This is a genomic window from Microbacterium kyungheense (assembly GCF_006783905.1).
GTDB classification, from domain to species: domain Bacteria; phylum Actinomycetota; class Actinomycetes; order Actinomycetales; family Microbacteriaceae; genus Microbacterium; species Microbacterium kyungheense.
In genome coordinates this window covers 173,015-229,813 of record NZ_VFPE01000006.1, presented here as the reverse complement: position 1 = coordinate 229,813, position 56,799 = coordinate 173,015, and the positions used below count along the sequence as shown (strand labels likewise).

Here is a 56,799-nt window from a genome sequence, read left to right as displayed (position 1 = left end):
CAGGCTGACGTACCCGTCCCCCAGCGAGGCCGCGTCGTCGCGGTCGCGTCCGGAGTCGGTGATCGAGTCGCCGGCGAAGACGAGAGTGGTCGTGCGAGGCATCCGTTCGGTCCCATCGTCAGGTCGTGTTCCGTCAGCATAATCGATAATCGCTTGCGCGGCCCCCGGAGACCCCGCAGCACTGCGGCTGCCGCGAACATATCGTCTTGCGCGGGTCCGATGCGACATTCGGCCGACGCCGGGCGGCGGACGGCCGGCTACGCGCCGATGATGCGGCGCATGACCTCGAGCGTGATCTCTTCCCGCTCGCCATCGGCCCGCTCGTGGACGACGAACGGGACGCCGAGGGTCTCGAGGTACGTGACGGTCTTCTCCAGACGGGGAACGACGTTGATGTGTTCGTTGTCGAACAGCTCGGCCGTGTAGATCGGCTCGCCGGCCAGGATCGCCTTGCGCAGCTCGACGGTCGAGCGCCCGGTGATGCGGTACAGCGCCTTCAGCACCTCACTGCCGAAGTCGGGAGTCCCGACGAGTGTGAGCGAGAGGGCGTTCTCGGCGGTCGGGTGCGGCATCCGTGGGTCCCCTCGTCAGAGCGTGCGCGCTCCACACTAATCGCGGGCCTGCCGGAGGGGCAGAATCAGAGCCATGACCGATGGCGCCCATGACCCCGACGATCTCGCCGCACTGCGTGAGGCATCCGACGTCCTCGGCATCGACGGGCTGCTGAGCGCGGGCGAACGCGACACCCGCGACCGGGTGCGGGCGTTCGTCGACGCCGAGATCCGCCCGCACGTCGCGGAGTGGTTCGACCGCGGCGTCTTCCCCGCCGAGCTCGCCCCCGCTCTGGGCCGTCTGGGCGTGCTCGGCATGACCCTGGACGGATATGGATGCCGTCACGCCAGTGCCGTCCAGTACGGCCTGGCCGCGCTGGAGCTCGAAGCCGGCGACTCGGGCATCCGCACCTTCGTGTCGGTGCAGGGGTCGCTCGCGATGGGCTCGATCCACCGCTGGGGGTCGGACGCGCAGAAAGAGGAGTGGCTGCCGCGCATGGCCGCCGGCGAGGTCATCGGCAGCTTCGCGCTCACCGAGCCGGGCGCGGGCTCCGACCCCGGGAGCATGACGACCTACGCACGGCGCGACGGATCGGACTGGATCATCGAGGGCGCCAAGCGCTGGATCGGCCTCGCGTCGATCGCGCAGGTGGCGGTGGTGTGGGCGCAGACCGACGAGGGCGTGCGCGGCTTCCTCGTGCCGACCGACGCTCCCGGCCTCGACATCGCGGTGCTGGAGCCGAAGGGCTCGATGCGGGCGTCGGTGCAGACGCAGCTGACGTTCGATCGGGTGCGGGTGCCGGCATCCACTCTTCTTCCGGGCGCGCGAGGACTGCGAGGGCCGTTCTCGGCCCTGAACGAGGCGCGCTACGGCATCGTGTGGGGTGCGCTCGGTGCGGCGCGCGACAGCTACGAGGCCGCCCTGCGCCACGCGCTGAGGCGCGAGCAGTTCGGGCGGAAGATCGCCGGGTTCCAGCTGACGCAGCGCAAGCTCGTCGACATGGTCGTCGAGCTGCAGAAGAGCGGGCTGCTCGCGCTGCAGATCGGGCGCGCGAAGGATGCCGGCACCCTGACTCCGGCGATGGTCTCGCTCGGCAAGCTGAACAACGTGCGCGAGGCCATCGCGATCGCACGTGAGGCCCGCACGATCCTCGGCGGCGAGGGCGTGCTGCTGGAGAACCCTCCCATCCGTCACGCGGCGAATCTGGAGTCCGTGCGCACCTACGAGGGCACGGACGAGGTGCACACCCTGATCCTCGGCCAGCACCTGACCGGTCTGAGCGCCTTCCGCTGACCGCTCTGGTCAGTGCGTCAGCTCGGCGAGGACGGCTTCGCGCGTCCAGGCCGTGTATCGCTCGGGTGTCCACCCCGACTGGGCCACCAGCTGCTGATACCCCTCCGGTGAGAGCAGGAACGACAGGGCCGCGGCCGTCACGTGCGGGTCGGTGATGTCGGCGGCGCGACCGCGGCGGATGAGCTCGTCCACGAGTCGTCGGTAGTCGGCGGCGCGCCTGGCGAGGATCTGCTGCAGCGCGTCGTCCACGATGGGATCGGATGCGGCCGCCCCGAGCACGACCGTCCACAGGGCGTACCCGCGGGCGTTGGCGATCGCGATCTGGCCGATGACGGCGTCCAGGAACGCATCGTCGGGGAGAGCCATCACGCCCTCGCCGACCTCGGTCTCGGTGAGCGAATCGGCCGCCTCGGTGCCGGAGAAGACGACTTCGAACGCCGCGAGCAGCAGCTCGGCTTTGGACCCGGCGGCCTTCACCGTCTCGGTCGACACTCCGGCCTCGCGCGCGATCGCAGCGAGCGTCGTCGCCTGGTAGCCGGCGGTCGCGAACAGGCGAGCGGATGCCTCCACGATGCGTCGTCGGGTCTGCTTGGCCTGCTGCGCGCGCAATTCAGAGCGGTAGGTCCGCGTGCTGTCCGCAGAGGTCTCGGCGTTCGATGTATCAGCAGCCATTGACTTACCTCTCAGGGTGATGAATACTCCCACAGTACATCCGATCCGAAGGAAGTCCCTCCATGTCCAGCTACCTCATCACGTGCACGCCGGCGCACGGCCACGTCATGCCTCTGCTGCAGATCGCCCGTCACCTCGTCGCCGGCGGGGACGACGTGCGCTTCCTGACCGGTGCGCGCTATGCCGACCGTGTGCGTGCGGCCGGCGCCGAGTTCCTGCCGCTGCCCGCGGAGGCCGACATCGATCTCGATGATGCGGACGCGGCCTTCCCCGAGCGCCGCGGCCTGACCGGCCCGGCCGCGATCCGATTCGACATCACGAACCTGTTCGTCCGACCGGGGGCGGCGCAGCTCGCCGCCGTCCGGCGAGAGCTCGCCGCACGTCACGTCGACGCGGTGCTCACCGAGCCGCTCTTCATCGGCGCCGCGCTGCTGTCGCGCCTGCCGCGGGAAGAGCGCCCGCCGGTCGTCGCGCTCGGGATCTTTCCGCTGGGCGCCAAGAGCCGTGACACCGCCCCGTTCGGTCTGGGGGTGACGCCCGCTCCGGGATTCTTCGGCCGCGTGCGCAACGCCGTGCTGACCGCGGTCGCCGAGCGCGGCATCTTCGCGCCGGTGCAGCGGGAAGCCGACGACCTGTGCCGACGCGCCCTCGGCATGCCGCTCGGCCGGTTCGTCCTGGACTGGACCACCGGCGCCGACGCGGTGGTGCAGTTCACCGTGCCGGGGTTCGAGTACCCGCGATCGGATCTGCCGGCGAACGTGCACTTCGCCGGGCCTCTTCCGTCGCCCGCCGCGGACGTCGTTCTGCCGGACTGGTGGGCGGACCTCGACGGGTCGAGAGTCGTCGTCCATGTGACGCAGGGCACGATCGCCAACACCGATCTCGGGCAGCTCGTGCTGCCGACGATCGCGGGGCTTGCGGCATCCGATGCCCTCGTCGTCGTCTCGACGGGCGGCCGTCCTCGCAGCGCACTGCCCGCGGACCTGCCGGCGAACGTGCGGGTCGGCGAGTACCTGCCATACGACGAGCTGCTGCCGCTCGTGGACATCATGGTGACCAACGGCGGTTACGGCGGAGTGCAGCAGGCGCTCGGTCATGGCGTCCCGCTGGTGGTCGCCGGGCAGACCGAAGACAAGGTCGAGGTCTGCGCCCGCGTCGGGTGGTCACGAGCCGGGGTCAATCTGAAGACCAACCGGCCGACGCCCGCGATCGTCGCGCGTGCCGTCGAACGCGTCCGGACGGAGCCGGCGTTCCGGGCGCGGGCCCGCGAGCTTGCGGTCGAGTTCGCTGCGTTCTCGGCCCTCGACGGGCTCGACGGCGTGCTGCGATCCGTCGTGGGCGAGGGTCTCGACGCGTCGCGGTGACGGGCGTCCGTCCACGATTCGGCGGCTGCGGCGGCATCCGGTACCATAGGAGGGTTGTCCGTGTGAGCGCGCGCCTGCGCGCCGTCCGGATGACGTGCTACACACCCTCCTGCTGCCGGGAAGTGCCCGACAGCCGTTCTAGTCCGAAGGAGGTGGGTTAGTGACGCACCAGTACGAACTCATGGTCATCCTGAACCCTGAGATCGACGAGCGCCAGGTCGGCGCCAACCTCGACAAGTTCCTGAAGGTCATCACGACCGACGGCGGCACCATCGAGAACATCGACATCTGGGGCAAGCGCCGTCTTGCATACGAGATCCAGAAGAAGACCGAGGGCATCTACGCCGTCGTCAACTTCACGGCCACCGCTGCGACCACGCAGGAGCTGGACCGTCAGCTGAACCTCGACGAGCGCATCATGCGCACCAAGGTGCTCCGCGCCGAAGAGGCGATCGCGATGATCGCCTCCGAGAAGCAGCGTGCCGACGAGCGTGCCGCTCGCAAGACCGCCAAGGCTGCGAAGGCGTAAGGCAGATGGCCGGCGAGACGATCATCACCGTCGTGGGAAACCTCACGGCTGATCCCGAGCTGCGGTACACGCAGAACGGCCTCCCCGTCGCGAACTTCACGATCGCGTCGACGCCCCGCAACTTCGACCGTCAGAGCAACGAGTGGAAGGACGGCGAAGCGCTGTTCCTCCGCGCGAGCGTGTGGCGCGAGTTCGCCGAGCACGTGGCCGGCTCGCTGACCAAGGGCATGCGGGTCATCGCGACCGGGCGCCTCAAGCAGCGCAGCTACCAGGACCGCGAAGGCAACAACCGCACCGCCATCGAGCTCGAGGTCGACGAGATCGGCCCGTCGCTGCGCTACGCGACCGCTTCGGTCACCCGCGCCGCGGGCGGCTCCGGCGGTGGCGGCGGCAACTTCGGCGGTGGCGGCGGACAGTCGCGTCCGGCACAGGTCGCCGACGAGCCGTGGTCGACGCCCGGCTCCTCGAACGGCGGCGGCGGTGGCGACGCGTGGGCTGCTCCTGGCGCCTACGGCGACGACACCCCGTTCTGATCTCAGATACAGATTCCGGGTGCCCCGTGACGAGGCATCCGATCGAAGAAACTAAGGAAACACCATGGCTGGAAAGGCAACCGGCGACCGTCGGAAGCCGCGGAAGGGCGCGAAGAACGCGGCCCCCGCGAAGGCGATCCGTGTCGGCGTCATCGACTACAAGGACGTCGCCACCCTTCGCAAGTTCATCTCGGAGCGCGGCAAGATCCGTGCCCGTCGTATCACCGGTGTCTCGGTGCAGGAGCAGCGTCTGATCGCCAAGGCGATCAAGAACGCGCGCGAAATGGCGCTCCTGCCTTACGCCGGCGCTGGCCGCTAAGGAGTACCCACATGGCAAAGCTCATTCTCACGAACGAGGTCGCCGGGCTCGGTAGCGCCGGTGACGTGGTCGAGGTCAAGAACGGGTACGCCCGCAACTACCTCATCCCCCAGGGCTTCGCGGTCGCGTGGACCCGCGGTGGCGAGAAGCAGGTGGCGTCCATCCGCGCCGCCCGCGACGCGCGCGCGATCCACGACCACGAAGAGGCTGTGGCGCTGAAGAACAACCTCGAGACCAACAAGGTCCGCCTGGCCGTCAAGGCCGGCGCCGAGGGTCGCCTGTTCGGTGCGGTCAAGACCGTCGACGTGGCCGACGCCGTCAAGGCCGCCGGTCTCGGCGAGCTCGACAAGCGCAAGATCCACATCACCTCCCCGATCAAGTCGGTGGGCGAGCACGAGGCGACCGTTCGCCTCCGCGACGACCTCACCGCCGTGATTACGCTGCAGGTGGTCGCCGCCAAGTGATTCCGACTCTCACCGGCTGGTGAGCCTGTCGAACGACCGATGCCGCAGACCTTCGGGTCTGCGGCATCCGTCGTCTCCGCCCAGGGCCGGCCGGTCAGAAGATCCAGTTGGCGCCGGCGGCCACCGGCCAGGACCAGGCGGCCGACGCCGACCGCAGCGCCTCGGGCGAGCGGACCTCGATCTGCCCCGCCTGCGCGAGCGAGGCCAGTGACACCGAGCCGAGATGCGCGGCGCCGAGTTCGCGGATGTCGAGCACGAGGTCGGGCTCCGAGTCGGATGCCGACACCTCCGCATGGCCCCATGCCTCGGCGCGGACCCGCCAGCGTCCCGCGTTGGCGGGCAGCATCGCATCCGTCACCTCGAGCACGACGTCGACGTCGCCCGCGTACGCGCGCTGCGCCAGTGCCGCGGGCAGATCGACGATGCGGATCCAGCTGTTGTCCTGGTAGTCGGGCACCGCGGGGCGGATGTCGACGAGCAGCGACACGATCGGGTCGTCGACCGGCAGGGTGCCGATCTGCACCTGCGTGGTGAGGTCGAGATCCAGCAGCACCGACCACATCCGGTGCGCGGCCGCAGCCGTGAGCGCGACCGCTTCGCGCACGTGCACGGTGCCCTCGGCGCCGGCGCGCGCCCACGAGCTGGATCGGCGGAACGTGGCGTACGCCACCGGCGTGCCGTCGCCGTCGCGCACCAGCAGCACGCGCAGCGCTTCCTTGCCGCCGCGGTGCATCGGGGCGTCGGTCTCGCGCGACGTGCGCTGCGCGGGAGTCTCGCGGGTCGCCCAGCCCGGGCGGCCGAGGCCTGCGGGCAGGCGCGCGTAGTCGCGATGGATGCCGGCCACGATCGCGCCGTGGGCCGCGGCATCCCACTCATCCAGCGTCACGTCGAGCTCCGCCGCACCCGCCACGGGACGCAGGGCCGCGCCGCGCGGGATCATGAGGCTCACCTGCGTCGAGGCCATGCCGTAGCCGAAGCGGCCGTAGATCGGGGTCTCTGCGGCCATGAGGCCCGAGATCGCCTCGCCATGGGCGAGGCAGTCGGCGAAGTGGTGCTCGATCATGCCGCGGAGGATGCCGCGCCGCCGGTGCGCCGGATGCACGCCGACCCAGGTCAGCCACCCGCACGCCACCTCGGCTCCGGGAACGGGATAGGCGCGCAGCGGGTACGCGCCGTGGAAGCCGGCGAGCAGGCTGTCTGCTTCGGTCCGGACGACCCCGTACGTGCGGTCCCAGCTGAGGGGGCTCGGCAGATCGCGCAGCGCCTCGACGGTGTCGCTCGTCGGGAACGCCCACACGTCGAGCTGCAGGACGTCGTCCAGGCGTTCGGCGGGGACCGGGATCAGGTGGTAGGGCTCGGGGAAGGGCATCACCCCACTCTGGCGAGGGTGCGCCCGTCGTGCAACGCGAGGGCGATGCCTGCTGCGCGCAGAGAGAAGTGGATGCCGCGAGCCCCCCGGGTCGCGGCATCCACTTGTTCATCTCGGATCGTGGCATCCGGTCCAGGCAGTGACGGGCACCGCGGCCGAGATGAGTCCGGAGCCCTCGACCCCGCCGGTCCAGGCAAGAACGTCGGCGGGATCGAGAGCCGTTCGGGGGCGGGAGGACCGGTGGGGGCGGTCCTCCCGCCTGCTCACGCGGAGTCGGGGCGAGGGCGTCTGGGGAACGTCGACTTGCCCCGTCGACTCACGCGGAGCGGCGCCGCGACGCGCGCGCGAACGCGCCCGCCACCAGGAGCATCAGCCCCAGCAGCAGGAACGGGAATGCGCCCGCCCCTCCTGTCGCAGCGAGCGTGGAGGCGCTGCCGGCATCCGCCACCGCGCCGGTCATGCCGATGCCGCCGTTCGAGCCGTCGTTCGAGCCGCCGTCACTGGGGTCGGTCGGGTCCGTGGGATCCGTCGGGTCGGTCGGGTCGGTCGGGTCGGTCGGGTCCGTGGGATCGGTCGGGTCCGTCGGGCCGGCCGCGTCCGTGTCGCCGAGCAGGTCGGTGAGCAGGTCATCGACGAGACCGGTGTTGTCCACGGCGTCGGTCAGGTTGTCGCCCGCGTTCTGGACGGTGTCCGAGACAGCGCCGAGGATGTCTCCGCCGCCGAGCAGCTCGTCGACGATGTTGCCGGCGTCACCGACCGCGTCGTTGACGAGGCCGTCGAGGACCTGGTCGGCGGTGTTGTCCGTGGCGTTGGTCACCGTGGTGCCGAGGTCCGAACCGAGGTCGGAGACCGTCGTTCCGAGGTCCTCGACGACACCGTCGACATCGCCGTCCAGCAGGTCGCCGACGGTGTTGTCGAGGTTGTCGACCGCGTTGCCGACGAGGCCGCCCTCGACCAGGATGCCGTCGCCGACCACGTCGTTCAGACCGGAGTCCTCACCGAGCAGGCCGTCGAGCAGGTCGCTGCCCGCTGTCGTGTCGGTGATCCCGTCGAGCAGATCGCCCACCGCATCGGTGACGGGCTCGAGTGCGCCGTCCTCGCCCAGGATCGGGTCGAGGATGCTGTCGCCGACGAGGCCGTCGACCAGTCCGTCGTCCTCGGTCAGGCCCGTGAGCAGGCCGTCCGCGTCGTCCGCCGGGGTGTTCGGCGTGGCCGTCGGACCGCCCTCCAGCGTCTGCTGCAGCGCGTCCTGCGCGAGGCCGGACGTGTCGGTGGCGTCAGCGGTGTTGTCGCCGAGGTCCTGCACCAGGTTCTGCAGGCCCGCGGCCGGGTCGTCGCCGTTCAGGATGCCGCCCACATCGGTGAGCGCATCCGCCACGATCCCGTCGATCACCTGGTCGTCGGTGTTCTGCGCGGCGGCGGTCACGGTCTGCCCGACGTCGGAGCCGAGGTCTTCGACCGTCGTGCCGAGGTTCGTGACCGCGCCCTGCAGGTCGCCTGCGGCGACGTCGTCGAGCACCGCGTCGCCGTTCTCGGCGAGGTTGCCGACGGTGCCGCCTTCGACGAGCGCGCCGTCGCCGACGACGTCGTCGAGCGCGCTGTCGTCGCCCGTCAGCGCTTCGGAGACGACGGTGCCGGCCGTGGTGCCCGTCACGCCGTCGACCACTGCGGCCACGGCGTCGGTGACCGGCGCGACGGCGCCGTCGTCGCCCAGCAGCGGGTCGACGATTCCGTCGCCCACGAGAGCGTCGACCGGACCGTTGTCGGCGACGATCGAGGTCAGCAGGTTCGGATCGGAGGGCGTCTCGGCCGCATTGGCGACCGTGGCGCCGAGCAGCGTGATGCCGCCCGCGATGAGCGTGCCCAAGAGGGCGCGCTTGTAGAAAGTACGCATGGTGTTCCCCTTTGTGTGTTGATCGGTTCGCAGCGCGCGCGAGGAGGCGTCAGCGCTGCATGGCGCGTGAGGGCGCGCCGAAGCTCTGCCGTCATGGCCGGCTCAGGTGAGCACAGGCGACGGCCGCGAGCCGATCAGTCGGGGGAGACGTCGGTGGAAGCGAGGGGCGCCGGCGGCGCGAGTTCGTCCTCGGGCCCTGCTCGACGCACCCAGGCACGGTCTGCATCGAGGGGATCGAGGGCGACGAACGCCCAGGCGCCGGGACCCGCACCGCCGGATCCCGCAGAAGAAGAGGCCGGGAGGCAGAGTCCGCTCCCGCTGCTCGTGGCTCCGCCTGCGCCGGGCGCAGCGTGGGAGGAAGAACCGATGGTCGCGGTGGCACCGGCGCCTGCCGGAGCGGCTGCGTCCCAGGTGCCACGGGCGACCGCCGCCGACGAGGACGTCGAGCCGGCGGCATCCGTCAGTCCGGCGACCGCGGTGCCGACGACAGCGGCATCCGTGGCGGGCTGATCGGAGGAGTCGGAGGAGCCGGGAAGACCGGGGAGCCCGGGAAGCGCCGGAAGGCCGATGCCGGCCGAGGGCTGGCCGATCGTCGTGCCGGTCTCGTCGACCGCGTCGACCACACCGCCCACGACGCCGCCGAGCGTGTCGTCGAGCGTCCCGCCGAGATCCGTCACGGCATCGTCGAGGCCGATCCCCGACACGATGCCGCCGACGACCGGAACCTGCGTCACGGCGTCCACGACGGGCTGCGTGATCCCGCTGACGACGCCGCCCGACACCACCTGGGTGACGGGGGCGGTGACGGCCGTGACGGTGTTCGTGACGACGGAGCCGACCGACTGCACCACCTGGCTCACCGGCTGCTGCACCGGCGCCGGAGCGACCGCGACCACCGAGTTCACGACGCCGGTGACGGCGGTGGTGGTGGTCGAGACCGTGCCGGTGACGGTGCTCGTGAGCGTCGACGCGGTCGAGTCGACTGCGGAGGTCACGGCGCCGAGGACACCCCCGAGCAGTCCGTCGTGATCACCGTCGTCTGCGTGCGCGTTGCCGAGCCCGAGGCCCAGGACGAGCGAGACGACGATCCAGGCGAACGCGGCGCCGGTCCCGATGAGGGCCACTCGCACGATCCTCGGCAGCTGCCGGATTGTGTTCTCCACGTTCACCTCCCACGACGAATATGCCGCACTTCCGGATTCGGATCGTGGAACGGCCGAACGGATCGTGCGTGAGGGTGCCTGGACCTCCGAGGGTAGCGCGTGGTCCGACGCGATGTCCAGAGGTTCTTCGTGCGCCGGCCGAGGTTCCTTATCGCGCGCGGGGAGGAACCTGCGCGCCCCGGAATTGTGCACAGCCCACAGCGACGCAGCAAACCTTCAACCTCTGCTTCAACCACGAATCCCTCCACAGGGTGTGGATTCGTGGATGCCTGATCAGAGGCCATTTCGGCAATATATCCCCCAGATACCCCGGTAGTTCTCCACAGAGGTTCTTCACAGGTGTGTCGGCGTTTCTCTCAGGCTTTCCACACAGTTATCCACAGGCCGTGTTGCGAGTGTCGGAGGCCGTCCATAGCGTGGTCAACGGCCAGCCGGGGCGCGAGATTTCGCGTGCGATCGGACGATGCAGCGAGCGAGAAGGGGACGCGCAGCCTATGTCGATCGCCGACATCTCCGAAGAGCGCATGGGAGGCCCTCGCGAAGGCGGCCGCAGAGAGTATGAGCGCACTCCCCCGCACGACCTCCTCGCCGAGCAGAGCGCACTCGGCGGCATGCTGCTCTCGAAGGATGCCGTCGCCGACGTCATCGAGACGCTCCGGGGCACGGACTTCTACATCCCGAAGCACGAGCTGATCTTCGAGGCGATCCTCACCCTCTACTCGCACGGCGAGCCCACCGACGTCGTCGCGGTCACCGACGAGCTCATCAAGACCGGCGACCTGCAGCGGGCGGGCGGCGCGGACTATCTGCATACGCTGACCTCGATCGTCCCGACCGCCGCCAACGCCGGCTACTACGCGTCGATCGTCTCGGAGCGCGCGCTGCTGCGCCGGCTCGTCGAGGCCGGCACCCGCATCGTGCAGATGGGCTACTCGGGTCAGGGCGAGGCGCTCGACCTCGTCAACAACGCCCAGGCCGAGATCTACTCCGTCACCGGCGCGGAGCAGGCCGAGGACTATGTGCCGCTGACGATCGCGGTGGACGCCGCCGTCGAAGAGATCGAGGCCGCTCGCGGCCGCGACGGCCAGATGACCGGCATCCCGACCGGCTTCTCGGGTCTCGACCAGCTCACCAACGGTCTGCACCCGGGCCAGATGATCATCATCGCGGCGCGACCGGCCATGGGTAAGGCGCTCGCGCTCGATACCCCGTTGGCGACCCCGTCAGGGTGGACGACGATGGGTGCCGTGAAGGTGGGCGATGAGCTGTACGACGCTCACGGCCGCCCGACACGGGTCGTTGCCGCGACCGAGGTCATGACCGGCAGGCCCTGCTATGAGGTCGAGTTCTCGGACGGCTCGAAGATCATCGCCGATGCTGAGCACCAGTGGCTGACTGAGACGCGCGCGGCCAGACGGAGGCGGCGCATCGAGCCGGCTGTCGTCACGACCGAACAGATGCGGACGACGCTCACCGTCGCGGCCGACGAGCGGGCCAACCACTCGGTGCGCAACGCGCGGGCGCTGCAGGCGCCGGAAGCCGATCTGCCCGTCGCGCCCTACGCCCTCGGCGCCTGGCTCGGCGACGGACACAGCGACGGCGCCCGGATGACCAGTGAGACCGACGAGATCCCGGCGCTCGTCGCGCGCAGCAGTGGCCTGCGGGTCGAGTCACGCGGCGGCATGCTGTACTCGCTCCAGCTCCTCGAGCGCGAAGATCTTGTCCGCCCCTGTGAGGTGTGCGGGGTCGACTTCGTCGCACGCCACCCGCACGTCCGGACCTGCGGCCGCACCTGCGGACCTAAGAACAAGGGCGCGCACCCCGAGAGGCTGTCGTGCCCGGACTGCGGCCGGCCGTTCTCGGGCGAGGCTCAGCGGTGCGCGGCCTGCTATCGCGATCACGGCTCGTTCACGGCGCTGCTGCGAAAGGCCGGTGTGCTCGGTGACAAGCACGTGCCTGCTGCCTACCTGCGGGCATCCGAGGCGCAACGGCGTGAGCTGCTCGCCGGGCTGCTCGACACCGACGGCACGGTCGTCAGGGGCGTCGGGTCCTGCCAGTTTGCGGTGACGAACAAGAAGCTCGCCGACTCGGTGTACGAGCTCATCGTCAGTCTCGGCTATCGATGCGGGCGCACGACCAAGCGCGTGAACGGTCGCACCGAGGCGTCTTCGACCGCCTACATCCTCAACTTCTCGACCACAGACGACGTGTTCTGGCTGGAGCGCAAGCGCGCTCTTCACGAGCAGGAGCGAGCGGCGAATGCGCTGCGCACAGGCATCCGCTACGTGAAGTCGATCCGCCCGATCGAGAGCGTGCCCGTCCGTTGTGTGCAGGTCGACAACGACGATCATCTGTACCTCGCGGGGGAATCGATGATCCCGACCCACAACTCGACGCTCGCGCTGGACTTCGCACGCTCTGCCGCGGTGAAGCACGACATGCCCACGATCTTCTTCTCGCTCGAGATGGGCCGCAGCGAGATCGCGATGCGCCTGCTGAGCGCCGAGGGCGCGATCCCGCTGCAGTCGATGCGCAAGGGCACGCTCGACTCGCGCGACTGGACGACGGTCGCCGCCACCCGCGGGCGCATCAACGACGCGCCGCTGTACATCGACGACAGCCCCAACATGACGCTCGTCGAGATCCGCGCCAAGTGCCGTCGCCTGAAGCAGCGCGCCGGTCTCAAGCTCGTCGTGATCGACTACCTGCAGCTGATGACCTCGGGCAAGCGCGTCGAGTCACGTCAGCAGGAGGTCTCGGAGTTCTCGCGTGCGCTCAAGCTGCTCGCGAAGGAGCTGCAGGTACCGGTCATCGCGCTGTCGCAGCTGAACCGTGGTGCTGAGCAGCGCGCCGACAAGAAGCCGGCACTGTCGGACCTGCGTGAGTCGGGCTCGATCGAGCAGGACGCCGACATGGTGGTGCTGCTGCACCGCGAGGCCGCCTACGAGAAGGACTCCCCGCGCGCCGGCGAGGCGGACCTCATCGTCGCCAAGCACCGCAACGGCCCCACCGACACGATCACGGTCGCCTTCCAGGGTCACTTCTCGCGCTTCACCGACATGGCGCCCGGCGACTTCGGGTGAGTTGTAGTTTTTTTGAAGTTGTCCATTTCGCAGATGAAATGTCCACGGTGTGTCCATATGGACATTTCGGGCATCGAATTCCTGCGGGGACACCGTCTCCGAGTCAGTTGTCATCTGCCACTGCTGGTAGCAGCGCCGCGAGTTCTGGTGTCCCGTACGTCAGGATGAATAGGCCCGACTTTCGTTCCGTTCTTCAAGCAAGAACTGCGTGTCCCGACCCGCCCCTACGCTGTAGTCGAAATGGATCTCGACGAAATTGACCGGCTGTGGGAGCGGCATCCGGCCTGGCGGCTCCTGCGCGCGCGCAACGCGCCCCTCATCCTGGCCTTCCTCGGCGGGGTGTTCGTCGACGAGAACCGCGGCGCGGTGTCCGCCGGCGAGCTCGTCTCATCGCTCGACGACTTCCTCTACGCGGTGCACCGCATCGACCCCGAGCGCTACCTCGCCGACCCCGCCGTATACCTCGATGATTGGGCGGCTTCGGACGCGGGTTGGCTGAGAAGGTTCTACCCTGCGGCGTCCGATGAGGTGCACTACGAGGCCACACCCGCGCTGGAACGTGCCTACGCATGGGCGCAGAGCCTGCGCAGTCGCGCGTTCGTCGGTACCGAGTCGCGATTGCAGACCGCCGTCGATCTGCTCCGTCAGATCGTGCACGGTTCCGAGACGGACGTAGACCACCGCATCGCGGAGATCGAGCGCCGCCGAGCGGCGATTGAGTCCGAGCTTGCCGAGGCCCGCATAGGACGATTCGACACGCTCGACGACACCGCGCTGCGTGAGCGGTATCAGCAGTTCGCCGCGACAGCCCGAGAGCTGCTCAGCGATTTCCGCGAGGTCGAGGAGAATTTCCGCGGCCTTGACCGATCGGCGCGCGAGAAGATCGCCGGGTGGGAAGGCGGCAAAGGCGAGCTGCTGGCCGATCTCGTCTCGAGTCGCACTGACATCACGGCGTCCGATCAGGGACGCAGCTTCCAGGCCTTCTACGATCTGCTGCTCTCAGAAGAACGCCAAAGCGAACTGACCGGTTTGCTCGAGGCTGTACAGTCGCTGCCGCAGCTGTCCGTCGACCGCCGACTGCGTGGCGTCCACTATGACTGGGCGGATGCCGCCGAGCGAACTCAGCAGACGGTGCGGAACCTCTCTGAGCAGCTGCGCCGGTTCCTCGAAGACCAGGTATGGGTCGAGAACCGGCGCGTACTCGATCTCGTGCGAGCTGTGGAGGCAGCCGCTCTCGCAGTTCGCGAGAACCCGCCGCGCGATGTCGGGCTCGTCGTGGACCAACCGGGCGTGCCGATCGCACTGCTCTTCGAGCGCCCTCTGTATGACCCGCAGCCTGACGTCGCCGTCGACAGTCTGCCCGCCCCCGCGGAGCTCGACGCGGTAGAGCTCGAGGGCCTGCTTGCGCAGCGGTTCGTCGACACCGAGCGGCTCGCTGAGAACATCCGGGCGGTTGTGCCGCTGCACACCTCGGTCGCGCTCGACGAGATCATTGCGCTATACCCCGTCGAGGAGGGGATCGCGGAGGTTCTCGGGTATCTGTCCTTGGATGGAGACGGCATCACCGTGGAGACGACCGACGAGCAGATGGTGATCGACTACTCGGATGCCGGAGGCGCCCCCCGCCGCGTCCGGATGAAGAGGGCGTTGGTGACGCGAGCATGAGGACCGCCGACGAGCAGGCGGTCGCGAGCGCGATCATTCACCTGATGCGCGACGTCGTGTATCGAGAGGTTCCGGCGCACGAGGCCGTGTGGGAGACTCTGCAGCGCCATCGGGGGCGTGTCGCTGACCACTTCGTCGCGATCGGCATCGACGTTGTCGTCGACGAGACCGAAGGCTACGCCTTTCTGTCGACGCGTGAGGCCGAAGATGGCGAGGAGCCTCTGCCGCGCCTTGTCCGTCGGCGGAGCCTCACGTACAACGTCAGCCTTCTCCTCGTGCTGCTACGCCGCCGCATGGTCGAGTTCGAGTCGACCGGCGGCGACGGCAAGCTCGTGCTCACTCGGGAGCAGCTCGTTGAGATGCTGCGGGTGTTTCAAGAGTCTTCGAGCAACGAGGCGCGCGTGATCGAGCAAGCCGACCGCACGATCTCCCAGGTTGCCGAGCTCGGCTTCCTCCGCGAGCTCCGCGGCCAAGAGCGCGCATGGGAGGTCCGCCGCATCATTAAGGCGTACGTCGACGCGCAGACCCTGTCCGACTTCGCCAGCCGGTTGAATGCCTATGCCGGCGCAACCAACACCGCGGATGGAGAACCGGCGTGACCGACACCCTCTTCTCGGCCCTCGAATCTCCGGCCGAGACTCATCTGCGCACGGGCTACCGGCTCCAGACCGTGGAGGTGTTCAACTGGGGGACCTTCGACAGGCACGTCTGGAACCTGCGTCTCGACGGTCAGACGTCGCTGCTGACCGGCGACATCGGTAGTGGCAAGTCGACGCTCGTAGATGCTGTGACCACACTCCTCCTGCCGGCGCACCGTATCTCGTACAACAAGGCGGCCGGCGCCGACATCAAGGAACGGTCGCTCCGCAGCTACGTCGACGGGCACTACAAGTCCGAGCGCAATGAGGCGACCGGCGCCTCGCGGCCGGTCGGGCTGCGCGACCACCGGTCGTACTCGGTGATCCTTGGCGTCTTCGCAAACGAGGGATACGGAGAGCAGGTCACCATCGCGCAGGTGTTCCACCAGAAGGATCGCACCGGCCAGCCCGATCGGTTCTTCGTGACCGCCTCAACCCCTCTGTCGATCGATCACGACTTCACCAACTTCGGCAGTGACCTGAAAGCGTTGCGCTCGCGACTGCGCGCCGGTGGTGCCGACATTGACAACACGTTCCCCGACTACCACCGGAAGGCACGCCGGCTCCTCGGCATCCGATCTGAGCAGGCGATGGAGCTGTTCCACCAGACGGTATCGATGAAGTCGGTCGGCAACCTAAACGACTTCGTTCGCAACCACATGCTCGAGCCAGTCGACGCAGCACCGAAGGTGAAGGCAATCGTCGAACACTTCGAGAACCTGGTGAAGGCGCATGAAGCTGTTCGCACGGCGACCGATCAAATTGCGGTGCTCGAACCGCTGGTCGCCGCCGCGGATCGGTACGACGACGCCGCGGGACGCCACGCGACCCTCACCGACCAACGCAGCGCGGTTGTGCCTTACTTGGCCGAGCGGGTGCGCGAGCTGCTCGCTGGGGAGATCAGTGCGCGAGAGGGCGAGGTTGCGGCTCTCGAGTCCCAGCGCGCCAACATCGACCGCCGTCGTGCCGACCTCGTGCCGGCGCGCGACCGACTCAAGCTCGAGCGGGCTGGAGTGGGCGGCGACCGGCTGAAGGAGCTCGACATCGAGATTCCCCGCGCGGAGGTCGAACGCGACAGCCGAGCCGACCGGCGGCGGAAGTACGACGCCCTGCTTCAGGATGCACAGCTCGCGCCGGCGGAGGATGCCGCAGGCTTCCTTTCCCGCCGAGAGGAAGCGGGTCTGCTGCGCGGGCGACTCGACGAACGGCGAGGCGCACTGAAGGACCGGCGGGATCCTCTCTTCGAACAGCGAACCGACCTCCGTCGGGCACGGGCCGCCTCGCAGGACGAGATCGATCGCCTGCGAGACGGACGCAGCAACGTCGGGCGCGACCTCGACCGAGTGCGCGGCGAGCTGTGCGCGGCGCTGAATCTGGAAACCGATGTACTGCCGTTCGCTGGTGAGCTGCTCGACGTCCGCGACGATCACGCGGAGTGGCGTGGCGCCGCCGAGCGCGTGATGCGCGGCTTCGCGCTGTCGCTCCTCGTGCCGCAAGAGCACTACGCGGCGGTGTCGGAGTGGGTGAACGCACATCGGCTCGGCGCGCGCCTGGTGTACCTGCGGGTGCCCGAGCGGCGTGTGCGCAGCATCCCGACGGCGCGATCTGGCCGCCGACTCATCGACGCGATCGACGTCGAGCCGGGATCGTTCGCGGACCACCTTGCGGCGGAGCTCGCGTCGCGCGCCGATCACGTGCTCGCGGCATCCGTGGAGGAGCTCCGGCGCGAGGAACGTGCCGTCACGCGCGAGGGCCTCGTGCGCGATCGTGACCGTCACGAAAAGGACGACCGCCGTAGCGCCTCCGACCCGCGAGCGTGGGTGCTGGGCCGCGTCAGCGAGCAGAAGATTGCGGCGCTTACCGAAGAGCGCGACCGGTACGACGTCGAACTCGCGCGCCTTGACCGCGATTTCGCCACGTTGGATGCAGAGGCCGACGCTCTCGCAGGGCTTGGTCGGGCACTGACTGGTCTCGAGCAGTACGGGGCGTGGCGCGAGGTCGACACAGCTGAGGCGTCCGCTCAGCTCGCCGCGCTGGAAGCAGAACGCGAACGCCTTGTGGCAGGGTCGTCCGCTCTCGTGGAGATCGATCGTCAGCTCGCCGAGGTCGACGAGGAGGATGCGCGTCTGCGCGGAGACGCCAATGCGGCAACAGAGCGATTGGGCGCCGCCCGTGCCGCGGCCACCGCGATGCGCACGCGCGACGACGCCGAACGGACGGCGATCGACGCGATGGGGCCGGACGTCGTCGCCCGAGCACGCGAGCACTATCCTGACCTCGCCGATCGTCTCACCCGCGCCGAGGTGCGCACAGTGGAGGACTGTGACCGACTGCGGACGAGTCTTACCGGTACCTTGACGACGGCGATCGAGGCAGCGCAGCGGGAGATGAACGGCTACACCACTGGCATCCAGCAGCAGATGAGCGAATTCCTGCGGAGTTGGCCCGATCAGCGATCCGAACTCGACGCGAGCGTGCGCGCCATCACCGGGTTCCGTGAGCTTCACGCGCGCGTGCTTCGGGACGACCTGCCGCGCTACGAGGAGGAGTTCCGTCACCAGCTCAACACCAATGCAGTGCGCGAGCTTGCCCAGTTCAACGCGTGGCTGCGGCGGCAAGCGGATGAGATCCGCGGACGCGTCGACGTCATCAACGAGGCACTCGCAGCGATCGACTACTACCCGGGTCGCATCATCGTGCTCGTCGCGGAGCCGACCGTCAACCAGGAGATTAGGCAGTTCCGCGCAGACCTGCGTGACGCGACGGCAGACCTCCTTTCCGAAGTCGGAGCCGGCGCCGCAGAGGCGCGTTTCGAGCAGATCCGGCTGCTGATCGAGCGGTTCCAGGGGCGGGTCGGCCACGCGGACGCCGACCGCGCGTGGGTGCGACGCGTCAGCGATGTGCGCAACTGGTTTACGTTCGCGGCGAGTGAGCAGGACCGGCGCACGGGCCAGGAATTTGAGCACTACACCGATTCCGATGGCAAGTCCGGCGGGCAGAAGGAGAAGCTCGCCTACACGATCCTCGCGGCCTCCCTGGCCTACCAATTCGGGTTGGAGTGGGGCGTCGAGAAATCCCGCGACTTCCGATTCGCGGTCATCGATGAAGCGTTCGGGCGCGGATCGGATGCGTCGACCCGTTACGCCCTCGAACTGTTTGCCAAGCTGGGACTTCAACTGCTCATCGTTACTCCACTGCAGAAGGTGCACGTGATCGAGCGGTACGTCAGCTCGATCGGGTTCGTCGACAACCCGACCGGCGCGGCCTCGCGCGTGCAGACGCTGACGATCGAGGAGTTTCGCGAGCGACAGCGGAGCCGCGGATGAGCGACCCGACGCGCTGGACTACGCCCGCCAGTATCGCCGCGGCGGTGCGGCGCCGCTGGGACGACGGGTCGCTGCTGCGCGCGTTCGCGACGGGAGACCCGTGTCCGGCGATCGAGGTGCCTGTACGCGGACCGGTCGCGGCCGATCTCGGCGCCCACTACGAACTTGCACGGGCGTGGGCCGAGGGCATCCGCGCCGCCTCGCACAACGATCGCGCCTACGTCGTGGTGACCGGGCGAATCGGTGGTCGGCTCGCGGGGACGACCGAATTGCCGGTGCGTGCCGTCGTGGACACATACGACCGAGCTTGGCGAGTCCTCGGAACGGCGACGGACGCGGTGGTCTTCCGAGCGCTCGTCGACTCGGCGCGATCGGTGCCTGAGGCACGCGAGTGGGCGCTCCGATCGCCCATCGCGGCCGTTGAGCTCGCAGACGAGTGGCCGACGGTGCTCGCGGCGCTGCAGTGGTTGACCGCAAACCGAAACTCCGGCCTGTACCTGCGGCAGGTAGCCGCGCATGGCGTCGACACGAAGTTCATCGAGCGCCACCGCAGCGTGCTGGCGGCGATGCTGGGCGTGCCTGTCCGCGGATTCGCCTCGGCGCTCGGTTACGCGACGAAACCTGCGACGGTGCGGCTGAGGTTTGCCCCGGGCGTGCTGGCGATGCCGTCGGGGCTCTCCGAGGCGGTCCTGCGCACCGACGAGCTGCGCAGACTCGTGGTGCGCCCGCAGCGCGCTCTGATCGTTGAGAACGAGATCACCTACCTGAGCGTTCCCGTCCCCGACGGGGGCGTCGTGCTGTGGGGTAAGGGGTATGACGCGAACGAACCCGCCTCCCTGCGGTGGCTGAGCGGGATCGACGTGGACTACTGGGGTGATCTGGATACGCACGGATTCGGCATTCTGCATCGCGTGCGCGCATGGCTGCCACAGGCACAGTCGGTGCTGATGGATCGTGAGACGCTGCTCGCGCACGAAGACCGGTGGGGGGAAGAGTCTTCCCCGACCACCGCCCGGCTAGTCAACTTGGATCCTGCGGAGACCGCCCTGTACTCAGACCTCGTCACCGACCGTTACGGCACGCGGGTCCGGCTGGAGCAAGAGCGCATTGACTGGGACTGGGCGCTGCCGCGCCTGGTCGCAGGCGGCTTGACGGTCGCGGGCGGTGGACAAGTCACATAACTATGGGCAAGCCAGAGCATGGACATTTCGCGTCGGCCTTGCGAATAAATCCGATGTCATCATGGACATCTCCAAGCGGTTCCTACAAGTGCGGTCCCGTCGCGCCGGGGGATCATCGCGGACTGACCGGGCCGGCGGGCACTGATCCCCGTTCGCCGGTGCCCGCACCGACGAGAACGTCTTTCCGCTTCCTGCCGTCCACCGTGCGAGCGTCGATGCGGCGAGCACCCGACGCCGGCGGCAGCGCGATCCGCGCCCGTTCGGGTTCGTCGAGCGGCCGATGCACCTCGACGTACTCCCCGCCAGGAAGGCGGAGGATGCGTCCTGTCTCGTACCCGTGCTCCAGCAGCATCCGGTCCTTCTGCTGCAGGCCGAGGGCGACCCGGCGCGCCACGCTGAACCCGACGACCGGTCCGACGACGAGCGCCGCCTGCAGCGTCAGGATGACGTGCTCGATGCTCACCGAGAACGTCGTCGCGAGGATGTCGGCACCTCCGGCCGCCCACAGCACGCCCACGAAGAGGAGCCCGGCGACTCCCACGCCGGTCCGTCCCGGTGCGGCGCGCGGGCGGTCCAGGAGGTCATGGTCACGCCGGTCGCCGGTGAGCCGCTCTTCGATGTAGGGGTACAGGGTGAGCAAGGCGAAGAACGCGCCCACGACGGCGAGTGGTGCGAGCACCGCAAGCGTCCAGGTGCGGCCGAGCCATTGAAGCTCCCACCCCGGCGGCACCAGACGCAGGGCGCCGTCGAGGAAGCCGGTGTACCAGTCCGGCTGGCTTCCGGCGCCGGCGTTCGCCGGGTCGGAAGGGCCGTACAGCCAGATCGGGCTCACGGTGACGGTCGCCGAGACGAGCATCAGCAGTCCTGTGACGACGGCGAACAGCCCGCCGGCACGCACCGCGGCCGTGGGGACGAGCAGCGCGCCGACGACGCGATCCGCGGCGCGACCCTGCCCGGGGAACTGCAGCGGGCCGTGGCGCCATGCCGCGACGGCCCGCAGGGTGAGGAATGCGACGAGAGCCGCGGGGAACACGACGATGTGGAGCGGGTACAGGTTCTCGATGATCCGTCCCGGGAACGCGCCGCCGAAGAGCGCGGAGGCGAGCCAGGTGCCGACGACGGGGATGCCGAGGACGATGCCTTCCACGATGCGAAGACCCGTGCCCGACAGCATGTCGTCAGGAAGCGCGTAGCCGCTCCAGCCCGAGGCGACGGCTGCCAGGAAAGCGAGGACCAGCAGGACCCACATCGCCCGGCGCGGTCGCCGGTAGCCGCCGGTGAAGAAGGCCACCACGAGCTGCACCACGATCGAAGCCGGCAGCATCAGCGCGGACCAGTGGTGCGCCTGACGCAGCAGCCTGCCGCCGGGAACCTCGAACGTGATGTGCATGGTCGAGGCGAATGCCCGTGAGACCGCGGCACCGTGCAACGGCGCGTATGCCCCCGTATAGCTGATCGTCTCGCTCGACGGCGTGTAGACGAACATCAGGGCGATGCCGGTCATCATCACGACCACGAATGACGCGACGGTGACGACCCCGAACAGGTTGGTCCAGTGACGAGGCACGGCTCGCCCGCGCATCTGCTGCCACACATCGCCGATCCGCCGCCCGAGCACCCGGGTGCCGGCGAGGCCTTCGCTCAGCCGGTCGGTGAGCGAACGGCGGTGGCGCGGTTCCCTCTTCCGAGAGTGTCTGTTCCGACTCGCGATGCCTCGCACGTCCGGCCTCCTCGTATGGCTTCACACATACGACACCGCAGACCGCCCGCGTGTGACGGGCCCGGAACTCGGGTGGACGAGCCGCGGCGCGGGGGAACGCACCGGTACAGCCGGTCCGTTCCCCCGCGCCGCGGTCGCCTGGTGGATGTCAGGACGGGGGTTCGTCCGAGTCCTTCCGCGAGTACCTCGGGTCCTCCCAGGCCTGCGTCGTGCCGGCCCAGTAGCCGTACCACCAGAAGAAGGGGTAGATCACCCGGTCCTCTGCGTAGGGCGTCGGCGCCGCGGTGACCAGTCCGGCGGCCACCGCACCCGCCACGGAGCCCGCCGCCAGCGCGTCGACGATCCGTCCGACGACATCCAGGACGCGCTCGCCGAGCGTGCGCCGGACGGGTGTGCCGCTCGGCGGGCCGGCCTCGGGGTCGGCGGCCTCCGCGTGGGGAGTCCTCGCGCGGCCCACCGCCGGGGCCGTGGCCTCGACCAGGTGCTGGTAGAGCACGTCGAGCTGCGACGGCGTGAGGCGATCGAACCATTCGACCTCTTCGGCCGTGATCGGCGTGAGCTGCGCCCCCTGCGCGACGTGCGCCCGCTCGTAGTCCGCCGCCGCCCGGCGGTCGTGCCGGGACGGTCCGTCGTGCCCCGTCACGGCGCTCACGGCGTCGGCTCCCCTCGGTCGGGATCGTCGAGCTCCCCGCCCGTCACGCCCGCTACCGCGTCCAGCACGACGGCGGCCACGGCATCCGGGTGGGATACGGCCACGGCGTGCGAGGCACCCGGCAGTTCGACGGTTCCCCGTGCGACGGCGCGTGCAGCGCCGGCTCGCAGGACCGCCGGTGGGATGTTCCGGTCGGCGCTGCCGAACACGTGCCAAGAGGGCACCCGAGCCCATCCCGGCTCGTCGGCGACGAGGCCCGCGGTCAGCGCTGCCTCGGTGACGGGACGCTGCGTCGCCGCCATCAGACGCGCCTCGGCCTCGGGCACGTCGGCGGCGAACTGGGCCGGGAAGGCGTCGAGGCGGATCGCGAACTCGTCGCCGCCCGTGGCGAGGGGGTACGACGTGAGCGCGTCGCCCAGGGTGCTGCCTGGCTCGCTGTTCGAGAGCTCCAGCGCGCTCTGCCCCGTCGCGGGGACGAACGCCGACACGTAGACGAGCCCCACGACCGCGTCGTTGCCCGCCGCCGCCTCGGTGATGACCATCCCGCCGTACGAGTGGCCCACGAGCAGGACCGGGCGCCCGAGCGACGCGACGACATCGCGCACATAGGCGGCATCGCCGGCGAGCGACCGGAGCGGGTTGGCGACCGCCCGCGCGTCGATGCCGCGCCCGCGCAGTCGCGACAGGACGCCGTTCCACGAGGCGGACTCGGCGAAGGCGCCATGAACCAGCACGACGACGGGCGAGGTGACCTCGCTGTTGCCGGTCATCGGGCCCACCGCCCCACGTCGAGGATCGCCCGGGCGAAGGCATCCGGCGCCTCCTGGGGAAGGTTGTGTCCGATGCCCCCGGCGACCACGCGGTGCTCGTAGCGTCCGGAGAACTTCGGCGCGTAGGCCGAGGCATCCGGATGCGGTGCCCCGTTCGCATCCCCCTCGAGCGTGATGGTCGGCACGTCGATCGACGGAGCGTGCGCGAGCAGCGCCTCGGTCGCATCGAGTCGCGGATCTCCCTCGGCGAGCCCGAGGCGCCAACGGTAGTTGTGGATCACGATGTCGACGTGGTCGGGGTTGTCGAACGCGACGGCGCTCGCGGCGAACACGTCGTCGTCGAAGGCCCACTGCGGAGACGCGAGGCGCCAGATCAGCTTCGCGAAGTCGCGGCGGTACCGGTCGTAGCCTTCCCGCCCCCGCTCGGTCGCGAAGTAATACTGGTACCACCACTGCAGCTCGGCAGCAGGCGGAAGCGGCGCCGCCCCGGCAGCCTGGCTGCCGATGAGGTAGCCGCTCACCGAGACCAGCCCGAGGGTGCGCTCGGGATGGAGGGCTGCCACGATGTCGGCCGTGCGGGCGCCCCAGTCGAAACCGGCGACGATCGCACGATCGACGCCGAGCGCGTCCAGCAGCGCGAGTGCGTCATCCGCCAGCGCCGACTGCTGCGCGTTGCGCAGCGTCTCGGACGACCGGAAGACGGTCTCGCCGTGGCCACGCAGGTACGGCACGACGACCCGGTGACCGGCGTCGACCAGTCGGGGAACGACCTCGACGAAGCTGCGGATGTCGTAGGGCCAGCCGTGCAGCAGCAGGACGACCGTGCCGTCGCGGGGTCCTTCGTCGACGTACGCGACGTTCAGCTCGCCGGCGTCGATGTGGTGCAGGCTCGCGAACGGGTCGGCGGTCGCCGCATCGCTCACGGTCGAGGGGAGTGTCTGAGACATCCTGATTCCTTTCGTTCGTGGTTCCGGATCAGAGCGCGGCCAGCGCCTCGCGCAGGACGGCGAGCCACGCGTCGGCGGTCGCCGGGTCGGTGTGCGAGCCGTGGTGGCCGGGGAAGGTGACGAACGGCACGCCCAGTTCGTCGGCGACGCGGCGTGAGGTGCGGCCGAAGGGCAGCCCGAGGCTCAGTTCGCCGGCGCCTGCCACGACCTTGACCCCGTTGGCTTTGATCGCCGCGAGAGCGGGGGCGTAGTTCGTCAGCGGGAGCATCTGCTCCTTCACGTAGAAGTCCGCGAAGTCCAGGCCCGGCAACGCGTCCAGGTTCGGGCGCAGCGCGTCGACCTCGGCCTGACTGAACGGCTTGCCCGCATTGAACGGGAGCTGCGTCAGTGCGAGGAAGTCGAAGAACGCGGGCTTGGCGCCTTCGGTCCACGCGGTGCGGTAGATGCCGGCGATCGCCGCGCGGAAGTCGTCCGCGTCGGGGAGCACGCGGATCACGGGCGGCTCGTGGGCGACGAAGCCGTCGATGAGCTCGGGGTGGTGCTTCGCGAGTTCGAGCCCCACCAGGGCGCCCGCGCTGTTGCCGAACACGAGAGCACGGCCGACGCCCGCTGCGCGCAGCACCGCGCGGACATCCCGTGCCTGCTGACCGATCTCGTACTGCCGCGGCGCGTTGCCGGTGCTGCGTCCGAACCCGCGCGGGTCGTACGTGATCACCGTGTGGTCGGCGGCGAGGGGGTCGGCGATCAGCCCGTACGCGGAGGCGTCGCCAGGAGTGCCCGGCAGCAGGATGATGGGCGCACCCGTGCCGCGCACGTCGAAGACGAGCTCGTCGCCTTCGACCGAGACCCGGTCGGTGTAGATGCCGGTGGTCATGACGTCCTGGATGGACATGGATGCTCCTTGTCTGTCATGAGCGAATGACCGCCGGGCCACTCGTTCTGTGACGTCGGGCGGGATCGCCGCGACGTGCTTCGACGATCCCACCGAAGCGCTTCGCGCGGCGCCGGTTCCCCCTACCGGGCCGACCCCCGGGTGAGGGCACCGGGGCACTGGGGCGCGGCCCGTGGCCGCACGTCACCGACGCCCCCGGATGCGCCCTGCACGCACGGATGCCGGCCCCAGGAGGGACCGGCATCCGATGGAGAGGCGACGCGGACGGATCAGCGCGAGCCGAAGAGCGCGACTCCTGCCCACAGGGCGCACTTGTGATCCAGCGCGAAGCCGCGCTCGACGGCCGGTGCCGGGTCATCGAGCGAGAGCACCTGGGTGCGCAGGTCGAACCGCGGCCAGGCGGCATCCTTCGTCGACGGCGAGCCGGACGCGGCGAACTGCACCCAGGCCTGCTGCATGGTCGACGCGAGCTGCTGCTGGTCGGCCGTCAGCGAGCCGGGGAGCGGCGCGTTGGGCTGGCCGAACAGGTAGGCGAGCTCGGACTGATGCGTCGCTGCGGCGGGCGCTCCCAGCGAGTCGGGCACGTACAGCTGCGGCGCCTGGGCGTCGTTGAACTCGTACGCATACGTCGGCACCCAGGCCGCGGCGGCCGCGTCGAGCGCGAATGCCGGGCACGAGAAGTTGGCGTCGGAGTTGAGCACGGTGAACGCGTGCTCGGGGGTCGCATACGCCGACAGCGGATACGCCGCGGCGATCCGGGCCGCGGTCCGCTCACCCACGCCGAGGCTCGAGGCGATCGCCGCCTCGTAGTTGCCGGCATCCACGGGTCCCGGGCCGATCACCGTGGCGCCCTTGGTGACGCTGACGCCGAGAGGCACGAAGATGCGCTCCTCCTGCGTGTTCACGCCGTTGATGATCGGCACGCGGTTGAAGCGGCCGGTGGCGATCGCGACGCCCACCGAGCTCTTCAGGACCGTGCCGTCCACCACGCCCGGGGTGAGTGACAGCGGCTGGTTCGCGACGAGCGCGTCGACCGGCACCTGGCGCAGGCATTCGGCCGTCTGGTCGGCGCAGCCGACGGCCGCCGCGGCGGCGCGTCCCTCGGTCTCTGCCTGGGCGAGCGACTTCTGGATCGGAGCGAACGCGCCGCTCTGGATCACCGCGGCCTGGAACAGCCCCTTCGCACCGGGCGACGCCAGCTGCATCTCGACCGAGAGGCCGCCGGCCGACTGCCCGGCGATGGTCACACGCCCGGCATCCCCGCCGAAGCGTCCGATGTTGTGCTGCACCCACCGGAGGGCTGCCTGCTGGTCCATGAGGCCGTAGTTGCCCGAGGCGCCGTTGCCGTCAGCGAGCGCCGGGTGCGACAGGAACCCGAGCAGACCGAGGCGGTAGTTGATGGTGACGACGATGGCGCCCTTCGATGCGAGATCCGACGCCTCGTAGTCCGCGCCCTCGCCGATCTCGAAGCCGCCGCCGTGGATCCAGACGATGACCGGCAGATCGTGCGACCCGCGTGCTGAGGCGGCCGCCGCGGGGACGGTCACGTTGAGGTACAGGCAGTCCTCGCTCGACCCGTTCGGGCTCGGCGGTGCCTGGGGGCACACCGGCGAGTACACGGTGGCGTCGCGGACGCCGGTCCAGGCGGCCACGGGCTGCGGCGCTCGCCAGCGCAGGTCGCCGACCGGCGCCGCGGCGTAGGGAACGCCGCGGAACTCGACGCCGCTCGCCGTCGCGACGCCCTGCAGTGCGCCGCTGTCGACGGTGACCAGCGTCGCCGCCGGCGACGAGGAGCCGGTGGATGCCGTCCTACTGAGCTCTGCGGCGCTCGCCGCCGGAGCGAGCGACCCCCAGCAGGCCGCGAGGACCAGGAAGGCGGCGAGCACCGCCAGGACGCGGACGGAGAGGGTGCGGAGGGGGTGGCTGCCGGCGCCGTCCCGCCCGGTGCCGGCGGAGGCCGCCGACACCGACGCGGCGGGGAGCCGTGGGGTGTTGTTGTTCATGCAGCCACCGTCGCCGATCCCGCCGCGCTCGCGCGCCGGTGGTGCTGCCGGGGGCCGGGCCCGGGAGGCCCCTGGCCGCACCCGGGACCTACGGGCCGATGACGGGGGCGAGCTAGCCGACCGACGCCGACGGCTCGCGCAACGCGCGTGCCAGTTGACGTCTCGACGTCACGCCGAGCTTGGTGAACACCTTGCGAAGGTGCCACTCGACGGTCCGGGGGCTGAGGAACAGCTGCGCGCCGATCTCGGGGTTCGTGTTGCCGCCGGCCGCCAGCCGCGCGATCTGCCGCTCCTGCGCGGTGAGCTCGTCGACCGGGCCGTCGGCGCCGCGGTGCACGACCTCTCCGGTCGCTCCGAGCTCACGGGCGGCGCGGTCGGCGAAGGCGTGCGCGCCCATCCGTGTAAAGAGGTCGTGCGCTCGCCGCAGTGCCTCCCGGGCTTCGACACGACGGTTCTGGCGACGCAGCCACTCGCCGTACAGCAGGTGGGCGCGCGCGGTCGCGGTCGTGATCCGGGTGCGGCCGAGCTCGCTGATCGCCGCGAGGTACAGCGCTTCGGCGTCGCGGTCATCGGCCACCAGCGCAGCCGACCGGGACGCGAGCCCACGCGCCCAGTCGGTGCCCGTCGCCTCGGCGATCTCGTGCAGCCGTGCGAGGGACCGACGGGCCTCATCGGGCTCGCCGGCGCGAGCGGCGGCCTCGACATGCTCGGGAAGCACCCATGCCGCCAGGCCGATGTCGAACGGATGGCCATCGGCCGCCGACGTCGCCGCGAGCGCCTCGGCGTAGCGGCCGGTCGAGTTCTGCAGGACCCCCTCCTGCAGGGCGTTCGAAAGGAGCCACTGGCCCTCGCCTTGCGCGCCACGCGCCTGCACCAGTGCCCGCGATTGACCCATCGCGACGGCATCCCCGCGATATGCCGCGAACCAGCCTTCGCGGTCGGGCAGCTCCGGGAAGTCCCGCGCGGTGATGACGTCGCGGACGGCAGCGTACTGCTCTTCCGCGTGGGCGATGTTGCCGCTCATGAGCTGGAGCGGGTACCACTCGGCCATGGCCATCAGCAGCGACGACAGTGCGCCTTCGCGGCGACAGGCTCCCACGAACTCCTCGGCGAGCTGCGTGTACGCGTCGTCGTCGAGCAGCACCCGCGAGACCAGGCAGGCCAGCGGCAGCCAGCGCAGCGCGCCGATCTCGTCGCCGATGTCGCCGCCCAGGCCGCGCCGGGGGTCGCGGGCGGCCGGCGGATCCGCGATCGGGCTGCGATCCAGCGCCCGCAGCGCATCGAGGGCCTCGCGCAGGCGTGGCGCCGCAGCGCCGTAGCCGTCGATGGCGAGCACGGCCAGCCCCTCCAGGGCCGCGGCCGCAGCGCGTGCCCCCGCGTTGAGCGGCTCGACCGGGCGCGCTGCGAGGATGCCGCGCGCGACCTCGGCGAGGCCGACGCCGTGCGCGCGCGAGCCGACCAGCACCGCAGCGATGTAGGCGTTCGCATAGGTCGCGAGCGCCGCATCGCTGTCGTGCTGCTCGAGCCGGCGCGCCGCCTCGAGGAGCGCTCCGGCGGCGTTCCGGCCCGGGGCGACATAGAACAGGACCTGACCGCGCACCAGATCGATGCGGGCGCGCTGATGCTCGTCGAGCAGCTCGGGCTCGGCCCCGTCGAGCAGGCGCAGCGCCTGCTGCATGCCGCCCGCGCGGAACGTGTCCTCCGCGGCCATCAAGGCTCGGCGGGAGCGCATCTGCGCGTCGGGGGTCAGCGACGCCCCGCGTGCGTGGAACATCGCGGCCGCGACGAGGCCGCCCCGCAGTCGCGCGCGCACCGCGGACGCCACCAGCTCGGCCGCGACGTCCTCGTCGAGCCCGATCGATCCCTCGGCGAGGTGCCACGCCCGGCGATCCGGGTCGGTGTCGGGGTCCGTCGCAGCAGCCAGCGCCAGGTGGGCGGCACGCCGGTCGGCCGCGGACTGGGCGGTGACGACCGCCGATCGCACGAGTGGATGCCGGAACCGCACCTTCGCGCCGACCTCGACCAGCTCGTCCTCGACGGCGGGGGTGAACGCCGAGGCGTCGAGCCCGAGGCGCTCCGCGGCCCCCAGCACCAGGACGGGATCCCCGACCGGCTCCAGGGCGGTGATCAGCAGGATGCGCCGCGTCTCGGAAGGCAGCGCCTCCACACGGTGCCGGAACGATGCTTCGATCCGCCCGGCGACGCCGTTGCGGCCCACCGCGCTCGCGACTCCGCCGAAGTCCAGCGCGTCGGCGCCGCGGTGCAGCTCGACGAGCGCGAGCGGGTTGCCGTGCGCCTCGGCGATGATCCGGTCCCGCACGGCCGGGTCGACCGGACCGGGCATGACCGTGGCCAGCAGCGCACGCGCGTCGTCGTCGTCCAGCGGGCTCACCGTGAGGTCGTCGATCGCCGCGAACCGCTCGTCGACGGGCTCGCGCACGGCGAGCACCAGTCCGACCGACTCGGCGACCAGTCGCCGTGCGACGAAGGCCAGCACCTGCGCCGACGCCTGATCCAGCCATTGGGCGTCGTCGACGAGACACAGCAGCGGCTGGGCCTCGGCGGCATGGCTGAGCAGGCTGAGGGCCGCGAGGCCCACGAGGAACCGGTCCGGCGCGGGCCCGGTGCGCTGGCCGAACGCCACTCCGAGGGCGACCGCCTGCGGTTCGGGCAGCGCGTCCAGCCCGTCGAGGATCGGAGCGCACAGCTGCTGGAGCCCCGACAGCGGGAGCTCCATCTCGGACTCGACCCCGACGGCGCGCAGCACGCGGCATCCCGTCGCCTGATCGGCGAGGTAGTCGAGCAGCTCGGACTTGCCGAGGCCGGCCTCGGACCGGATCACGAGGGATCGGCTCTCGCCGCCGCGAAGGCTGGAGACGAGCCGATCCAGCCGCTCGCGTTCGCGGCGACGACCGATCAGCGACGGTGCGGGTCCAGGGGGCGCCATGTTCGGTCAGCATACTGGCCTGAGAGCGCTCTCGCGCACGGCCGGTCACCGCTGTTCACGGGCGATCCTCGTGAACTCCGCCGATCGGATCCGCCAGTGGCCGCCGTCGCGGCGGTAGGCGACGCTCAGCCAGCCGAAGCCATGGAGCACGCGTTCACGGTCGCCGACGAACAGTAGGTCCTCGACGGAGCTGCGGGCCTCGGCTCGCGAGTCCGAGAGCACGTCGAACTCCTCGCCGAACGCGCGGACGATGAGCGTCCCCGCCCCGAGCGCGCGGTCGATGGCCTGGCCGATGCCGGGTCCGTCGGCGAAGCACGTGAGTGCTCCGTCCGCGCCGAACGCGCGGAACCGGCCGTCGGGCAGGAACAGCTCCTCGACGGCAGGCCAGTCCCGCGCCGACGCGAGCCGGCACAGACGCGCCTGCAGGTCTCGGAGCTGCTCGATCGCCAGCAGCCGGTCAAGGGGCGAGGGCGCGGTCACTCGGCGAGGTCCCGACCGGGCGCGACCTGGACGGCGGAGCGTGTCGCGGTCGCGACCGAGGCCGCCTCCTCGGTGCCGGGTCGCTCGGTCTGGTTGTTCATCGGATGCTCCTCTGGTGTCCGCCGGTGCGCAGGCGGCATGGTGCCGCCGCTGTTCCGAGCCTCGTCGACGCCCGGTGCTCGCGCACCGGTGTAACCCCCTGGCCGACCCCCGGGTGCCGTCGACTCGGGGGCCGACCCGGGACAACGCCGGGCGCGACGACCGCACCCGTGCGACGAGCATCGACGACGGATGCGGCCGTCATCGGGACGGACGCCCGGATGAAAGGAGCGGGCATGCCCGCGAACACCGAGCACCAGCAGGCGAGCCGGGTGTGGCTGGTCACGGGAAGCACACGCGGCTTCGGCCGGGCGATCGTCGAGGCCGCCCTCGAGCGCGGCGACGCGGTCGTGGCGACGGCGCGATCGGCGGGAGCCCTCGATGAGCTCGCCGAGCAGCATGGACCGGAGCGGATCCTCACCCGGACGCTGGATGTGACCGACCCCGGTGCCGCCACGGCGGCGGTCGCCGCGACCGTCGAGCGGTTCGGCCGCCTCGACGTCGTCGTCAACAACGCCGGCTATGCCGACAGTGCCCCGATCGAAGAGATGGCGGAGGCGGACTTCCGCGCTCAGGTCGAAACCAACCTGTTCGGCGTGGTCAACGTGACGCGGGCGGCGCTGCCGGTTATGCGCCGCCGGCGCTCCGGGCTCTTCCTGCAGTTCTCGTCGGTGGGCGGCCGGGTCGGCGGCACGCCGGGCATGGGCGCGTACCAGGCGGCGAAGTTCGCGGTCGAGGGCTTCTCCGAGGTCCTGGCCCGCGAGGTGGCCCCGCTGGGCATCCGCGTGGTGATCGTCGAACCCGGCGCGTTCCGGACGGACTGGCAGGGCAGCTCGATGACCATGTCGACCGTCGGGTCGGACTACGCGGCGACGGTGGGAGCCCTGCACGACTTCCGGCGTGCGACCCAGGGGAGCCAGCCGGGCGACCCCGTCCGAGCGGCGCGGCTTCTGGTCACGTTGCCCGATCGCGCGCAGCTGCCGCTGCGGCTCCCTCTCGGCTCCGCGGCGGTCGACATGATCATCGAGAACGACCGGGCACGCGTCGAAGAGGCGATCGCGTGGGCGGACGTGAGCCGCTCCGCCGACTTCCCGCTGCCGACGGCATCCGGGGCGGAGCGATGATGCGATGAGACCGCTTCTCCGGGCGGATGCCGCTGCGCCGGACCCGGCACCCCGTGCCCGGTCCGCGGTCGCGACGCGCGACCGCGATCGCACGACCTTGTTCGAGATCTTCTTCGACCTGGTGTTCGTCTTCGCCCTGACCCGGGTGGTCGCGCTGGTGGAGGCGGACCCCGAGCCGGCGTCCCTGCTGCGGGCGACGATCCTGCTCGCTCTGCTGTGGTGGGCATGGTGCGCGTTCATCTGGCTCGGGAATCAGGTGAGGCTGGATCGCGGCTTCGTGCGCGTCGGGATGCTGGTCGCGATGGCAGGCGTGTTCGTGGTCGGCCTCGTCATCCCTGAGGCGTGGACGCGGCATCCCGACGGCGCGAATCCGGCGCTCGTGCTGGCTGTCGCCTTCGCCGTCGTCCGCGGATGCTACGTCATCCTGCTCGCGGCGGCCGCGTGGGGCCGGCCTCGCCTGCGACGTCAGCTGATCCTCGACCTCGCGCCTCAGACCGTGTCGATCGGCCTGCTGGTCGCCGGGGCGGTTCTCGGCGGCACATGGCAGGCGGGACTGTGGGCGGCGGCGCTCGTCGTCGACTTCGCGGGCGGTCGCTCGGCCGCGCGGTACCGCGGGTGGCGGGTGGGCAGCCCGCGGCACTTCACGGAGCGTCACGACCTCGTGCTGATCATCGCGCTCGGCGAGACCGTCCTGGCCTCCGGAGCCCGCGTCGACCCGTGGTCGTCGAACCCGTCCGCGCTCGGAGTCGTGCTGGTGGGATTCCTGATCACGGCGAGCCTCTGGTGGGCGTTCTTCGGGCGGCTGTCGGCGGAGGCCGCCCGCGCGCTGGAGCACGCGGACCACGCGGCGCGGCCGTCGCTCGCGCGCGACGGCTACACGTTCGGCCACTTCCCACTCGTGGCCGGCGTGGTGCTCGTCGCCATCGGCAGCACGCTCCTGCTCGACGACGTGGTCGCCGACCCCGGCGAACCCGCGAGCCGCCTCGCCGTCGCAGCGCTCGGAGCGGGGATCGTCCTGTACCTCGTGGGGCTCGAGATCTTCCGGTGGATCCTGCTTCGCGACCGGTGCTGGGCGTCCCTGGTCGGCGCCGGACTGGTCGCCGTCGCCGTCGTCTCGTCCGCGTGGTACCCCGCATGGGTCTTCCCGCTCGTCGTCGCGGCGATCACCGCGACGGCGGCGACCGTCGTCGGACGCCACGCCCCGGGTTCCGGGGAGACGCCGGTGCGGCACTGCCCGGCGGCCGACCAGTAGGAGCCACGGGCGCGCTGCGCACCCCGATCGCGAGACCGTCGAGGTGAGCGCGATCGTCGCGCTCATACCGACGAAAGGACGCATCCCATGCCCGTCATCCGCTTCCACCTGCAGTCCACCCTCAGCGCCCCCGAAGTCATGGCGGTGCTCACGGACTTCAGCCCGTCGCGTCCCGACCAGTGGCCCACGATCGATGCCGACCACTTCGAAGTCGACGCCCTCGGCGACAACTGGGCCGTCGTGACCGAGGGCACGGCGGCCGCGTGGGAACACGCCCGCTACGAATGGGATGCCGCGCGCGGACGCGTCGACATCACCACGCTCGACTCCAAGGTGTTCGGCCCCGGTGGCGGGTGGGTCTTCCAGGTCACGCCGGAGGGCACGGGTGCGCGCGTCGACGTCGAGCTCACCCGCCACCCCCGAACCGTCAAGGGCAAGCTGCTCGCGCTGCTGCTCCCCCTCGTCGCGCCGGGTTCCCTGCGCAAGGCGTTCGCGGTGCCGCTGCACGCCGCGGTGTGAGCAGACCACGCCTCTTCCGGCGTCGCCCGGCCGCCGGCATCCACCCGCACTCCTTCACGCGGACGAGGGCGATTCCCATCCGGCGCGACGGTTTCGTACCCTTGTCCGATGCGCGAGTTCTTTCGAGGGGCGGGGATGCTGGCCCGGGGCTTCGCGTACTGGCGACGGCGCCCCGGGCTGATGCTGCTCGGGCTCGTGCCCGCGGTCATCGTGGCGCTGGTGCTGCTCGGCGGTCTGATCACGCTCGCCGCGTTCCTCCCGGGACTGACGGACGCGCTCACGCCGTTCGCCGACGGCTGGCCCTCGGTGTGGGCGACCGTCATCCGCATCACGATCGGCACGGCGCTCGTCGGCGCGGCGCTCGTGCTCGTCGCGATCTCGTTCACCGCCCTGACGCTGCTGATCGGCGAGCCGTTCTATGAGCGCACCTGGCGCGCGGTGGAAGCCGACCACGGCGACGACAGGCTCGACGCCGCGTACGGATTCTGGCGGTCGGTCGGCGATGCGCTCTCGCTGTTCGGGCGCGGCATCCTGATCGCGCTGCTCGCGCTCGTGCTCGGCTTCATCCCGGTCGTCGGCGGTGTGGTGAGCGCGGTCGTCGGCGTGACCCTCACGGGATGGGTCGTCGCCGACGAACTGAGTTCGCGCGCCCTCAGCGCACGCGGGCTCGACGCGACGGCGCGCCGGGCCCTCCGACGCGGCCACCGGGCCCGGGTGCTCGGCTTCGGCGTCGCGACGCAGCTGTGCTTCCTCGTCCCGCTCGGCGCCGTCGCCTCGATGCCCGCCGCGGTCGCCGGGTCGACGCTGCTGGCCCGTTCCCTGCTCGATCCGAGCCCGGTCCGAGAGACGCAGTGACCGTGGCGGACAGACCCGAGATCGTCTGCATCTGCGGCTCCACGCGCTTCGCCGACGAGATGCGCGAGGTCAACCGCGTGCTCACCTTCGCCGGCATCATCGTCCTCGCGCCGGGCGTCTTCGGCCATGCCACCGGCGAGCCGATCACCGACGAGCAGAAGGCCGCGCTGGACGCCCTGCACCTGCGCAAGATCGACCTGGCCGATCGGGTGCTGGTCGTCAATCCCGGCGGTTACATCGGTGAGTCCACGGCCCGCGAGATCGCGTACGCCCAGGCCGCCGGCAAGCCGGTCTCGTTCACGGCTCCGGGCTGACGGGCACCCGGTCCGCCGCGCTCGCGAGCCCGACGACCCGTGCCGACCGGACGACGAGGCCCGGCCGGCACGAGTCCTGGTGCTACCGCTTCAGGATGAAGGCGTAACTCGTCGCATTGCCCGCGACGTCGTACACCGTCAGGGTGTTGGCGCCCTTCACCGCGCCGAAGGTGCCGACCTTCACGCGGTCGAGGTCCGACACCGCGGCGCCGACCATGTCGGTCACGACGCCGTTCACCTCGACGCGATCGATGCCACCGTCGTCCGACAGCGCGAACGAGACCAGGCGGTACTTGTCCTTCTTGGCGTTGACCGCATCGGTCAGCCCCGTGCCCTCCTTGACCACGACCGTCGGAGCGGTGGTGTCGAGGACGAACGTGACGGTCGTCGCGTTGCCTGCGTCGTCGAACACCACGAGGGTGTTCGTGCCTTCGACGGCGCCGAAGGCACCCGGCACGACACCGTTGAGGTCGGACCAGGCGTCGTCGACGAGATCCTTCTCGACGCCATTGAGGGTGAGCCGGTCGACCTTGCCGTCCACGTCATGGAGCTTGAACGACACGCGCGAGTAGGTCCCGTCGGCGCCGACGGTGAACTCCGCTTCGTCCTTGACGCTGACCTCCGGTCCGGTCCTGTCGGCGTTGCACGCCGCCAGTTCTTCGGGGCTCGGCGCGAACCGCACCCAGTCGAACGTCGCCGGGATCTCGGGTGTCGTGGCCGTGCCGCGGTACGCGAACGGGCCGATGGCGGTCGCGCCGAGCTCGCCTGCCGGTGCGGCACGCCCCGCCGTCCGGAACGTGACTCCGTCGACGCTGTACGCAGCGGTGATCCAGTCCCCGACGCGGGTCATGCGCAGCCAGATGGTGTCGCCGAGATCGGAAGGCGCCATCTCGTAGTCGGTGAGCGACGCGATCCGGTCCGTCCCGTTCTTGCGGTAGACGAAGTCGATCCGCACCCCGTTGCTGGCCTTCGCCAGATCCACGCGGAGCGAGTTGGCGTCGTCGCGACGTGCGATCAGGCCGGCCTGCTGGAAGTTGATCTCCGGAGTGATGGCGAGCTTCGTCGTGACCTCCCACGCATCACCTTCGGGCATCGGCTGAAGGATCAGCGGCGCCGAGGTCGAGTTTCCGACGTAGGTGGGGAGTGTCAGCGCGCCGTCGGCGATGACGTGACGCGAGTCGGCCATGCGCACCCCCGCCGACCACAGGGCGGTGTCGAGCGCCGTGCCTTCGAACTCGTCCGAGCCGGCCCCTCTGCAGGACTCCCACACCGGGTCTTCGGGATGGGTGTTCACCGGGTCGAGCGGGGCCGTCGGGTCCTCGATCGCGTGGCCGATCGTGGTGTGCGAACGGTCGCCGTACTCGTAGAACATGTGGAGCAGGCCGTCCTCCTCCACGAACTGCGCGGACGCCGCCCGCCCGTTCGCCGGCGGCGCCGGGTCGGGGATGAAGAGCGGCTGCGCCGCACCGGTCGTCCGCAGATCGTCGGCGATCGGCCGCGCGAGGATCGACCCCGTGCTGCCGTGATAGACGATGTAGTTCTGCCCGTGGTAGGTGAACAGGTCCGCCGCCGAGACGTTGCCGCCTTCGGCGTCGCCGGGCTCGACGATGGGCGCGTCCGCGATCTGCCAGGTGACCAGGTCCTTCGACACGGCGAGGTTGATCCTCCGGTGATCGTCGGAGTAGTTGGTCATGAAGAACATGCCCCAGGCGTACCCGCTGGCGGGATCGGGATGCGGGAACACCCGCGCGTAGGACGTCTCGGTCGCATCGCGGCCGGGCTGCGCGGCTTCGACATCCTCGGTGGTGACGACGGCGTCGCCGTAGTCGAAGTGGATGCCGTCGGTCGAGGTCGCATAGCGGCTGACGGTGTTCTCACCGTGGAAGAACAGGTACATGCGCTCGTCCGCCGGGTTCCACACCGCGTCCGGCGACGAGACGTGCGACACGTTGTAGTTCGGGGCCCAGTCGTTCGCGATCACGGGGCTTCCCTCGTACTGCGTCCACGGCCCGTCCAGGTCGTCGGAGTACATCAGGTTGATGCCGCCGGGGGCGTCATGCGGCGCGTAGTAGATGTACCACTCGGCCAGCGGCTCGGCGAGGTACTCACCGGCGTGGAACACCGACGGGAAGATGAACTCGTGCGTGGGGTTCCACGGCAGCGTGTCGTCGAACGGGTCGACGATCTCGCCCGTCGACCGGAAACGTGGCAGGTCGTAGCCGTCGTCGGTGGCGGCGGCGATCGAGGCGGGGCTCGGTGAGGCCGCGCTCGCCGCGGGGGCGAGCAGGCCTGCAGCGGCCAGTCCCGCGACGGCGACCAGTGCGCCGCCGGCGAGCAGTCGTGATGAGGATCTCATGCGTGCGATTACCTTCCTGCGCGGACGCTCGCCCCCGATCGGGCTCGAGCGCCGTCGCGCGAGTCAACCCGATCAGGCTTGCTGATGATACGTATAACTGCAAGAGGCCATGCGAAGAATCTCTGCTTGATTATGCGAACAATCACTGTCATGATGATGCGCATCATCAGTGACGACGACAGATCCGACGACGGATCGAAGAGAGGGATGCCGAGAGTGCACCAGATTCAAGCCGACATCGTGATCATCGGCGGAGGCCTCGGCGGCGTGGCCGCCGCACTGGCCGCCCTTCGTGCCGGCCGAACCGTGGTCCTTTCGGAGCAGTACGACTGGCTGGGCGGTCAGCTGACCAGCCAGGCCGTGCCGGCCGACGAGCACACGTGGATCGAGCAGTTCGGCGCCAATGCGTCGTACCGGCGACTGCGCGACGGCATCCGCGACTACTACCGGCGCAACTACCCGCTGACGGATCGTGCGCTGCGTGAGCCGCGGCTCAACCCCGGCGCGGGGCTCGTCAGCCGGATCTGCGCCGAGCCGCGGGTCGCCGTCGCCGTGATCGACGAGATGCTCGCCCCGCACCTCAGCTCCGGGCGCCTGCGGGTGCTGCGCGGCATGCGGCCGGTGTCGGCCGCGACCGAGACGGACCGGGTCACGGAGGTCGTGCTCGAGAGCGTCGCCGACGGGTCGACGCTCGCGGTGGCCGGCGAGTTCGTGCTCGACGCGACCGAGACCGGCGAGCTGCTGCCTCTCACCGGCACGGAGTACGTCGTCGGCGCCGAGTCTCGTGAGATGACCGGCGAGCCGAACGCCGCGGACGCGTATCGTCCCGACAACGTGCAGGCGCTGTCGTGGTGCTTCGTCATCGACCACGTCGAGGGCGAGGACCACACCATCGAGAAGCCGCGGGACTACGACTACTGGGCGGGCTACCAGCCCGACTTCTGGGGTGCACGGCTGCTGAGCCTCACGGGCCCCCACCCTCGCACGCTCGAGATCGTGACGCGCACGTTCACCCCCACGATCGACGACGACCCGTTCGCGCGGATCGCCGACCAGCGCGCCGGGGGCGGCGACGAGGAGCTCTGGATCTTCCGGCGCATCCTGTCGCGCAAGGCGCTCGAGCCCGGATTCCTCGACAGCGACATCGTCCTCGTGAACTGGCCGATGATCGACTACCTCGACGGCTCCGTCATCGACACGCCCGATGCCGCCGATCATCTGGAGCGCGCGCGCCAGCTGTCGCTCTCGATGCTGTACTGGCTGCAGACCGAGGCGCCGCGCCCCGACGGCGGATCCGGGTGGCCCGGCCTGCGGCTTCGGGGCGATATCACCGGCACCCCGGACGGCCTCGCGCAGGCGCCGTACATCCGGGAATCGCGGCGCATCGTGTCGGAGTTCACCGTGACCGAGAACCACCTCTCGGTGGCAGTGAAGGGCGATGCGCTGCCGGCGACCTTCCCGGATTCGGTCGGCGTCGGGATGTACCGCATCGACCTGCATCCGTCGACCGGCGGCGACAACTACATCGACGTGCCGTCCGTCCCCTTCGAGATTCCGCTGGGATGCCTGCTGCCGGTGCGCATGCAGAACCTCCTCCCTGCGGGCAAGAACGTCGGCACCACCCATCTCACCAACGGCGCCTTCCGGCTCCATCCGGTGGAGTGGGCGATCGGCGAGGCGGCAGGCTGGCTAGCGGCCTTCTGCCTGGACCGCGCGGTGGATCCCCGCGCGGTCCGCAACACTCCTCCGCTGCTGGAGGAGTTCCAGTCCCTGCTAACACTCCACGGCGTCGAGCTGCACTGGCCCGACGTGTCGGGATACTGAACAAGGAGCAATCACCATGAGATCAGCAAAGTGGCTGACCGCAGCGGGCACGCTAGCTGTCGCCTCACTCGCCCTGGCGGGCTGCGCGGGCGGCCCGGCCCCCGCAACCTCCGAGACCGCGACCGACATCGAGCTGCGGATGACGGTGTGGACCTCGGCCGAACCGCACCTCGCGCTGTTCGACGAGATCGCCGACGAGTACATGGCGGACCATCCCGAGATCAAGAGCATCACGTTCGATCCCCTCGACTTCGCGAGCTACTCCAGCACCCTCACCACTCAGATCGCGGGCGGCAACGCTCCCGACATGGCGTGGATCCTCGAGAACGCCGCGCCGGACTTCGTGTCGTCGGGCGCGCTGGTGCCGCTCGAGCAGACGTTCGCAGGCACGGAGGGCTACGAGCTCGACGACGTCTCGGATGCCGCGACGAAGCTGTGGCGCAACGGCGACGGCGACCTGGTCGCGTACCCGTTCTCGACGTCGCCGTTCGTCGTCTTCGTGAACAACGACCTGCTCGCCGCAGCCGGACAGCCGGCCGGCGCGGACATGCTCGCCGACGGCTCGTGGACGTGGGACGACGTCTCGGCGGCGGGCTCGGCGGTGAACCAGGCGACCGGCAAGGCGGGCTTCGTGATCCGCGACTTCGAATACCAGACCTGGGACCTGCTGTCGACGGTCTGGAACGGGTGGGGCGCGACGCCGTGGAGCGAGGACGGCGCCACCTGCACGATGGACTCCGACGAGATGGCCGGGGCGTTCGAGTTCCTGCACGACGCCGCGTTCACGAGCAACTCGATGCCCGGGCCGGGCACCACGGCCGACTTCTTCGCCGGCGAGTCCGCGTTCACGGTGTCGCAGATCTCGCGCGCATCGCTGCTGGCGGACTCCGGAATCGCGTCCTGGGACCTCCTGCCGCTTCCGGAAGGACCCGACGGCGACTACGCGATGGTGGGCCAGGCCGGCCTCGCAGCGATCGCACAGGGCGAGCACCCGCAGGCCTCCGCGGACTTCATCGCGTTCTTCACCAATCCTGAGAACTCGAAGAAGCTGGCGCAGTTCTTCCCGCCTGCGCGCGAGTCGCAGATCAACGCCGAGACCCTCGCCGCGGCGAACCCGGTGCTGACCGAGGCGCAGCTGGCCGATGTCGTGGTGCCCGCGATGAAGACCGGCGTGGTGCGTCCTTCGCACACCAACTCGGCCGAGATCCAGCAGACGGTGCGTTCCGCCCTCGACGCGATGTGGGTTCCGGATGCCGACGTCCCGGGCGTCCTCGGCGACGTCTGCACCGCCATGCAGCCGCTTCTCGGAGGCTGATCCACTCACATGACGACAACGACGACGCGGCCGCTCGCAGAGGCGACCCGCCTCCCGAGCGGCCGTGCCGCCGGACGGCGACGCGCTCACCGCCGAGCGGACATCATCACCGGGTATCTGTTCGTGGCACCGCAGGTGCTCGGCATCCTGATCTTCGTGTTCATCCCGCTCGGGCTGATCGCGTACTACAACTTCCACGAGTGGAACGTCCTGGCAGGCACGTTCACGTTCGTCGGAACCGACAACATCGAGAAGCTCTTCCACGACCCGAACCTGCCGTCGGTGCTGTGGGCGACCGCCGTGTTCTGCGTCGGCGTCGTCGTGGGCAACATCTCGCTCGCCCTGTTCCTGGCCGTGCTGCTGAACCGCAGGTTCGGCGCGACGACGTTCTTCCGCACGGTGTTCTTCTCGCCGGTCGTCGTGTCGGTCGTCGCCTGGACGATCGTGTGGGGCTTCCTCCTGCAGGACGACGGTGGGATCAACGGGCTGCTGCAGCTCGTCGGCATCGAGGGGCCGAACTGGCTGCGCGAAGGACCGACCGCGATGCTCAGCGTCATCGTGGTGCAGGTGTTCAAGAACGTCGGCCTGAACATGGTGCTGTTCCTCGCCGCCCTGCAGGGCGTGCCCCGGGAGCTGACCGAGGCGGCCGCCATCGACGGCGCCGGGTCGTGGCGGATCTTCCGCAGCATCACGCTGCCGATGATCTCGCCCACCCTGCTGCTGACGGTCATCATCACCATCGTGGGTGCGCTGCAGGTCTTCGCGCAGATCGCGGTGCTGACGGCCGGCGGACCCGGCCTGTCGACGACCGTGCTCGTCTACTACCTGTACCAGCAGGCGTTCGAGTTCCACCGGTTCGGCTACGGATCGACGCTCGCGCTGCTGCTGTTCGTCATCGTCCTGGTGCTCACGATCGTCCAGTGGCAGCTGCGGAAGCGGTGGGTGCACTATGAGAACTGAGCGTCGCCGGGTGACCCGGGTCCTGCTCATCGTGCTGTGCGCGGTGATCTCGATCCCGTTCGTGTTCCCCACCTGGTGGATGATCACGTCGTCGTTCAAGCCGATCAACGAGATCTTCGCCTTCCCGCCGACGCTGCTGCCGCAGAACCCGACGGTCCAGCCGTACATCGATGCGGTGACGCTACAGCCGTTCGCGCTGCAGTACTTCAACAGCATGTACATCGCCATCGTGGTGACGGCCGCGACGATGCTGTTCTCGGCGATGGCCGGGTACGCGTTCGCGCGCATCCGCTTCCCCGGCGCGGACTTCCTGTTCCTCATCGTGCTGGCAGGCCTGCTCGTCCCGAGCGAGGTCACGATCGTTCCGCTGTTCCAGATGTTCAACACGCTCGGCCTGATCAACACGCACTGGCCGCTGCTGCTCGTGTCGACATTCGGCGCACCGAGTGTGCTGGCGACGTTCATCATGCGGCAGTTCTTCATCACGCTGCCGGTCGAGCTCGAAGAGGCGGCGACGCTCGACGGCCTCACGCGAGCCGGGATCTGGTGGCGGATCAGCATGCCGTTGGCGAAGTCCGCGCTCGCCGCGGTCGCGATCTTCACGTTCCTCCATACGTGGAACCTGTACCTCGAGCCGACGGTCTACCTCCAGTCGCCGGAGCTGTTCACGCTGCCGCAGGCCCTCACGCGGTACACCGACGCCTATGGAGGCCAGCAGTGGAACGTCCAGCTGGCTGCCGCCACCATGACCGCGGTGCCGGTGCTCATCGTGTTCCTCTTCGCGCAGCGGCAGTTCGTCGAGGGGCTCAGCCAGACAGGACTGAAGGGATGACGCCGGCCGGAGCCCGCGAGCTCCACTACGGCGGGCGGGACGACCAGCTGCTGACGATGTACGACGCCGAGGCGGCATCCGACGCCCTCGTCGTCGCCGTCCACGGCGGAGCCTGGTACACCGGCGATCGGTCTCTCATGGCGACGACGGCCGAGGGGCTGTCGGCCCGTGGGCTGGACGTCGCGGCGATCGCATACCGCCGGCGTCCGGACGACCCCGTGCGCGACATGGTGGCCGACATCGGCGACGCGATGCGGTGGGCGAGGTCTCGCGGGGTCTTGCGCGTGGTCCTGCTCGGGGACTCGGCGGGCGCGCATGCGGTCGCGCTGCACACCCTGCGGTCGCTCGGCACGGACGAGGCGCCGGACCTGCTCGTCACCCTGTGCGGCGCCCTGTCGCTGGACGCGCTGCGCCGTCCGCGCAGCCCGGATCAGGAGGCCCGCTTCCCCGGCTACCTCTCGACCCTCACCGTCGGCGGCGAGCACGCGGACCGCCTCGAGCGCGACGACCCGCTCGCGCTGCGGCGACGGCTCACCGCGGCGCCACCGCCGCTGCTCGCGGCCACGAGCGCGCACGACTTCTTCTCCGCGTCCACGCGCGAGTACGTCGACGAGGCGCTGATACGGGGCGACGACGTGACGCTGTACTACTGTGGCTCTGCGCAGACGGAGTGCACCCACAGCTGGCAGCTCGACGCCGATCTGCCGGCGACGGCTCGGCTCTTCGATGTCGTCGCCGCCTGGGTGGGCCGGACGCCGCGGGACGCGTCCGCAGCTGAGGAAGGGTGATCGCGTGGCGGGCTCGGGCCGAACCAAACGTCTGACGCAGAAGCAGATCGCCGAGCTGGCCGGCGTGAGCCAGGCGACGGTGTCGCTCGTCCTGAGCGGCCGCACCGACACGACGATGCGCATCTCGGAGTCGACGCGGCAGCGCGTGCTCGACCTGCTGCAAGAGACCGCGTACGCCGCGGACCCGGCGGCGCGCATGCTGGCCGGACAGTCCAACAACCTCCTCGGCGTCTTCACCTACGAACCCGCGTTCCCGTATGAGAGCGCGGACTTCTACGTGCCGCTGCTCACGGGCGTGGAGTCGGCGGCCGAGGACCTCGGCGCCGACCTGCTCGTGTTCACGAGCGCCCCCGTGCTCGAGGGCAAGCGACGCCTGTTGCAGCCGGGCACGCGCCTGCGCCTGGCCGACGGGTGCGTCCTGCTCGGTCGCGAGATGGACAAGGACGAGCTGCGCGAGCTCGTCGAGCTGGACTACCCGTTCGTCGCCGTCGGCCGTCGCGACGGCGACGAGCGGATCCCCTACGTCGGCGTGGACTACGCGACGGCCGTCGCAGACCTCACCCGTCGCGCCCTCGCGCTCGGGCATCGCCGGTTCCTCTACCTGCGCCTGCCCTTCCAGGCCGAGTCCACCCAGGACCGCCTCGCGGGGTTCCTGGAGGCTCTGGCCTCGTCGGGTGAGGCGGTCGCGCACGACGTGGTCGAGTCCTCGTCGGCGTCGCAGGCGATCGCCGCGATCGAGGATGCCGCGCCCACCGTGGTGCTGATCGAGGACCCCGCGCAGGTGGCGGCGGTCGGGGACGTCCTGGAGCGCACGGGCGTGGGCGTTCCGGACGGCATGTCGGTCATCGCGTTGAGCGGCCGCGACAACGGCAGCGCCGGTGGTCGTGACGTCACGCGGCTGGTGGCTCCGCGGACCGAGCTCGGAGCCGCCGCGGTGAAGCTGCTGTGGAAGCTCATCAACGAGCCCGGGACCGTGTCGGAGGCCGAGCGGAGGGTCATGCTGGACTGCCAGATCGCCGCCGGATCGACGCTCGCGAGCCCGCGCCGCTCCTGACGCGACGCGCGACGTGCGGGCCGGGCCTCAGCGCAGCCGGGCTCCCAGCCACGCGCGCGCCCGCGCCTGCAGCGCCCGCGCCGGCTCGGTGTCGGGCGCCCAGGCCTCGAAGCCGTGGGCGGCGCCCGACACGACGTCGAGGGTCACCGGCACGCCCGCGTCTTCGAGTGCGCGGGCATAGGCGACGTCCTCGTCGAAGAACAGCTCGGCGTCCGAGGTGTAGATCCACGTCGGGGGCAGACCCCTGAGATCGTCGCGGCGAGCGGGTGCCGCGTACGGCGGCAGCGCGTCCGCGCCGACCCGGTCTCCGAGGTACGAGCGCCAGCCCACGAGGTTCGCGCGGTTGTTCCAGACGAAGTGATCGACCTCGTCTCGCGCACGGTCGGCGGCGGTGCGGTCGTCGAGCATCGGGCAGAACAGCCACTGTGCGGCGGGCGGGGTCTGCGCGTCGACGAGGCGCTGGGTGAGGGCGGCGGCGAGGCCCCCGCCCGCGCTCTGACCGCCGACCGCGATGCGTCCCGGGTCGACGCCGAACTCTCCGGCGTGCGCGACGAACCATGCGAAGGCGGCCGCGCAGTCGTCGATGGCGGCGGGGAAGGGATGCCGGGGTGCAAGCCGGTAGTCGACCGAGACCACGACCGCGCCGGTTTCGCGGGCGACCTCGCTGCTCGTGCGGTCGTCCATGGCGGCCGCGCCGAGGACGAGTCCGCCCCCGTGGATCCAGAGCAGCCCCGCGCCGGTGGTCTCGGCCGGGAGGTAGACGCGCGCGCGTACGTCGCCGTCGCGCACGATACGACGCTCGACGCCGTCGACCTTGGCGCCGGGCATGAATCGCGACAGCGACGTGATCGCCCACAGCACCACCGGGTTCTCCAGGTTCATCCTCGGTGCCTTGCGGGTGACCTCGCGAAGCGCAGGGTCGATCTGGGTGATGTCCACGCCGTGTCCTTCGTCCGGGGGGTGACTGACGGATGTGCTGCTCACGCTAGTGCCCCGGTATGCGGTGCGGCCCCGTTCTGACCCGTTCAACAGGTCAACCGCGGTTGTCCAGGACAGATCGGGCGGAACCCTCCTGATGAAGGCCGGTTGACCTGTCGGGAGCGGAGGCGCGGCACACGCGGGCGGCATCGGCGGGATCCCGCGCCGCCGGCATCGCGCGGGCGCCGGCATCCACCCGTACTCTGTGGGCATGGCCCTCGCGCATCTGCCGATCCTGACGGTCACGCCCAATCCCGCGCTCGACGTGTCGACGTCGACACCGCGCGTGATGCCCGAGAGCAAGATGCGCTGCGGGCCGACGCGACTGGACCCGGGCGGGGGCGGCGTCAACGTCTCGCGGGTCGTCCGCAACCTCGGCGGGCACTCACTGGCCGTCTACGCGGCCGGCGGTCCGACGGGCCAGGCGTACCGGCAGCTGCTCGACCGCGAGGGCATCGCCAGTCGCATGGTGGGGATCGCGGATGCCACGCGCGAGAGTTTCACGGTGGACGAGACGTCGACGGGCGAGCAGTTCCGGTTCGTGCTGCAGGGGCCCGAGCTGTCGGAGCCGGAGTGGCGGGCGCTGCTGTCGGCGGTCGCCGACGACTTCCCCGTCGGCGGGTTCGTCGTGACCAGCGGCAGCCTGCCGCCCGGCGCACCCGACGACCTGTACGCGCAGATCGCCCGCATCACCCGGGAGCACGACTCGCACTGCGTCGTCGACACCTCCGGCGACGCGCTGACCGCCGCACTGGAGGAGGGCGTGTTCCTCATCAAGCCCAGCAAGCGCGAGCTGCGCGAGCTGGTGGGAGCGCCCGAGACCGACGAGATCGGCCTGATCGAGGCCGCCCGCGAGCTCGTCGGCCGTGGCTCGTGCCAGGTCGTCGCGCTCACGCTCGGCGGCTCCGGTGCGGTGCTGGTCACCGCCGAAGAAGCGCTGCGCCTGCCGACGCCCCCTGTCGACGTGCAGAGCGCCGTCGGCGCGGGCGACAGCTTCCTCGGCGCCCTCGTGCTGCGGCTTGCGCAGGGCCGTTCGCTGGGCGAGGCGTTCCGCTCGGGCGTCGCGGCCGGCTCGGCCACAGCGGCGCTCCCCGCGACGGACCTGTGCCGGGCCGAGGACGTCGAGCGGCTCGAACAGGGGCTGGAGCCCGTGACCGTCTGACTCCGAAGCTTCGCGCGGAGCCCGGCGGCACGGCAGACTCTCGTCATGACCCGCCCCGTGCGCTTTCTCGCTCTGCTGTTCCCCAACGTCACGCAGCTCGACCTCACCGGGCCCGCGCAGTTCTTCTCGTCGCCGCCAGGGGCGAGCGTCGACCTCGTGTGGAAGGACCGGAGTCCCGTCGTCACGGACGCCGGGTTCGCGATCGTGCCGACCGTCGACTTCGCGACGGCGCCGCAGGCCGATGTGCTGATGATCCCGGGCGGGCAGGGGGTGTTCGAGCTGCTGGAGGACGACGAGACGCTCGACTTCGTGCGCCGTCAGGCCGCGGGGGCCCGGTTCATCACGAGCGTGTGCACCGGGGCCTTCCTGCTCGGCGCGGCGGGGCTGCTCGTGGGGCGCCGCGCGACGACCCACTGGAACTCGCACGCGATGCTCGAACTGCTGGGCGCCGTCCCGGTGGAGGAACGGGTCGTGCGAGACGGCGACCTCATCACCGGCGGCGGTGTGACGGCCGGACTGGACTTCGCGCTGACCGTGCTCGCGGAGGTCTTCGATCCCCAGACCGCTCGGGCGGTGCAGCTCGGGTACGAGTACGACCCCGCTCCGCCGTTCGACGCCGGCCACCCCTCGCGACCAGAAGCGGACGCGGGTCAGGTCTCGTCGACGCTCCAGACGCGCCGCGAGCTGCGCGAGCCCGTCGTTCGCCGTGCTGCCGCGCGCTTGGCCGGACGCGTCGAGCCGGTCGGATAGCGGTCCGCTCCGGGCGGTCGCGCTGGCCGACGCGCTGAGCCGACGGGCTGGGCCGACGGGCTGCGCGGACGCGCAGACGGCGGCGCCCCGGCCGGACGGTGACCGGGGCGCCGCCGGATCTCACTGCGCGGACGCGCCGACGGTCTCGGAACGGCCCTCGACGTACGCGCGGCCGGCGGCGGCGATCGTCGCGACCACCGCGTCGGGCTGCGACACGCTGATCGCGTGAGAGGCGCCCGCGACCTCGGTCGTGCCGCGAGAGCCGGCGCGCTCGGCACCGGCGCGGAACACGGCCACGGGGATGTTGTGGTCCTGGTCGCCGAACACGTGCCACGAAGGGATGTCCTTCCACGCCGGGCGGTCGGTGGGCAGGCCGTCGGTCAGGGCCGCCTCGGTCACCGGACGCTGCGTCGCGGCCATCAGCGCGGCCTGCGCCTCTGGCGCGTCGGCGGCGAACTGCTCGTGGAACGCGTCGATGCGGATGGCGAACTCGTTGCCGCCGGTCGCGACGGGGTAGACGGCGAGCGACTCGCCGAGCGTGCTGCCTGGGGCGGTCGCCGACAGCGAGAACGCGCTCTCGCCCGTCTCGGGCGCGAACGCCGACGCGTACACGAGACCGACGACCTGCTCGTTGCGCGATGCCGCCTCGGTGATCACCAGGCCGCCGTACGAGTGCCCGACGAGCACGACGGGCCCGTCGATCGACGCGATGACGTCGCGCACGTACTGGGCGTCGCCCGCGAGGCTGCGCAACGGGTTGGCGACGGCGACGGCGTGGACGCCCTTCGCCTGGAGGCGCTCGATGACGCCGTTCCACGAGGCGGACTCGGCGAAGGCGCCGTGGACGAGCACGATGGTGGGCTTGCGGATTTCCATTGTCTGCTTCTCTCTGAACTCGATCTGGTGGTGGTGGGTCAGCCCTGCGCAAAGGCCTTGCGCAGGACGTGGATGGCCTGCTCGACCGCGGCGGTGGTCGCCGCCGACGGTCGGAGCGGGTTCAGCATCATGAAGTCGTGGATCGTGGCGTCGTAGCGCACGAGAGTGGTGCGCACACCCGCCTGGATCAGGTGGCGGCCGTACTGCTCGCCCTCGTCGCGCAGCACGTCGTTCTCGTCGACGATGAGCAGCGTCTCGGGAAGACCGCGCAGCTCATCGATGGGCGCCCGCAGCGGGGAGGCCGTCTGGTCGTGGCGCGCGGCGACGTCAGGCAGGTAGTTGTCCCAGAACCACGCCATGGCGTCCGCGCGCAGGTGGAACCCCTCGGCGAACTCGCGGTAGCTCTCGGTGTCCATCGCGGCGTCGGTGACCGGGTAGTACAGCGACTGGTGGATGAACGACACATCCCCGCGCTTGGTGGCCAGCAGCGCCACGACGGCCGCCATGTTGCCGCCGACCGAGTCGCCGGCGATCGCGAGGCGAGAGGCATCCAGCCCGCGCTTCTCGCCCTCGTCCATGATCCAGCGGGCGGTCGCGTACGCCTGCTCGACGGCGACGGGATGCCGCGCCTCGGGCGATCGCGTGTACTCGACGAACACCACCGCGGCGTTCGCGCCCACGGCCAGCTCGCGCACCAGGCGGTCGTGGGTGCCGGCGTTGCCGAGCACCCAGCCGCCGCCGTGGATGTACAGCACGACGGGCAGCGGCCCGGACACGCCGACCGGCGTGACGATGCGGACGGGCACGTCGCCGACGGCGGCGGGGACGGTGATCCACTCCTCGTCGACGTCGGGCTTGTCGACCGGGGCGGCCTGCACCTCGTCGAGAAGGGCACGGGCGCCGTCGACGCCGCGCTCTGCGAGGGTCGGAGGCTGGGCGGCGGCGTCGGCGAAGGCCTGCGCCTCGGGCTGGAGGGTGTGGTCGGTCATGGCGTTCCTTCCGTGAGCGGGCTGACGACCCGGTGTGCAAGCGAAGACCGGAGGTGCCATGCGGCTGTGACGGATCCGTCGATTTCGGTCTTCTCCTGCATTCGGTGTCACAGATCGGGTGGCTGCCCTGTCGAAGCTCGTGTAGACCGTCATGGGTGGGTGCGTCGTGCGCGCGTGCGATCGGCAGCGGGCCGCGGCATCCACTCGTCCCCCAAGGTGGAGAAAGGCGCGAGATGACCGACCAGCGCATGGACTCGGCGACAGAGCAGTTCGAGCAGTCACGGCGGCGCCTGTTCGGCATCGCGTACCGGATGCTCGGCACCGTCTCGGACGCGGAGGACATCGTGCAGGACGTGTGGATCCGCTGGCAGCAGACCGACCGCGCCGAGGTGCGCGAGCCCGCCGCGTTCCTCGCGACGATCACCACGCGCCTGTCGATCAACGCGATGCAGTCCGCGCACGCGCGCCGCGAGACGTACATCGGGCCGTGGCTCCCCGAGCCGGTGAACACCGAGGACGATCCCGCCCTCGGCGCCGAGCGCGGCGAGGCGCTGGAGTACGCCGTGCTGCTGCTGCTCGAGAAGCTCACGCCGACCGAGCGCGCGGCGTACGTGCTGCGCGAGGCGCTGGACTACCCCTATGACCGCATCGCGGAGATCGTGCAGAGCTCCGAGGCGTCCGCGCGCCAGCTGGTGAGCCGTGCGCGCAAGCACCTCGCATCCGAGAAGCGCGCGCAGGTGGCCGCCACCGAGCAGCGCCGGCTGCTCGAGGCGTTCCTCACCGCCGCGCAGCGGGGCGAGACCGAGCAGCTCGAGCGGCTGTTCGTCGCCGACGTGGTCAGCTACACCGACGGCAACGGCGCCAAGCTGGCTGCCCGCATCCCGGTGCGCGGCCAGGCGCGTGTGGCGAAGTTCGTCGCGGCGTTCTCGAGCCACTTCTGGACCGGCAAGCAGGTCGACTGGGTCGAGATCAACGGACGTCCGGGCATCACCCTGTCCGAGGACGGCGTCGTCACGACCGCCCTCACCATCACCGCGACCGACGACGGGATCGACCACCTGCTGTGGATCATGAGCCCCGACAAGCTGGCCCACGTCACGATGGCACCCGCCGCATGAGCGCATGGAGGTTCTCGGGAAAGCGCGCGGATGCCGCGGCCCTGCGCCTGGCGGTCCATCGCCGCCAGGCCGACGTCGTGCGGGCCGTCCGCACCGCATGGCAGGCGCAGGATGCCGCGGCGCTCGCCGCGCTGTTCACCCCCGACGTGCAGCTGCTGGTCGACAGCGGCGGCAAGACGCGCCTGTCGGTGCGCGACCTGTCGGGCGACCTGCCCGTGGCGGCCACGATGTCGTCGGTCCTGTCGGCCTACCCCGATGTCGTCATCGCTGACGCGGAGGTCAACGGGATGCCGGGCCTCACGGTCCGCACGGAAGGCACAGTGCTGGGTGTCGTGAGCTTCCGGCTGCGCGGCCGCGCCGTCTCGGACGTCTGGGCGGTCGTGAATCCCGACAAGCTGCGCAGCTGGAACGCGTGACGCTGTCACAACCGGCACCTGGTCGCTGTCGTAGCTGGTGAGTGCGTCCCCGCGCTCGCGAACCCAGAAAGGCACGAACATGGCAAAGATCGTCGTCATCGGCGGAACCGGGCTGATCGGCTCGAAGGTGGTCTCGAAGCTGCAGGCGCACGGACACGAGGCGATCGCCGCGTCGCCCAACACGGGCGTGAACAGCGTCACCGGCGAGGGTGTCGCCGAGGCGCTCGCCGGCGCCGACGTCGTCGTCGACGTGTCGAACTCGCCGTCGTTCGCCGAGCAGGACGTGCTCGACTTCTTCACGGCGTCGACGACGAACCTGCTCGAGGCCGAGAAGGCCGCCGGCGTCGGGCACCACGTCGCCCTCACGATCGTCGGCACGAACCGCCCGCAGGACATCCCGTACTTCCGCGCCAAGACCGCTCAGGAGAAGCTGATCCGCGAGTCGGGCGTGCCGTTCTCGCTAGTGCACGCCACGCAGTTCTTCGAGTTCGTGGGCAGCATCGCCGACGTCTCGACCGACGGCGACACCGTCCGCCTTCCCGGTGCGCTCGTGCAGCCGATCGCCGCGGAGGACGTCTCGACGGCCGTCGCCCGCACCGCCGCCGGTGCCCCGGTGAACGGCGACCTCGAGATCGCCGGTCCGGAGCAGTACGGCATGGACGAGTGGGCGCGCCGCGCGCTCGAGTTCCGCGGTGACCCGCGCACCGTCGTCCGCGACGACACCGCCCCGTACTACGGCGCGGTCGTCGAGGAGCGCACGCTCGTCCCCGTCGAGGGTGCGCTGCTGTTCGAGACCACGCTCGACGAGTGGCTGCCCGCGAACCCCCCGCGCGTGCACGCCTGACCCCTGGTGGATGCCGCCACCCGGGCCCCCTGACGGCCCGGGTGGCGGCATCCGACCGTTCCGGCGTGGGAGCGACGAAGCGAGGCGAAACGCCCCGCCCATCGGGGCGGGCTCGTCGAGGGCGCACTAGTGTGCCGTCGACGACGCCGGGAGGACACACCATGAAGCTGCTGCTCACGTCGGGCGGGATCCGCAACGACAGCATCCGCGAGGCCCTGGTGGCGATGCTCGGCAGGCCGATCGCACAGTCGCGGGCGCTGTTCATCCCGACGGCGCAGTGGGGGCAGCCGATGTGCTCGCCCCAGTCGGTCTACGACGCCACGGTCGATCGCTGGGGCGACGACCCGAGCCTCACGGGCCTGGGCTGGAAGTCGGTCGGCGTCCTCGAGCTGACCGCACTGCCGAGCATCGCCGAGGAGCGCTGGCACCCGTGGGTGCGCGAGGCCGACGTGCTGCTGGCCGACGGCGGCGAAGCGGTCTTCCTGGCGACGTGGATGCGGGAGTCCGGACTCGCCGATCTGCTCCCGACGCTCGCCGACACGGTGTGGGTCGGCGTGAGCGCCGGGAGCATGGTGATGACCCCGCGCATCGGCCGGGAATTCGTCGACTGGCGGCCCGACGGCACCGACGAGACGCTCGGGTTGGTGGACTTCTCGATCTTCCCCCACCTGGACTACCCGGGGTGGGACGAGAACACGCTCGAGGCCGCGCGCCGGTGGGCGCCGCAGATCACCGGACCTGCCTACGCGATCGACGATCAGACGGCGATCTCGGTGGTGGGCGGCGCGGTCGAGGTGATCTCGGAGGGCCACTGGGAGCTGCTGCACGACTGACCCGGGCCGCCGCAGCGGGTGCGTCAGCGGGACGCCCGCAGCACCGCGGCGATGCGAGGGGATGCCGCGGCCAGCACGTGCTCGGGTTGGCCGCCGTAGTGCAGCACGAGGCCGGAACGCGCGGGCGCGCCGAGGTGCAGTGTCGACAGCGGCTGGACGGCGATCCCCTGCGCGGCCAGCCGTGCGGCGAGTTCGGCATCGTCGGCGCCCTCGGTGTCGACGACGAGGTGGAGTCCGGCCGCGACGCCGCCGATGCGCACGTCCGGGAACGCCGCGCGCAGGCCGTCGACGAGGGCGTCGCGGCGCCGGCGGTGCCGGACCCGGACGGTGCGCAGGTGCCGTTCGACGATCCCGCGGCGCAGCAGCAGGGCGAGCGCGAGCTGCGGGATCGCGGGCGGTCCGAGGTCGGTCGCCTGCCGGAGCCCCACGAGGTCGCCGTGCAGGGCCGCCGGTGGCACCAGCCACCCCATGCGCAGCGCGGGTGCGAGCGTCTTCGAGAGGCTCGACGTGTACGCCACGCGATCGGGCTCGGCCGGCTGCAGCGCGCGCACGGGGCGGCGGTCGTAGCGGTGCTCGGCGTCGTAGTCGTCCTCGACGATCAGGCCGGCGCTGTCGCGCGCCCAGCTCAGCAGCGCACGCCGGCGGTCCGGCGCGAGCACGACGCCCGTGGGGTACTGGTGCGCCGGCGTCACGACGGCGGTGCGCGCTCCGGTGGCCGAGAGGGCGCCGACGTCGATCCCGTCGTCGTCGACCGCGACGCCGGCGACGCCGGGCATCCATCGCTCGAGCAGGAGCCGCGATCCCGCCGCACTCGGGTCCTCCACGGCGATGACGCGCTCGTCGCGCGCGGCCAGGACCTGCGCCAGCAGGCTGAGCGACCCGGCGACGCCGCCGGTCACCAGCACACGGTCGGGCGGCGCTGCGACGCCGCGGGAGCGGGCGAGCCACTCGGCCAGGGTCTCGCGCAGCTCGGGCATGCCTGCGGGATCCGGGTAGCCGAGCTGAGCGGCGGTGGCGGCGTCCAGCACCTCGCGCTCCGCCCGCAGCCACGCGGCGCGAGGGAAAGCGCTCACGTCGGGGACGCCGTGCGCGAGGTCGACCACGCCGTGAGCCTCGCTGGGCTGCGGTCCCCCGGCGGTCGTCCTGCCGGTGGATGCGTGGACCATTCCGTTCGCGGCATGCGCCGAGCGGGACCGCGCTTCGACCCGGATGCCGCGTCGCGGCTCCGCGACCAGCAGCGTCTCTTCGACCAGCCTCTGGTAGGCCTCGACGACCGTGCCGCGGGCGAACCCGAGATCTGCCGCGAGCTCGCGACCCGGCGGGACATAGGATCCCGCCGCCAGCGTGCCGTCGGCGATGGCCGCGCGCAGACGTGCGGCGAGCCAGTCCGCGCGGCGGCCGGGAGGCGCCTCGGCGGGATCGAGTCCGAGCATCACTGGACCAGATTATCCACGTCGCCGTGGCCCTGGTCACTGATCCAGACCCGGCGCACAGTGGACCGATGCGTTCCTCGACCGCCGCAGCGAGCGGCATCCTCGCCATGGCCCTCACCGGCAGCAGCGTCGCCGTGATCGGCGCGACCGGCGCATTGCCGTCCTTCTCGGTGCAGGCGGGTCGCTACGCGCTCGCCGCCGCCGTCGTCACCGCGGTGCTCGTCGTGCGGTCGCACCGTTCGGGCCGGCGCCTTCGGCATCCCGCTCTCGCGGACGTCGGCTGGGCCGTCGCGGGCGCTGCGGCGGGGCTCGTCGGATTCAACCTCGTCATGATCGTCGGCGTGCAGCACGCCGAGCCGGCGGTGCTCGGCTCGGCCGTGGCCTGCATCCCGCTCGTGCTCGCGATCGCCGCTCCGATCGGTGCCGGCCGCGTGCCGTCGGCGCGTCTCGTGCTGGGCGGGCTCGTGGTGTCGGCGGGTGCCGTGCTCGTCACCGGATGGGGCCGCACCGACGCGATCGGCCTGCTGTGCGCGGCCGGGCTGGTCGCCTGCGAGGCCGCGTTCACGCTCTGCGCCGCGCGCGGCGCGGCCAGGCTCGGCGCGGTCGGCTACACCGCCTGGACGTGCGTCGTGGCAGCCGCCGCATTCGGCGCACTCGCGCTGATCGTCGAACGGCCCGATCCGCAGGCTCTGCTGCGGAGCATCGTGCCCGTGCTCTACCTCGGACTCGCCGTCACGGCTGCCGCCTTCGTGCTGTGGTTCGCTGCGGTGACCAGGCTGGGCGCGGATCGCGCGGGGCTGTGCGCCGGCATCGCGGCGCCGGCATCCGTCCTCACCGCCGTACTGCTCGGCGCCCCGGCGCCCGCACCGCTCGTGTGGGCGGGCATGGCGCTCGTCGCCGCGGGCCTCGCGATCGGCTTCCGCGGGCAGCTGCGAGCGCGCGCCGCCGTGACCTCGCCCGGGGTTCCGTCGCGCCGGTCACCGGCCTAGGCTCGGGCGCGAGCGCGCTCGTGCTGAGCGAGCGCCAGCGAGACGAAGCGCCGCTCGACACGTGTTCCTGCGCGAGACCGCGGGGAACCGCACGCGAAGGAGGCTCGGATGCAGACCTTGACGATCGACTTCATCATGTCGCTCGACGGCTACGGCGCGGCAGAGGGATGGCCCGGCTGGTGGGGGCTGGAAGGCCCGGAGTACCTGAAGTGGCTCGAAGACCTTCCCGAGCAGGACCATCCGATCCTGATGGGCGCGACCACGTACCGCGTCATGTCGGAGCTCACCGCCGGCGGTGAGGAGGGGACCGACGTGCTCAACGGGGTCCAGAAGTACGTGTTCTCGTCGACGCTCGAAGAGCCGCTCACGTGGCAGAACTCCACGCTCATCCGCGAGGACGCCGTCGAGTTCGTGCGCCGGCTCAAGGAGGAGTCGGACCGGCCGCTGCGGACCCTCGGCAGCGTGTCGCTGTGCCGCTCCCTGCTCGTGGCGGGACTGGTCGACCGCTACCGCGTCGTGGTGTTCCCGGTGATCACGGGGGCGACCGGGCAGGAGCGCATCTTCGACGGCTACCCCGACGTGCGGCTCGACCTCGTCGAGGCCCGCACGTTCGACCGGCGCAGCCAGCTGCTCGAGTACATGCCGACGGTGCTCGACCGCCCGCCTCTCGGCTGACGCGCCGGCACGGAGCGTAGGCTCAGCCCGTGCGTGCGATCGTCCATCACGAGTTCGGCGACCCGGCCCAGGTGCTCGGCGTCGAAGACCTGCCCCTGCCCGACCCCGGCCCGCGCGAGGTGCGCCTGCGCGTCCTGCTCGCGCCCATCCACAACCACGACCTGTGGACCATCCGCGGCACCTACGGCTTCAAGCCCGACCTGCCCGCCCGCGCCGGCACCGAAGCGGTCGGCATCGTCGACGCGATCGGCGACGAGGTCGAGGGCATCGAAGTGGGCCAGCGGGTCGCGAGCGGCGGGACGTTCGGCGTCTGGTCGGAGTTCGCGCTCGCGAAGGCCGGTGCCGTCGTCCCGGTACCGGACGGCATCCCCGACGAGGTCGCCGCGCAGCTCATCTCCATGCCGTTCAGCGCCATCTCGCTGGTCGACTTCCTCGAGGTCGGCGAAGGCGACGTGATCGTCCAGAACACGGCGAACGGCACGGTCGGCCGCCTGGTGGCGCAGATCGGCGCGAGTCGCGGCATCCACGTCATCGGCATCGTGAGAAGAGAAGCGGATGCCGCAGAGCTGGCCGCCGCGGGCATCCCCGATGTCGTCGCGACCGCCGACCCCGCGTGGCGGGAGCGGGTGAGGGAGCTCGCGGGCGAGCGGCCGATCCGCGCGGCGGTGGACTCGGTGGGCGGCTCGGCCTCGGGCGATCTGCTGCACCTGCTCGCCGACGGCGGCACGCTCGTGTCGTTCGGCGCGATGGCGTCGGACCGCATGGAGCTGTCGTCGGGCGACCTCATCTTCAAGCAGGCGGTCGTGAAGGGGTTCTGGGGCAGCAAGGTCTCGGCCGCCATGTCGTCCGAGACTCGGCGCGCCCTGTTCGGCGAGCTGTTCGGGCTGGTCGGCAGCGGGCGTCTGACGCTCCCAGTCGACAGCATCCACTCGTTCGACGACGTGCGCGCGGCCGTCGAGGCGAGCGCGCGTCCGGGCCGCGTGGGCAAGGTGCTGCTGCGCCCCTGACGCGCCAGCGGTCCCGCCGGCGGCATCCCGATCCCGAGACCGAGGATCCGGTCGCTGAGACCGGGGGTTCTGGCCGGGCCAGGGGTCGTGGCCACCGGTGTCGGCCGGGATCCCCGGTCTCGACGCGCCGGTGGCGTCTCAGGCGGGCTGGACGCCGCTGCCGGCTGCCGCGTCGGCGACGAGGTAAGTGCCTCCGCCGCTGATCACGAGGCCGTCGGGGCCGAGGTGCAGCACTTCGTTGACGAGGCCCCCGGTGTGGTTGCGGTAGTGGATGACGATGAGGTCGACGCCGGTGTACACGTCGACAACCTCGAACCGCAGATCGGGGATGCGCTCGAGCCCGACGGCCCAGTAGGCGCGGATCGCCTCCTTGCCGCGCAGCACCCCTCCCGTCTCGGGAAGCAGCTGCGCCGCGACGGGCGAGGTGAACTCTGCGTCGTCGGCGAAGTGCGAGAGTACCCCGTCGAGGTCATGGGCGTTCCACGCCGCGACCCACTCCTGCGCGAATCGGCGTGCTTCGGCGATCTCCACGTGCCCACGCTAGCCCGGTCCGTGGGCTGACCGGGCGCGTGTGACGGGTCAGCCGTTGCCGCGGCCTCCGCCGTCCCCGGGGCCTCCGCCACCGGGGCCACCACCGCCCGGGCCACCGCCTGTGCCGGGGTCGGGGCCGGGATCGGGGGTGTCGGGCGGGGGCGCCGGCGTGTTCGGCGGCGGGGTGGACGGCGCGGGCGTGGCCGGGCGTCCCACCAGCTCGGCCGGAGGAGCGGGGAAGGCGCCGCCCGGGTAGAGCTGATCGGCGACCGCCTGGATGTCGCGCACGATGGGGAGCCGGAGCGACGACAGCAGCCGGCCGTTGTACGAGGTGTGGAACAGGTCGCCGAAGCCGTTGGCGTTGCCCACCCAGGCCGTCGTGGTCACCCGCGTGTTCGACTGGACGAACCAGGTCTGATACTGCTCGTGCGTGCCGGTCTTGCCGATCGT

At 70.8% G+C, this 56,799-nt stretch carries 52 protein-coding genes (2 of these 52 only partly in view); 31 read left to right on the top strand and 21 right to left on the bottom strand.

What is annotated here, in order from left to right; genetic code table 11:
- On the bottom strand, positions 1-102 hold the 5' end (the start) of the coding sequence (locus FB391_RS17120; protein WP_141896293.1) for an SGNH/GDSL hydrolase family protein. 531 nt of this gene lie to the left of the window's left edge; only the first 102 of its 633 coding nucleotides appear in the window; its start codon is at positions 100-102; its stop codon lies off the left edge, out of view.
- A gap of 155 nt (positions 103-257) precedes the next feature.
- A complete protein-coding gene (locus tag FB391_RS17115; RefSeq protein WP_141896292.1) occupies positions 258-572 on the bottom strand; it encodes a hypothetical protein in 315 nt (104 codons plus the stop codon).
- Between the two features lie 73 nt (positions 573-645).
- Here FB391_RS17115 and FB391_RS17110 point away from each other — a divergent pair, with 73 nt between their 5' ends.
- On the top strand, positions 646-1,845 hold the full coding sequence (locus FB391_RS17110; RefSeq protein ID WP_141896291.1) for an acyl-CoA dehydrogenase family protein: 1,200 nt from the start codon (positions 646-648) through the stop codon (positions 1,843-1,845).
- A 9-nt stretch (positions 1,846-1,854) separates the two neighbouring features.
- On the opposite strand, the gene FB391_RS17105 is transcribed toward FB391_RS17110, so the two are convergent.
- Entirely contained in the window at positions 1,855-2,517 is a 663-nt protein-coding gene (locus FB391_RS17105) for a TetR/AcrR family transcriptional regulator (RefSeq protein ID WP_141896290.1), read from the bottom strand.
- Positions 2,518-2,579: 62 nt separating this feature from the next.
- Between FB391_RS17105 and FB391_RS17100 the strand changes: the two genes are divergently transcribed.
- From FB391_RS17100 to rplI, 5 genes are all read left to right on the top strand, one after another.
- Positions 2,580-3,881: a glycosyltransferase gene (locus tag FB391_RS17100; RefSeq protein WP_141896289.1), complete on the top strand. Its 1,302-nt coding sequence runs from the start codon at positions 2,580-2,582 to the stop codon at positions 3,879-3,881.
- 160 nt (positions 3,882-4,041) lie between these two features.
- On the top strand, positions 4,042-4,410 hold the full coding sequence (gene rpsF / locus FB391_RS17095; protein ID WP_141896288.1) for a 30S ribosomal protein S6: 369 nt from the start codon (positions 4,042-4,044) through the stop codon (positions 4,408-4,410).
- 5 nt (positions 4,411-4,415) lie between these two features.
- Positions 4,416-4,943: a single-stranded DNA-binding protein gene (locus FB391_RS17090; RefSeq protein WP_141896287.1), complete on the top strand. Its 528-nt coding sequence runs from the start codon at positions 4,416-4,418 to the stop codon at positions 4,941-4,943.
- Between the two features lie 64 nt (positions 4,944-5,007).
- Positions 5,008-5,262, top strand: a complete 255-nt coding sequence (gene rpsR, locus FB391_RS17085; protein WP_005054609.1) for a 30S ribosomal protein S18 — start codon at positions 5,008-5,010, stop codon at positions 5,260-5,262.
- A gap of 11 nt (positions 5,263-5,273) precedes the next feature.
- Positions 5,274-5,726 (top strand): 50S ribosomal protein L9, encoded by a 453-nt coding sequence (gene rplI / locus FB391_RS17080; protein ID WP_141896286.1) that lies wholly within the window; start codon positions 5,274-5,276, stop codon positions 5,724-5,726.
- 94 nt (positions 5,727-5,820) lie between these two features.
- On the opposite strand, the gene FB391_RS17075 is transcribed toward rplI, so the two are convergent.
- The 3 genes from FB391_RS17075 to FB391_RS17065 all read right to left on the bottom strand — a co-directional run bounded on the left by FB391_RS17075 (position 5,821) and on the right by FB391_RS17065 (position 10,152).
- On the bottom strand, positions 5,821-7,095 hold the full coding sequence (locus FB391_RS17075; RefSeq protein ID WP_141896285.1) for a GNAT family N-acetyltransferase: 1,275 nt from the start codon (positions 7,093-7,095) through the stop codon (positions 5,821-5,823).
- Positions 7,096-7,411: 316 nt separating this feature from the next.
- Entirely contained in the window at positions 7,412-8,989 is a 1,578-nt protein-coding gene (locus FB391_RS17070) for an LPXTG cell wall anchor domain-containing protein (RefSeq protein ID WP_141896284.1), read from the bottom strand.
- Between the two features lie 134 nt (positions 8,990-9,123).
- Complete coding sequence (locus FB391_RS17065; protein ID WP_246093590.1) at positions 9,124-10,152, bottom strand: hypothetical protein; 1,029 nt, start codon at positions 10,150-10,152, stop codon at positions 9,124-9,126.
- Positions 10,153-10,172: 20 nt separating this feature from the next.
- On the opposite strand from FB391_RS17065, the gene dnaB reads away from it, so the two are divergent.
- From dnaB to FB391_RS17040, 5 genes are all read left to right on the top strand, one after another.
- Positions 10,173-13,235, top strand: a complete 3,063-nt coding sequence (gene dnaB / locus FB391_RS17060; RefSeq protein ID WP_342778212.1) for a replicative DNA helicase — start codon at positions 10,173-10,175, stop codon at positions 13,233-13,235.
- A 240-nt stretch (positions 13,236-13,475) separates the two neighbouring features.
- Positions 13,476-14,900 carry a DUF3375 domain-containing protein gene (locus FB391_RS17055; RefSeq protein WP_141896283.1) on the top strand — a complete coding sequence of 475 codons (1,425 nt, stop codon included), beginning with the start codon at positions 13,476-13,478 and terminating at the stop codon, positions 14,898-14,900.
- A complete protein-coding gene (locus FB391_RS17050) occupies positions 14,897-15,499 on the top strand; it encodes a DUF4194 domain-containing protein (protein ID WP_141896282.1) in 603 nt (200 codons plus the stop codon). Before FB391_RS17055 ends, FB391_RS17050 begins: the two co-directional genes overlap by 4 nt.
- Positions 15,496-18,864 (top strand): ATP-binding protein, encoded by a 3,369-nt coding sequence (locus FB391_RS17045; protein ID WP_141896281.1) that lies wholly within the window; start codon positions 15,496-15,498, stop codon positions 18,862-18,864. Before FB391_RS17050 ends, FB391_RS17045 begins: the two co-directional genes overlap by 4 nt.
- Complete coding sequence (locus FB391_RS17040; RefSeq protein WP_141896280.1) at positions 18,861-20,045, top strand: Wadjet anti-phage system protein JetD domain-containing protein; 1,185 nt, start codon at positions 18,861-18,863, stop codon at positions 20,043-20,045. Before FB391_RS17045 ends, FB391_RS17040 begins: the two co-directional genes overlap by 4 nt.
- 112 nt (positions 20,046-20,157) lie before the next feature.
- Here the strand turns inward: FB391_RS17040 and qcrB are convergent, their stop codons facing one another.
- The 8 genes from qcrB to FB391_RS19770 form a co-directional block, all read right to left on the bottom strand.
- Positions 20,158-21,765 (bottom strand): cytochrome b, encoded by a 1,608-nt coding sequence (gene qcrB, locus FB391_RS17035; RefSeq protein ID WP_484211082.1) that lies wholly within the window; start codon positions 21,763-21,765, stop codon positions 20,158-20,160.
- A 148-nt stretch (positions 21,766-21,913) separates the two neighbouring features.
- Positions 21,914-22,417 carry a hypothetical protein gene (locus FB391_RS17030; RefSeq protein WP_141896279.1) on the bottom strand — a complete coding sequence of 168 codons (504 nt, stop codon included), beginning with the start codon at positions 22,415-22,417 and terminating at the stop codon, positions 21,914-21,916.
- Entirely contained in the window at positions 22,414-23,187 is a 774-nt protein-coding gene (locus tag FB391_RS17025) for an alpha/beta fold hydrolase (protein WP_141896278.1), read from the bottom strand. The genes FB391_RS17030 and FB391_RS17025 overlap by 4 nt, the downstream gene beginning before the upstream one ends.
- Complete coding sequence (locus FB391_RS17020; RefSeq protein ID WP_141896277.1) at positions 23,184-24,134, bottom strand: alpha/beta fold hydrolase; 951 nt, start codon at positions 24,132-24,134, stop codon at positions 23,184-23,186. Before FB391_RS17020 ends, FB391_RS17025 begins: the two co-directional genes overlap by 4 nt.
- Positions 24,135-24,162: 28 nt before the next feature.
- Positions 24,163-25,026: an alpha/beta fold hydrolase gene (locus tag FB391_RS17015; RefSeq protein WP_141896276.1), complete on the bottom strand. Its 864-nt coding sequence runs from the start codon at positions 25,024-25,026 to the stop codon at positions 24,163-24,165.
- Between the two features lie 269 nt (positions 25,027-25,295).
- The gene (locus tag FB391_RS17010) at positions 25,296-27,029 is read right to left on the bottom strand and encodes a carboxylesterase/lipase family protein (RefSeq protein WP_141896275.1); all 1,734 of its coding nucleotides are present in this window, start codon (positions 27,027-27,029) and stop codon (positions 25,296-25,298) included.
- A gap of 112 nt (positions 27,030-27,141) precedes the next feature.
- Positions 27,142-29,976: a helix-turn-helix transcriptional regulator gene (locus FB391_RS17005; RefSeq protein ID WP_141896274.1), complete on the bottom strand. Its 2,835-nt coding sequence runs from the start codon at positions 29,974-29,976 to the stop codon at positions 27,142-27,144.
- 45 nt (positions 29,977-30,021) lie between these two features.
- On the bottom strand, positions 30,022-30,456 hold the full coding sequence (locus tag FB391_RS19770; protein ID WP_185843146.1) for a nuclear transport factor 2 family protein: 435 nt from the start codon (positions 30,454-30,456) through the stop codon (positions 30,022-30,024).
- A 335-nt stretch (positions 30,457-30,791) separates the two neighbouring features.
- Between FB391_RS19770 and FB391_RS16995 the strand changes: the two genes are divergently transcribed.
- From FB391_RS16995 to FB391_RS16975, 5 genes are all read left to right on the top strand, one after another.
- Entirely contained in the window at positions 30,792-31,679 is an 888-nt protein-coding gene (locus tag FB391_RS16995) for an SDR family NAD(P)-dependent oxidoreductase (protein ID WP_141896272.1), read from the top strand.
- Positions 31,680-31,683: 4 nt separating this feature from the next.
- The gene (locus tag FB391_RS16990) at positions 31,684-32,931 is read left to right on the top strand and encodes a low temperature requirement protein A (RefSeq protein WP_141896271.1); all 1,248 of its coding nucleotides are present in this window, start codon (positions 31,684-31,686) and stop codon (positions 32,929-32,931) included.
- 87 nt (positions 32,932-33,018) lie between these two features.
- Positions 33,019-33,450 (top strand): SRPBCC family protein, encoded by a 432-nt coding sequence (locus FB391_RS16985; RefSeq protein ID WP_141896270.1) that lies wholly within the window; start codon positions 33,019-33,021, stop codon positions 33,448-33,450.
- A 108-nt stretch (positions 33,451-33,558) separates the two neighbouring features.
- The gene (locus FB391_RS16980; protein ID WP_246093587.1) at positions 33,559-34,305 is read left to right on the top strand and encodes an EI24 domain-containing protein; all 747 of its coding nucleotides are present in this window, start codon (positions 33,559-33,561) and stop codon (positions 34,303-34,305) included.
- Between the two features lie 2 nt (positions 34,306-34,307).
- The gene (locus FB391_RS16975) at positions 34,308-34,619 is read left to right on the top strand and encodes a hypothetical protein (RefSeq protein WP_141896269.1); all 312 of its coding nucleotides are present in this window, start codon (positions 34,308-34,310) and stop codon (positions 34,617-34,619) included.
- Between the two features lie 82 nt (positions 34,620-34,701).
- Here FB391_RS16975 and FB391_RS16970 read toward each other — a convergent pair whose 3' ends face one another.
- Positions 34,702-36,975 carry a beta-xylosidase family glycoside hydrolase gene (locus FB391_RS16970; protein ID WP_141896268.1) on the bottom strand — a complete coding sequence of 758 codons (2,274 nt, stop codon included), beginning with the start codon at positions 36,973-36,975 and terminating at the stop codon, positions 34,702-34,704.
- A 207-nt stretch (positions 36,976-37,182) separates the two neighbouring features.
- Between FB391_RS16970 and FB391_RS16965 the strand changes: the two genes are divergently transcribed.
- Genes FB391_RS16965 through FB391_RS16940 form a run of 6 tightly spaced genes read left to right on the top strand, consistent with a single transcriptional unit; the run spans position 37,183 to position 43,748 of the window.
- On the top strand, positions 37,183-38,799 hold the full coding sequence (locus FB391_RS16965) for an FAD-dependent oxidoreductase (protein ID WP_221886323.1): 1,617 nt from the start codon (positions 37,183-37,185) through the stop codon (positions 38,797-38,799).
- Between the two features lie 16 nt (positions 38,800-38,815).
- Positions 38,816-40,114 (top strand): ABC transporter substrate-binding protein, encoded by a 1,299-nt coding sequence (locus tag FB391_RS16960; RefSeq protein ID WP_141896267.1) that lies wholly within the window; start codon positions 38,816-38,818, stop codon positions 40,112-40,114.
- Between the two features lie 9 nt (positions 40,115-40,123).
- Positions 40,124-41,074, top strand: a complete 951-nt coding sequence (locus FB391_RS16955) for a carbohydrate ABC transporter permease (RefSeq protein ID WP_141896266.1) — start codon at positions 40,124-40,126, stop codon at positions 41,072-41,074.
- Positions 41,075-41,084: 10 nt separating this feature from the next.
- The gene (locus FB391_RS16950; RefSeq protein WP_246093586.1) at positions 41,085-41,906 is read left to right on the top strand and encodes a carbohydrate ABC transporter permease; all 822 of its coding nucleotides are present in this window, start codon (positions 41,085-41,087) and stop codon (positions 41,904-41,906) included.
- Positions 41,903-42,694 carry an alpha/beta hydrolase gene (locus FB391_RS16945; RefSeq protein WP_141896264.1) on the top strand — a complete coding sequence of 264 codons (792 nt, stop codon included), beginning with the start codon at positions 41,903-41,905 and terminating at the stop codon, positions 42,692-42,694. The genes FB391_RS16950 and FB391_RS16945 overlap by 4 nt, the downstream gene beginning before the upstream one ends.
- A gap of 4 nt (positions 42,695-42,698) precedes the next feature.
- Entirely contained in the window at positions 42,699-43,748 is a 1,050-nt protein-coding gene (locus FB391_RS16940; protein WP_221886321.1) for a LacI family DNA-binding transcriptional regulator, read from the top strand.
- A 27-nt stretch (positions 43,749-43,775) separates the two neighbouring features.
- Here the strand turns inward: FB391_RS16940 and FB391_RS16935 are convergent, their stop codons facing one another.
- Positions 43,776-44,687 (bottom strand): alpha/beta hydrolase, encoded by a 912-nt coding sequence (locus FB391_RS16935; protein WP_221886320.1) that lies wholly within the window; start codon positions 44,685-44,687, stop codon positions 43,776-43,778.
- Positions 44,688-44,937: 250 nt separating this feature from the next.
- On the opposite strand from FB391_RS16935, the gene FB391_RS16930 reads away from it, so the two are divergent.
- On the top strand, positions 44,938-45,888 hold the full coding sequence (locus FB391_RS16930) for a 1-phosphofructokinase family hexose kinase (protein WP_141896262.1): 951 nt from the start codon (positions 44,938-44,940) through the stop codon (positions 45,886-45,888).
- Between the two features lie 45 nt (positions 45,889-45,933).
- Positions 45,934-46,638, top strand: a complete 705-nt coding sequence (locus tag FB391_RS16925) for a DJ-1/PfpI family protein (protein ID WP_141896261.1) — start codon at positions 45,934-45,936, stop codon at positions 46,636-46,638.
- A gap of 120 nt (positions 46,639-46,758) precedes the next feature.
- Here FB391_RS16925 and FB391_RS16920 read toward each other — a convergent pair whose 3' ends face one another.
- Together FB391_RS16920 and FB391_RS16915 are read right to left on the bottom strand one after the other, a co-directional pair.
- The gene (locus tag FB391_RS16920; RefSeq protein WP_141896260.1) at positions 46,759-47,514 is read right to left on the bottom strand and encodes an alpha/beta fold hydrolase; all 756 of its coding nucleotides are present in this window, start codon (positions 47,512-47,514) and stop codon (positions 46,759-46,761) included.
- Between the two features lie 38 nt (positions 47,515-47,552).
- Positions 47,553-48,503: an alpha/beta hydrolase gene (locus FB391_RS16915; RefSeq protein WP_141896259.1), complete on the bottom strand. Its 951-nt coding sequence runs from the start codon at positions 48,501-48,503 to the stop codon at positions 47,553-47,555.
- A 233-nt stretch (positions 48,504-48,736) separates the two neighbouring features.
- On the opposite strand from FB391_RS16915, the gene FB391_RS16910 reads away from it, so the two are divergent.
- From FB391_RS16910 to FB391_RS16895, 4 genes are all read left to right on the top strand, one after another.
- Positions 48,737-49,621, top strand: a complete 885-nt coding sequence (locus tag FB391_RS16910; RefSeq protein WP_141896258.1) for an RNA polymerase sigma-70 factor — start codon at positions 48,737-48,739, stop codon at positions 49,619-49,621.
- The gene (locus FB391_RS16905) at positions 49,618-50,037 is read left to right on the top strand and encodes a sigma-70 family RNA polymerase sigma factor family protein (RefSeq protein ID WP_141896257.1); all 420 of its coding nucleotides are present in this window, start codon (positions 49,618-49,620) and stop codon (positions 50,035-50,037) included. The genes FB391_RS16910 and FB391_RS16905 overlap by 4 nt, the downstream gene beginning before the upstream one ends.
- Before the next feature lie 79 nt (positions 50,038-50,116).
- On the top strand, positions 50,117-50,881 hold the full coding sequence (locus FB391_RS16900) for an SDR family oxidoreductase (protein WP_141896256.1): 765 nt from the start codon (positions 50,117-50,119) through the stop codon (positions 50,879-50,881).
- 161 nt (positions 50,882-51,042) lie between these two features.
- A complete protein-coding gene (locus tag FB391_RS16895) occupies positions 51,043-51,714 on the top strand; it encodes a Type 1 glutamine amidotransferase-like domain-containing protein (RefSeq protein ID WP_141896255.1) in 672 nt (223 codons plus the stop codon).
- A 23-nt stretch (positions 51,715-51,737) separates the two neighbouring features.
- Here the strand turns inward: FB391_RS16895 and pdxR are convergent, their stop codons facing one another.
- A complete protein-coding gene (gene pdxR / locus FB391_RS16890; protein WP_141896340.1) occupies positions 51,738-53,147 on the bottom strand; it encodes a MocR-like pyridoxine biosynthesis transcription factor PdxR in 1,410 nt (469 codons plus the stop codon).
- A gap of 68 nt (positions 53,148-53,215) precedes the next feature.
- Between pdxR and FB391_RS16885 the strand changes: the two genes are divergently transcribed.
- The 3 genes from FB391_RS16885 (at position 53,216) to FB391_RS16875 (ending at position 55,818) form a co-directional block, all read left to right on the top strand.
- Positions 53,216-54,136, top strand: a complete 921-nt coding sequence (locus FB391_RS16885; RefSeq protein ID WP_141896254.1) for a DMT family transporter — start codon at positions 53,216-53,218, stop codon at positions 54,134-54,136.
- Positions 54,137-54,244: 108 nt separating this feature from the next.
- Positions 54,245-54,811, top strand: coding sequence for a dihydrofolate reductase family protein (locus FB391_RS16880; RefSeq protein WP_141896253.1), 567 nt, complete (start codon positions 54,245-54,247; stop codon positions 54,809-54,811).
- 29 nt (positions 54,812-54,840) lie between these two features.
- Positions 54,841-55,818: a zinc-binding dehydrogenase gene (locus FB391_RS16875; RefSeq protein ID WP_141896252.1), complete on the top strand. Its 978-nt coding sequence runs from the start codon at positions 54,841-54,843 to the stop codon at positions 55,816-55,818.
- Positions 55,819-55,956: 138 nt separating this feature from the next.
- On the opposite strand, the gene FB391_RS16870 is transcribed toward FB391_RS16875, so the two are convergent.
- Positions 55,957-56,349, bottom strand: coding sequence for a nuclear transport factor 2 family protein (locus tag FB391_RS16870; protein WP_141896251.1), 393 nt, complete (start codon positions 56,347-56,349; stop codon positions 55,957-55,959).
- A gap of 48 nt (positions 56,350-56,397) precedes the next feature.
- Positions 56,398-56,799, bottom strand: the 3' end of a protein-coding gene (locus FB391_RS16865) for a transglycosylase domain-containing protein (RefSeq protein WP_246093585.1). The gene runs 2,094 nt beyond the window's last position; only the last 402 of its 2,496 coding nucleotides appear in the window; its start codon lies off the right edge, out of view; it ends in the stop codon at positions 56,398-56,400.

Excerpts from the sequence above, each read along its gene's own strand:
- rpsR (WP_005054609.1), top strand. The coding sequence starts at position 5,008 with ATGGCTGGAAAGGCAACCGGCGACCGTCGGAAGCCGCGGAAGGGCGCG.
- FB391_RS17050 (WP_141896282.1), top strand. The coding sequence starts at position 14,897 with ATGAGGACCGCCGACGAGCAGGCGGTCGCGAGCGCGATCATTCACCTG.
- FB391_RS17100 (WP_141896289.1), top strand. The coding sequence starts at position 2,580 with ATGTCCAGCTACCTCATCACGTGCACGCCGGCGCACGGCCACGTCATG.
- FB391_RS16995 (WP_141896272.1), top strand. The coding sequence starts at position 30,792 with ATGCCCGCGAACACCGAGCACCAGCAGGCGAGCCGGGTGTGGCTGGTC.
- FB391_RS17020 (WP_141896277.1), bottom strand. The coding sequence starts at position 24,134 with ATGTCTCAGACACTCCCCTCGACCGTGAGCGATGCGGCGACCGCCGAC.
- FB391_RS17040 (WP_141896280.1), top strand. The coding sequence starts at position 18,861 with ATGAGCGACCCGACGCGCTGGACTACGCCCGCCAGTATCGCCGCGGCG.
- FB391_RS16930 (WP_141896262.1), top strand. The coding sequence starts at position 44,938 with ATGGCCCTCGCGCATCTGCCGATCCTGACGGTCACGCCCAATCCCGCG.
- FB391_RS17075 (WP_141896285.1), bottom strand. The coding sequence starts at position 7,095 with ATGCCCTTCCCCGAGCCCTACCACCTGATCCCGGTCCCCGCCGAACGC.
- FB391_RS16885 (WP_141896254.1), top strand. The coding sequence starts at position 53,216 with ATGCGTTCCTCGACCGCCGCAGCGAGCGGCATCCTCGCCATGGCCCTC.
- FB391_RS17105 (WP_141896290.1), bottom strand. The coding sequence starts at position 2,517 with ATGGCTGCTGATACATCGAACGCCGAGACCTCTGCGGACAGCACGCGG.
- FB391_RS16915 (WP_141896259.1), bottom strand. The coding sequence starts at position 48,503 with ATGACCGACCACACCCTCCAGCCCGAGGCGCAGGCCTTCGCCGACGCC.
- pdxR (WP_141896340.1), bottom strand. The coding sequence starts at position 53,147 with ATGCTCGGACTCGATCCCGCCGAGGCGCCTCCCGGCCGCCGCGCGGAC.
- dnaB (WP_342778212.1), top strand. The coding sequence starts at position 10,173 with ATGCCGCACTTCCGGATTCGGATCGTGGAACGGCCGAACGGATCGTGC.
- FB391_RS17025 (WP_141896278.1), bottom strand. The coding sequence starts at position 23,187 with ATGACCGGCAACAGCGAGGTCACCTCGCCCGTCGTCGTGCTGGTTCAT.
- FB391_RS16945 (WP_141896264.1), top strand. The coding sequence starts at position 41,903 with ATGACGCCGGCCGGAGCCCGCGAGCTCCACTACGGCGGGCGGGACGAC.
- FB391_RS17010 (WP_141896275.1), bottom strand. The coding sequence starts at position 27,029 with ATGAACAACAACACCCCACGGCTCCCCGCCGCGTCGGTGTCGGCGGCC.
- FB391_RS16965 (WP_221886323.1), top strand. The coding sequence starts at position 37,183 with ATGCCGAGAGTGCACCAGATTCAAGCCGACATCGTGATCATCGGCGGA.
- FB391_RS17090 (WP_141896287.1), top strand. The coding sequence starts at position 4,416 with ATGGCCGGCGAGACGATCATCACCGTCGTGGGAAACCTCACGGCTGAT.
- FB391_RS17110 (WP_141896291.1), top strand. The coding sequence starts at position 646 with ATGACCGATGGCGCCCATGACCCCGACGATCTCGCCGCACTGCGTGAG.
- FB391_RS16985 (WP_141896270.1), top strand. The coding sequence starts at position 33,019 with ATGCCCGTCATCCGCTTCCACCTGCAGTCCACCCTCAGCGCCCCCGAA.
- FB391_RS16905 (WP_141896257.1), top strand. The coding sequence starts at position 49,618 with ATGAGCGCATGGAGGTTCTCGGGAAAGCGCGCGGATGCCGCGGCCCTG.
- FB391_RS16880 (WP_141896253.1), top strand. The coding sequence starts at position 54,245 with ATGCAGACCTTGACGATCGACTTCATCATGTCGCTCGACGGCTACGGC.
- FB391_RS16925 (WP_141896261.1), top strand. The coding sequence starts at position 45,934 with ATGACCCGCCCCGTGCGCTTTCTCGCTCTGCTGTTCCCCAACGTCACG.
- FB391_RS16980 (WP_246093587.1), top strand. The coding sequence starts at position 33,559 with ATGCGCGAGTTCTTTCGAGGGGCGGGGATGCTGGCCCGGGGCTTCGCG.
- FB391_RS16990 (WP_141896271.1), top strand. The coding sequence starts at position 31,684 with ATGAGACCGCTTCTCCGGGCGGATGCCGCTGCGCCGGACCCGGCACCC.
- FB391_RS17015 (WP_141896276.1), bottom strand. The coding sequence starts at position 25,026 with ATGTCCATCCAGGACGTCATGACCACCGGCATCTACACCGACCGGGTC.
- FB391_RS16910 (WP_141896258.1), top strand. The coding sequence starts at position 48,737 with ATGACCGACCAGCGCATGGACTCGGCGACAGAGCAGTTCGAGCAGTCA.
- rplI (WP_141896286.1), top strand. The coding sequence starts at position 5,274 with ATGGCAAAGCTCATTCTCACGAACGAGGTCGCCGGGCTCGGTAGCGCC.
- FB391_RS16960 (WP_141896267.1), top strand. The coding sequence starts at position 38,816 with ATGAGATCAGCAAAGTGGCTGACCGCAGCGGGCACGCTAGCTGTCGCC.
- FB391_RS17005 (WP_141896274.1), bottom strand. The coding sequence starts at position 29,976 with ATGGCGCCCCCTGGACCCGCACCGTCGCTGATCGGTCGTCGCCGCGAA.
- FB391_RS16970 (WP_141896268.1), bottom strand. The coding sequence starts at position 36,975 with ATGAGATCCTCATCACGACTGCTCGCCGGCGGCGCACTGGTCGCCGTC.
- FB391_RS16900 (WP_141896256.1), top strand. The coding sequence starts at position 50,117 with ATGGCAAAGATCGTCGTCATCGGCGGAACCGGGCTGATCGGCTCGAAG.
- FB391_RS16955 (WP_141896266.1), top strand. The coding sequence starts at position 40,124 with ATGACGACAACGACGACGCGGCCGCTCGCAGAGGCGACCCGCCTCCCG.
- FB391_RS17070 (WP_141896284.1), bottom strand. The coding sequence starts at position 8,989 with ATGCGTACTTTCTACAAGCGCGCCCTCTTGGGCACGCTCATCGCGGGC.
- FB391_RS16895 (WP_141896255.1), top strand. The coding sequence starts at position 51,043 with ATGAAGCTGCTGCTCACGTCGGGCGGGATCCGCAACGACAGCATCCGC.
- FB391_RS17115 (WP_141896292.1), bottom strand. The coding sequence starts at position 572 with ATGCCGCACCCGACCGCCGAGAACGCCCTCTCGCTCACACTCGTCGGG.
- FB391_RS16920 (WP_141896260.1), bottom strand. The coding sequence starts at position 47,514 with ATGGAAATCCGCAAGCCCACCATCGTGCTCGTCCACGGCGCCTTCGCC.
- FB391_RS17055 (WP_141896283.1), top strand. The coding sequence starts at position 13,476 with ATGGATCTCGACGAAATTGACCGGCTGTGGGAGCGGCATCCGGCCTGG.